Here is a 48,424-nt window from a genome sequence, read left to right as displayed (position 1 = left end):
GGTAGGCAGTTTGACTGGGGCGGTCTCCTCCCAAATAGTAACGGAGGCGTGCGAAGGTAGGCTCAATCTGGTCGGAAATCAGATGTTAGAGTGCAATGGCATAAGCCTGCCTGACTGCGAGACTGACAGGTCAAGCAGAGACGAAAGTCGGTCATTGTGATCCGGTAGTCCTGAGTGGAAGGGCTATCGCTCAACGAATTAAAGGTACGCCGGGGATAACAGGCTGATGATTCCTAAGAGCTCATATCGACGGAATCGTTTGGCACCTCGATGTCGACTCATCACATCCTGGGGCTGAAGCAGGTCCCAAGGGTTCGGCTGTTCGCCGATTAAAGTGGTACGTGAGTTGGGTTTAGAACGTCGCGAGACAGTTCGGTCCCTATCCGTCGCAGGCGTAGGAAATTTGAGAGGAGCTGTCCTTAGTAAGAGAGGACCGGGATGGACATACCTCTGGTGCACCAGTTGTCACGCCAGTGGCATAGCTGGGTAGCTACGTATGGAAGGGATAACCGCTGAAAGCATCTTAAGCGGGAAACCCCCCTCAAAACAAGATTTCCCCATTAGAGCCGTAGAAGACCACTACGTTGATAGGCCAGGTGTGTAAGCATGGTAACATGTTCAGCTTACTGGTACTAATAGCTCGATTGATTTTTAGTTGCATCTAATACTTTTATATGCAGCATTAAGTTTATATAAACCGGGAACATTAAAAGTTGTTGTTATATTATGTTATAAAAATCAGTATATTTTATACTTGACTTGTTTAAGTTTTAAAATATACTGATGATCTCAAATGAAGTTGTATTTAATATACTGCTTATAAAGCCTTCTTAAATTTTTAAGTTTGCTTACTAAGCTTGGTGGCAATAGCACAGATGAAACACCCGATCCCATCCCGAACTCGACCGTGAAAAGCTGTAGCGCCAATGATACTATGTCTTAAGGCATGGGAAAGTAGGACACTGCCAAGCTCAGTAAGCAAATTTAAAATATTCTCATTCTTAATTAAACAAAAATGAATTTTAAGTTATCTAAGAACTCAAGATCTGCAATGCTTATCTATTTTAATAATTGTCGATTTTATGGGCGCTTTATATATAAAATGGTTGTTTTGTTATTTTTTTTAATATTTATGTGGTTAGTATATATACATTCTGGGTATTTTAGAAAACTCAGATAGGTATATAGCGACTGTCTTTATAGTAACTTTAATTTCTATAGCATTAACTTACTATATATACACACCTATAGAAAATAGGATGAAGAGAAAAAACTAAAAGAAATTTTTGATAGATATGTAGTTTCTTTAACTCGAGATGAAGAAGAAATAGTTAAGGAATTCATATTAAACAATAGTCTTCATTTTGATTTATTCTTTGCTGATAAGGAAATATTAGAATCTTTATTTAATAAGCAAATTATATATAAAGACAAGGACACTTATAAAATGAAAAGATGGGCACTTGATTACTTTACCTTAGTAGAATTTAAGAATTCTTAAATATTCACAAAAAAATAACTGATTTAGTACATCGATTGTAGTAGTTTATATATAAATTATCTTATCTAATAGACTATAATACATGTCCAATAGTGGCTTTGTTGAATATATAATGGATCGATTATCACCTCTTGGAAATATTACCTCCAGGAAGATGTTTGGTGGTTATGGTTTATATTGCAATAAAATTATTTTTGCCATTATTGTAGATGATGAATTATATTTCAAAGCAGATACTGACTTAGGCAAAGAATATGAATCTGTAGGTTCATTTCCTTTTACATATCAGAAAGATGAAAAAAGAGTTGCTTTAAGTTATTGGTATGTTTCTATTGATATAATTGAAGATGAAGATAGCTTGAAGAAATGGTTCGATAAAAGTTTTGAGCTTGCTAAGTCCAGCAAAAAAAAGGAAAAAATGATGAATATAAATCCTAGTAGGGCTTGTGTTAAACCACTCTCTTAAAACATAGAGAGTGGTTTAGATTTATATTATTTTGTGAGTTTATCCCACCATCCTTTTAAAACAGACTTTGATTCAGGTTTTCTATTTCCAGAATTCTGGCGGTTACGATTATTTCTATATCTATTGCCACCTGGTCTGCGTTTGTTATTAATATGTGGTCTATCAGAATCAGGTGCATTGCTTGTTTTGCGTCTTTTACTGTTATGTCCAGATTTATGAACTCTATGGCGTGCTGCCATAGGAGCATTTTCATCTATTATAGAATGATCATTAACCTGATAAGGAGCAAGGTTATCACCTAAACCAAGTTGTTTTTCTTGAAGAAGAATATTATCTTCGAAGGTATCTGTTTCATAAGATGCCATATGTTCTTCGTCGCTAAGTTTTGGCTTGGAGTTTGCTTTATTAGAGTTTTTGTCTTTCTCAGTTTTTTCTATAGCGAATCCATCATAATATACTGTATTTTCACGGTGGAATACTACTTTGCATTTATGAGTTTTTTCTATTCTAATTAATTCTTCACGCTTATAATTTAGTAAATGTTCAATCATCTCTTGATGGGTGAACACATCTACTACGCTGCAATCTCCTTGATAAACTTCATTTTCTATTGTACGCAAAATAACTAATGCATTAGAATCGAAAGATTTGATATATCCTTTACCAGTACAAGCAGGACAAACCACAGTATTGGCTTCAGTAAAGCTAGATTGCAATCTTTGTCTTGAAAGTTCTAGTAAACCAAATGCACTGATATTTCCTAATTGAACTTTAGCTCTATCTTCTTGGAATGCGTCGCGTAATGCTAGTTCTACAGTTTTGCGATTATTAGCTCCCGCCATGTCAATGAAGTCAATTACAATTAGCCCAGACATATCACGCAGCCTTAATTGTCTAGCAACTTCTATGGCTGCTTCAGTATTGGTTTTAGTAGCAGTTTCTTCAATATTACGTTCATTTGTTGCTCTTCCTGAGTTAACGTCAATAGCAATTAAAGCTTCTGTAGGATTAATAACAATATAACCTCCAGATGGAAGGTTAGCTGTAGGAGAATAAAGAGAGGATATTTGTTCATCTACGTTAAATTTAGTAAAAATTGGAGTTCTAGCTTTGTATTCTCTAACCTTTTGTGCGTGCAAAGGCATGATTTTTTTCATGAATTCTTTGGCCGCTTTAAAAGATTCAGTGCCTTGAATTAGAATTTCGTCAATCTCACTGCTATATAAATCGCGGATTGTTCTTTTTAATAGATCACTTTCAGCATGAATAAAAGTATTTACTTTAGATTTTATAGCATGCTCACGGATTGCGTTCCAAAGTCTAGCTAAATAATAATAGTCACGACGGATATCACTGAAGCTTTTTCCTGCTCCAGCCGTGCGTAGGATTATACTAACACCATCTTGAAGCTTTAGGTTAGATATCACATCTCTTAGATAGTTTCTGTCTCCTTGGTTAACAATGCGACGAGATACGCCGCCTTGCTTATCGCTATTTGGCATAAATACACAGTAGCGGCCAGCTAAAGAAATATAGCTTGTGCAAGCAGCTCCTTTGTTCCCACGTTCTTCTTTAAGTATCTGAACAAGAATCACTTGTCCTTTTCTTAGAACGTCTTGGATTTTATATTTTTGATGTATAGTTTGACGAGGCTCTTCCGAAGCTTCTTCGTTAATTACATTATCTTCTAGAGCAGAATCTAATACAAGCTCTTCTGCTTTAGATTCTTCTATAGGTCTTTCTGTAGTTAGAGATTCAGGAATGGTTTCTTCTTCATTTACTTCTGGTAGATTAATAGCTGCAATTTTATCTTTAATTGCAGCGCCAGTTTTTTCTTGTTCGAAAGATCCTTCTGTAGATTCTAGGAAATAATCTGGATGTATTTCAGCAAAGGGTAAGAATCCATGTCTATTTCCACCATATTCAATGAATGCAGCCTGTAGTGATGGTTCAATTCTTGTTATTCTTGCTAAATAAATATTTCCTTTTAGTTGTTTTTTATGACTATTTTCGTAATCAAATTCTTGAATGTTGTTTTGGTCATGAACTACTACCCTGGTTTCTCCAGGGTAGACAGCATCGATTAATATCTTCTTTGACATCTATTAAAATCTCCTTCAATCTCTCTTGAAATTTGTTTAAGCTCATCATTATGCACATAGAAGGGTGCAAGCTTTGAATAATTGTTTGTGTAATATTTGCTAAATTTATTTGTTGGGATTTATGGTTCATATGTGATAACCAATCTGCAATTAGCAGTAGTAATATCTTAAGGTAAGATATAGCTTTAGAACTAGAAAAAATTCTTTGAATCAGTAACATTAATTAGGTTTCCTACTAATTATATAGTAAATACTTATGCATAATAAATTTTAGCATTGTTAATCTATACAACAATTACGTGTGATAGTCTAGCAAAATATGTGGTTACTAAGCTATTCTGATATATTATATCTTCTACATAGTTTATTAATATTATTTTCTTCCCTGAATTATAATATCTACTGATTCGGTGTTATTTATAGTATATAGATCACCAAAATTATCCACTTCCCCAGCAGAAATTTTATGTAATATTCTGCGCATAACTTTGCCTGGTCTAGTTTTTATATGAAATATTAGGAGTGTCACCCTCAAAGCAACGTAATTGTTACTATGATGATAGTTAATAACTGAGGGAGGTTCAATAGATTTAAATTATATAGGATAATAATCTATTGAACTTTATTATAGGAAGTAATTTTATTCTGATGTGTCCATTCCCTCGAATGCTTCATCCCAAGATCCAGTGGTGGCTGCTTTAGTATATTCAGTTACTCTGTTTTCAAAGAAGTTAGCATGCTCTACGCCATTGAGAATTTCATCTAACCATGTTAAAGGATTATCTTCAACCATGTATATTTCTTTTAAGCCCAGTTGCATTAAGCGACGATCAGCAATATAACGGATATATTTTTTAACTTCTCTAGCCGTTAAGCCTTCAATATCTCCTACTTCAAAGGCAAGATCAATGAATGCATCTTCAAAATGGACAATAGTGGCACAAGCTTCATATAATGTGCTGCGCATTTCTTCATTCCAAACCTCAGGGTTTTCTTGAATGAAGGTTTTAAAAAAACGAATTATTGAATTGGAATGTAGAGTTTCATCTCTAACGGCCCAGGAAACAATTTGTCCCATTCCTTTCATTTTATTAAATCTTTGGAAATTTAATAGAATGGCAAATGATGAAAATAACTGCAGACCTTCAGTAAAAGCACCAAACACCGCTAAAGTCACAGCGATTCCTTCTTTTGAGTCTACATTGAAGCGATGCATATAATCATATTTATCCTTCATTTCTTTGTATTTTAAGAATGCCTGATACTCTGTTTCTGGCATTCCTATAGTATCAAGTAAATATGAATATGCAGCAATATGTACTGTTTCAATATTAGAGAAGGCAGCAAGCATCATTTGTACTTCAGTAGGCTGGAATACTTTAGAATAATTTTTCATATAGCAATTATTTACTTCAATATCTGCTTGAGTAAAGAAACGGAAAATTTGAGTTAATAAGTGCTTTTCTCCTGGAGTTAAGTTATGTTTCCAGTCTTTCACATCATCAGATAATGGAACTTCTTCTGGTAACCAGTGAATTTTTTGTTGAATATGCCAGGCCTCATATGCCCACGGATAATCAAATGGTTTATATATTGGTTTTGCATCTAGTAATGACATAGTTTTTCCTTCGGTTTAAAAAATGGTATAAATTAAGTATAGGTGCTAGATAGAGAAATGTCCATAAAAATGATATATATTGTGTATTTTTTTGTTGCGATGCACTATATATGGTGTTTGTTCTTTTGGTTGAAGAGGGGTAGGTGTTGATGTTTTTGTAAATTATATATTTAATCTTTCCTAGTCTGCTTTTATGAAAATTTATTGACATTCTATTGTTTTAGTATATAAACCTTTATATCTCTTAATAATTTAATAAATAGACGTTTATATGTTTAATAATCCTTTATATATGGTCAGTGCAATTGCAGCAGTTAGTTTTGCAGGTTATAAATATGTTCATAACATAGAGCCAAAATCATTTAAAATAAGTGTTTCTAGTGCAATGGCTGTGGTAGATCGTTCTATGCAAACAGTTGGTATAAAATTAACTACAGGGAAAGTAGCAGATGCAGGAGATTGTTATACTTATATTGAAAATGTGTATGATCTAGCTTCTAAATTATCCCCTAATCAAGAAGAAGTTTTAACATTAACGGATTACTTTAGTAAGGAATTTAAAAAAAATATTTTAAAATCTTCACAAGATGTAGTTTATCAACAGGAGGCTGTAAATCTATTAACTAGTTCTATAAATGAAGTTGTAAGCAGATTGACTTTTCAAGAATTTTTTAAGATGTCGAGAGTTTCGGATCAAGTTAGCTATAGTTTTATACATTCATCAAGTGCAATAAAAATTGAAGAAATAGCAACTGATTGTGCTAAAGAAGGTGTAGATGCAATACTTGCATTGCCAGATCAGTGGTCAGGAGCGGATATATTTGGGTTCTTGGCTCTGAGTGCCTTCAGTGGTTCTGTTATTGAAGATCTATATTATTATCAATCTAATCATACAAGCGTTTAAGCTTTTTTAGTCTAGTAGTTATAATGTTTTTATTACTACTAGCCTAAATCACAAAATAAAATTACTTAGATCTCTATTTATAATTAGTCCTTCTAATGTTTTATCTACATAATTACTATCTATAGATATTTTTTGATTCGCTTTTTCTGGAGCATTAAAGCTAATGTCTTCAAGAAGTTTTTCTAAGATAGTATGCAGTCTTCTTGCACCAATATTTTCAACATCTCTATTAATCTCAGTTGCAAGATCTGCAAGTTTATTAATAGCACATTCTTCGAATACTAATTTACAATTTTCTGTTTCCATTAGAGCTACATATTGTTTGATTAAGCTGGCCTCTGGTTCCACAAGAATGCGTACCATATCATCTTTGCTTAATGGGTTTAGTTCTACTCTAATTGGTAATCTTCCCTGTAATTCGGGTAATAAATCTGAGGGTTTAGCAATATGGAATGCTCCTGATGCTATAAATAAAATATGGTTAGTTTTAACTATTCCATGTTTTGTTGTAACGCTTGTTCCTTCAATTAAGGGCAATAAATCACGCTGCACCCCTTCGCGGCTAACTTCGGCTTTATTTCCTTGTCTAGTGGCAATTTTGTCTACTTCGTCTAAGAATACTATTCCATCATTTTCTACCATTTCTATTGATGTTTTAATGATGCTGTCTTCATCGATTAGTTTGTCGCTTTCTTCATTTATAATTACATCATAAGCAGTACGAATATTCATTTTACGAATTTTCATTTTAGGTCCGCCCATTGCTTTTCCAAGCATATCGCTTAAGTTTAGTACTCCCATTTGACCGCCAGGCATTCCAGGGATATCCATGCCATTAAATGGAGATGAGGGAGCTTCTTGTACTTCAATATCTATTTCACGATCATCTAATTTTCTTTCTTTGAATAGCCGTTCAAATTTACTTCTGGTTTCTTCGCTTGCTGTTTGGCCAACTAAGGTATTTAAAATGCGATTTGTGGCATTAACAGTCGCCTCTTGATTAACTTGTTGATGCATATCTTTGCGTACCATAACAATAGCAACGTCTAGTAAATCACGAATTATTGACTCTACATCTCTTCCAACATATCCCACTTCAGTAAATTTAGTTGCTTCAACTTTAATAAATGGAGAATTTGCAAGATTGGCTAAGCGTCTTGCAATTTCAGTTTTACCAACTCCTGTTGGCCCAACCATAAGAATATTTTTAGGAACTATCTCGTTTTTTAAGGGGGCATTTACTTGTTTACGTCTCCAGCGATTGCGTAGAGCAATAGCCACAGCTTTTTTAGCTTCATCTTGTCCAACAATATAGCGGTCAAGTTCAGTTACAATTTGTTTTGGTGTTAGGTGTTCTGTGTTTTCCATTATAATTAAATTACTTCCATAGTTAAATTGCTGTTAGTGTAGACACAAATATTAGCGGCTATTTTCATTGATTTTTTGATGATTTCTTCTGCAGACAAGTCTTTAACATCGATTAATGCACGAGCTGCAGAAAGAGCGTAATTTCCACCTGATCCAATTGCAGCTATTCCATCTTCTGGCTCCAATACATCACCATTGCCTGTAATAATTAAAGTAACATCCTTATCAAGAATGACCATCATAGCTTCTAATTTGCGAAGATACTTATCAGTACGCCAATCTTTTGCAAGTTCAACAGCTGCTCGGGTTAATTGACCTGGGTGTTTTTCTAATTTTTCTTCTAAACGTTCAAATAAAGTAAAAGCATCTGCGGTTGCTCCTGCAAAACCAGCCAGAATTTTTCCTTGGGCCATTGTTCTAAGTTTTTTTGCAGAAGACTTAATGATTGTTGGTCCTAAGGAGACTTGTCCATCTGCTCCGATCGCTGCTTTACCATTTTTTCTAACGGATAAAATAGTAGTTCCATGCCAGGTATCATTGTGCATATCACCATCCTTATATATTTTTAGTAGGGTGTAATAGTTATAACAAATTATATAGGCTTAGTAAATCTAGAAATAATTATTAAATTTAAAATTTCTATAGCCAATATCTAGTATCTTTACTATTATATGTGCTGCTCAAATATTTAAATATTTTAGAAAATGTTAGAAGTCCAGAAAATTGGTAAAAGATATGGTAAGCGTTCAGTAGTACGCAAGGTAAATTTAAGTTTATCTAAGGGAGAGGTAGTTGGGTTGCTTGGTCCTAATGGAGCTGGAAAAACTACCTGTTTCTATATGATAAGTGGGTTGATTAAACCAGATTATGGTCAGATATCATTAAATGGTGTTGAGATTACAAACTTGCCCATGTATCGCCGGGCTCAGTTAGGAGTGGGTTATCTTCCTCAAGAATCATCAGTGTTTCGTGGTTTAACAGTTGGAGAAAATATCGAAGCGGTTTTAGAGGCTGTAGAGCCTATTGAATCGGAGAGAGAAAAACGATTAGAGGAACTGCTTGCTGAATTTTCTATTACTCATTTAAAAAATATTCTGTCAATTAATTTATCTGGAGGAGAGAGAAGAAGGTTAGAAATAGCTAGAGCATTGGCCGTTAACCCTGAATATATTTTGTTAGATGAACCATTAGCTGGTATTGACCCAATTGCAATCGCAGATATTAAAAATCTAATTTATCATTTAAAAGATAAAAATATAGGGGTGTTAATCACAGATCATAATGTGAGAGAAATGCTAGATATAGTGGATCGTACTTATATTATTTACGATGGTGAAGTATTAATTGAAGGCGATAAGGAAGAAATTATTAGTCATGAGGTAGTTAGAAGAGTATACTTAGGAGATGTATTTAATATTAAGTAAATAAAAGTTTTTAGGCAATAATTAATCATAGGAGTATAAAATATGGTAACAACAGTTTCTGGTAAACATATGGAAGTTGGTGCGGCTTTACAGGAGTATGTTAACGAAAGAATTACCAGTGGAGTAAAAAAACATTTAAATGATGTTACTCAATCTAAAGTAACTTTTTCAAAGAATAACTATTTATATCATGTGGATCTTGTTATTCACGATGCCAATATTGGTTTGGTTAAGGCTGCAAGTGAGTCTGATGATGCATATGCTGCATTTGATAGTGCTCTTGTTAAAATGGAGAAGCAGCTAAGAAAATACAAAGGTAAAATAAAAGATCATGCTAAGAAAGGAAAAGAAAATCTAGAGGAAGTTATATCTGGGGTGAAATATGTTTTAAACGTTCCTCAGGCTGAGGTTAATCAAGAAGATAATCAACCTCAAGAGCCAGTTACTATTGCTGAAAAAATCACCAATATTGAAAAACTCACTGTGAGTGAAGCAATAATGAAAATGGACTTAGGGCATTTGCCGGCATTGCTTTTTATTAATAAACTAAACGATCGTTTAAATGTTGTATATCACAGAGTTGATGGAAATATTTCTTGGGTAGATCCAGGAGATAAATAGTCTTTTTGGTTTTTAAATTATTTGGAGGCCGGGGTCGGAATCTAACCGACGAATAGCGGATTTGCAGTCCGCGGCATTACCACTTTGCTACCCGGCCTTAAAATCTTTAAAATTCAATCAAACAGTTGATTTTTAAAGTAGAAGTAATTATATAAACCTATGCGTATTAAATAGCAAGCTTTTTATATTGCTAAATCAATTTAGTTATAGCAATATGATAATTATACATAAACCTTTAAATTAATAATAGTGAAAATTTTATGAAGAAACTTAATGCCGCAATTGCTTTATCTTGTTTGTTGTCTAACTCATCTTTTGCTACTACTTTATCTGAAGCTTTGGCTCATACTTATCAAAATAATCCAGAGTTGATTTCTGAAAGAGAAAAATTAAAGGTCACTGATGAAAAAATGTTTAAGGCAATTTCGGGTTTCTTACCTAAAGTGTATTATAGAGCCCGTAAGACTCAAGAGAAGCAAGATACGGCTACCACAACTTTCACGGGGAAGCGAGTTAAATTAGAGGACTGGAGAGATAGCAAAGTTAAAGATTCTTCATTTAACTTGGAACAAAATGTTTTTAAAGGTGGCCAGGATATTATGGCTATTAAGATGGCAAAATATTATATTGAGGCAGGGCGTACAGAGTTGCTAGCAAAAGAGCAAGAAATTTTACTTAAGGCTATCAATGCCTATTTAGAAGTTATTAGGACTCAAGAAGTATTGTCTATTACTAAAGAAAATTATCAAGCTTATGAGAAGAAATATCAGGCTATCAAAGACAAAGTTGAAGTTGGAATTGCTAAGAAAGCAGATTTAGCAGATGCAATCTCTCGTAGAGCAGATGCAGAAACTAATCTTACTATAGCATCGGGTTATTATAGTTCTGCCTTAGCAAGTTATATCCAAGTTATTGGGTTAGAACCTGAAAATATAGAATTAAGTGATAATTTGAGTGTTGCGCCTAAAGATCAAATGGAGTTATTACAAAAATCTCTGGAAGCTAATCCTCAGTTGATTAATATTATGTTACAAAAGAAAATATCTGATATTAGTGTTATATCCAGTGCGGCTACTCTTTTACCTAGTGTTGATGTTGGTGGTAGTATAGGAAAGAATTGGCAAGATACGAGAGGCGTTGATACTTCCCAACCTTATACTAATTCTAAGGCTGTGTATGTTAGCGTTACTGTTCCAATTTATCAGCAGGGTGTTGAATATTCTGGCATAAGAAGTAGTGAAGCTCAGGCTGCTCAATATAAATATTTACTTAGAAATACTAAAGCTTCTGTAACGCAAGGGGCAACACAGTCTTGGAATGATTACGTTGGTTCTCAAGGTAGTGTAAAATCTGGAAAAGAAGCTGTTAAAGCAGCGGAAATAGCACTTGCGGCTAAGCAGCAAGAATATGATGAAGGAGTTGAAACTCTATCTAATTTACTAGATGCGCAAGAAAAATTATTTCAATATAAGATTAAATTAGCTCAAGTAACTACGGATGCAGCATTAAGTTATTATAAGATGGCTAGTTTTATGGGTAAATTAAATGCTAAGGATTTATCATTACCAACAAAAATCTATAATCCTTCCAAGAATTATGATAAAATCAAGTTTAAGTTAGTTGGAATTTAGTACGTCTCTCCTCTAGGGGGGAAGAATTTCTTAAGTTTTTTAGATAAATGTTTTATGATAGAAGATGAAGAGTCAATAGAGAATACATTAAAATCAGTGAAAGATATGATTAAATCTTCACGCAAGAGCTCTGATCTTGATAATGAAATACTTGAGCTAACGGAAGATGATCTTTTTGACGATCAAGATGAAGATTATCAAGATATTGATGATAATAAAAAAACATTAAAAAATTCCCATCCCATTAACCAATTGTTAACTCCAATAGGTAATAATAGCAATATTGGTCTTGAACAAGCAATAGCTGAATCTATAAAGCCGTTTTTAAAAGATTGGTTAGATCAAACTATCACTAGCATTGTAAAAAGAGAACTTAAAAAACAAGATAAATAAAAATGGGTAATAAGAGAAGTATTTTTCTTATATTAATAATATTTTTAAGTTGTAATTTAGCTGAAGCTTCTAGCTCTAGAAGGTCTAATGCTGTTAATAATGCTAATAAATATGATTTTTCAAAGTCTAGTCCCAAGAAAGATGCGGCTAGTTTTGCTAAGGATACCAAAAATAGCAAAATAAATTCATCCATACCTAAAGATTTAGATGCTATTAGAGCAAAAAGAGAAGCTACATATGGTTCTCGAAGAAACCCTACTCCGATGGGACTTAACGTTCCAAGCAGCGCTTCTGCTTCTGAAATTCCCACTAGTAATTATGAAGATTGGATGCCAGAACTTAATAAGGATCCTACAAAAGAATCAATAATTAGATTAGAGAAACAAAAGCAAGAGCAGGAGAAATTAGTCAATGAATTATTAGAATTGAATTATAATGTTCATACTCCTCCTATGCAATTATATGGTGTTAATAATACAGCAAATAATAAATCTTTGCCTCCAGTTTATCTAAAATCTGAATATTTTCAGATGGCTTTTATGGTTGTTGAGAAAGATAACCAAGATGCTTTACGTGGGTTTCTAACGAATCATAATTTCCTTAATAGACAAAATGAGAATGGAGATACTTTATTAATTCATGCCATTCAGAACAATGCAATAAATGCAGCTCGTGTATTATTGGCTAGAAAAGCATTAGTAGACGTTGCTAATAATCAGGGAAGAACAGCTTTGCATTATGCTGCTGCTTTAGGGAATCCAGACTCTGTAAAGTTGTTATTATCTATGGGCGCAAATCCATATCTAATAGATAATATGGGAATGACAGCTTTGGATTATGCTACTATTAAGAAACAGTATCAAGTTGAAGGTATAATCAATAAATATTTGGAATCAGAATAACTTATGAAAAAATATATTAACATCATATTTAGAACTATTATAATACTATTCTTTGTAGCAATAGCTAGTTATGCGAACATAGCTATATTTGTTTTTCTTATTATTCCAACAGCAGATTTTTTCGACATTCAAGGTTTATTAGAGTTTTATCTAAGCATTGCTAAGTGGATTATTACTAATTATAGTCAATTAACGTTTCAAGGATCATATACCCTAATTGCTGGATATCCTGCTGTAGAATTTTTATTAGCAAAGTTCTTTGGTCTTTTTATAGGGATATATGGCTTCCTTATTATAATGCTAAAGAAAAAATGGAACAAAATTACTCATCATGATATTTTTAAAGGGAAAGAAAAAGTGCATGGTGATGCTAAATGGGCTAGTGATGACGATATTGAAAGAGCAGGTCTTAGAAATAAGAGTGGTATGTTATTAGGAACAAATGATGGTGGGTATTTTGTTAGTGGGGGGTATCAACATTCGTTATTATTTGCTCCTACTGGTTCTGGTAAAGGTGTGGGGTTTGTAATACCTAATCTACTATTTTGGGAAGAGTCTGTTGTAGTTCATGACATTAAGCTTGAAAATCATGACTTAACTAGTGGTTGGCGTTCTTCCATAGGACAAAAATGCTTTACTTGGTCTCCTGCTGATCCAGATGGAAGAACCCACTGCTATAACCCTATTGATTGGATTAGTACTAAGCCTGGTCAAATGGTGGATGATGTGCAGAAATTAGGAAGCCTTATTCTACCAAAAGTAGAATTTTGGGAAAATGAGGCGCGTAGTTTATTTCTTGGTGTAGTGTTATATATACTTGCTGATCCAGATAAAATAAAATCATTTGGTGAGGTAGTTCGTACTATGCGTAGTGATGATGTGGTTTATAACTTAGCTGTTGGAATGGATACTTTAGGTAAGCATATTCATCCAGCTGGTTATATGAATTTAGCAGCATTCTTGCAGAAACCAGATAAAGAACGAGGTAGTGTTGTATCAACTTTAAACTCTGCAATAGAGCTATGGGCCAATCCGTTGATTGATACGGCCACGGCTACTAGCGACTTTAACGTGCAGATGTTCAAAAAAGAAAAAACCACAGTTTATGTTGGTTTAACCCCTGATAACTTAAAAAGATTACAGCCATTAATGCAGATTTTCTATCAACAAGCTACAGAATTTTTAAGTAGAAAAATGCCAGGAGAAGACGAGCCATACGGGGTTATGTTCTTGCTCGATGAGTTCCCAACTTTAGGAAAAATGGATAGCTTTATGACAGGTATTGCATATTTCCGTGGATATCATGTAAGGCTATTTCTAATTATTCAAGATACTCAACAGCTTAAGGGAATTTACGAAGAGTCTGGAATGAACTCATTTCTTTCAAATGCTACATATAGGATTACCTTTGCTGCAAATAATATGGATACTGCAAATCTTATATCTCAATTATGTGGTAATAAAACAGTTACCCAAGAATCATATACAAAGCCTAAATTATTAGAATTAACACGTAAGTCTGTAAATGTCTCTGAAGTGCAAAGAGCCTTATTGTTACCTCAAGAAGTTATTGGTTTGCCTCGTGATGAACAGATTCTCTTAATTGAGTCTTATCCTCCAATTAGATCATCTAAAATAAAATATTATCAAGATAAATTCTTTACTAAGCGTTTATTGAAACCTATTGATATTCCGCAGCAATCAGCCTATTCTGCGCCAGAAAAAGAAGAAGATTAATATTATAATAAAAATGGAGTAATATTATGAAATCATCCTCAGAGTCGTCTCAAATGTTTTTTTTAGGAGATAAACAAGGAGCATCTCCTGGTGCCATTATGGGTGATGGAGAAAAAAAATATGTTGTAAAATTAGGAATTCCCAGAGCTCATGGAAGTTATAAATTGAATGATTATAATGATGCGACTCTTTTAACAGCAGAAATGTCTCGAAGATCATGTGATGAAAAGGTTTTTTTTAATATAGCGCAGGCTGTAGGGGGTGATAAATGTATATTGCCGGAAACGGATATTGTATTTATGCATCCCAGTAGATATTCTGAGTCTGCCTGTAGTGTTAGAAAGAAATTAGCTAGTAAATGTGATGTTGAGTCCATAGAAAGTAGTTCGTTAGACAAGATGGTTATTGATGAAGTTGTAGACCTTATAAACTCTACAGAAATAGCACATTTTAGATCAGAAATGATAGTTCCCTATAAAGATGTAGGTGAATTTTATAGATATCACGTTAAGAATGCTGAGGGAGAAATGAGGCAAGATGGGAATATAGACACTCTTCCGCCGGAGCCTAAAGGGATGGGAGCATTTTTTGCTATAAATAATTTTATGGGTAACTATGACTGTATAGGTTCTTCAGGTGGAAATGTAGGTTTTGATCCAGTTAGCAATAAATTAATTATAGTTGATGGTGGTGAAGCAAGAATGACTCATCAGATATCTTCTGATATGCCTTCCAGCGCTAATAATCAAACATGGTTATCTTATTATGATTTAACTGATGAGGGAAAAAAGGAAGCTGCAGAGGTTTTTTCAAATATTGCTAGCCTTGATGATGCAGAAATAAGGGCATTAATAACAAATAATGAGCAGTTTGTAGATCATAATATCTTTACAGAAGAAGAAATAGAAAAAAAGATGGGTGAATTTAGGAGTAAGCAATTAAATATAGTTGAAGTATATTATGATCACATGATTGAAGTAGGATGCCCGATAACACCTAAAATATCAGCCTTAAAAGCAGAAGTAGATGGGCGCGCTGCTGAAGAAAGAAGAAAAGCAACTCTTATGAATGAAAGAAGAGCTGAAAAAAATAATATTTTAGGAAAAAGAACTGAAGATTATCCTGCTGTTGCTCCTAACTCTAGTGTTAAGAAGAAGCGTCCTAATTTAAACTTAACAATAAATCCAAAATCCGAGTTAACTATTGCAGGTATAGGTAAAACATTGGTAAAAAGCGGTTTCACCACCCCAAATGATAGGACAAGACGAGATAAAGAAAATACTCCAGATGAAATTCGTAATCGCAGAAAAACAAATAATATAGGGCGTTAATTTCTAGGTTAGTCAAATATGTTGAATATATATGTGGACGCAGATTCCTGTCCAGTAAAAGATGAAGTAATTCGTGTTTCTAGGCGTTACGGATTAGAAGTTTATATGATTAGTAATAGCTGGATACTTCAGGTTATGGGACCTAAAGTTCATAAAATTCTTGTTTCTGCTGGAGCAGATGCTGCCGATAATTGGATTGCTGAACATATACAACAAAATGATATAGCAATAACAGCGGATATATTACTGGCTGAAAGATGTCTTAAAAAATCTGCTTATGTGATAGGGCCTAAGGGCAAGAGTTTTACCGAAGATAATATAGGCGTGATGGTAGCCATGAGAAATCTAAATACTCATCTTCGTGAAATTGGTGAAATTTCTGGTTATAATCAGAGTTTTTTAAAACAAGATCGTTCTCGGTTTCTTCAAGAACTAGAATCTGTTATTCAAAAAATAAAATAGTGATGTCTAGCGCTTAATACACATAGCCACGCCCATTCCACCACCAACGCATAAAGTGGTAAGGCCCTTTTTAGCATCACGTTTTTGCATTTCATAGAGTAATGTTACTAAAATTCTAGCACCAGATGCTCCAATTGGATGACCAAGGGCTATTGATCCACCATTAACGTTTACTTTGTTAACATCCCATCCCAATTCTTTATTTACAGATATGGCCTGGGCAGCAAAAGCTTCGTTAGCTTCTATAAGGTCTAATTCATTGATATTCCAATTAGCTTTACTTAGAGCTTGTTGTGTTGCAGAGATTGGACCAGTTCCCATAATATCAGGAGCCACTCCGGTGCAAGCATAAGAAGCAATCTTAGCTATTGGTTTGAGTCCTAATGATTCAGCTTTGTTTTTGCTCATTAATAAAACAGCAGCAGCACCATCATTAATACCAGAAGAATTACCGGCAGTAACGCTTCCTTGCTTATCAAAGGCAGGGCGTAGTTTGGCTAATGCATCATAGGTTGTTCCATGACGAATAAATTCATCATTATTAAAAATAATTTCTTCCTTCTTTTTTGTTATAGTAATAGGCAGGATTTCATCAACAAAACGATTATTTTTTTGGGCAGTCTCTGCTTTATTTTGAGAAAGGTAAGAAAATTCATCTTGCTCTTGTCGGCTTATATTATATTTTTTTGCTATATTTTCGGCTGTTATTCCCATCGACGCAGAAGAGAAAGCGTCCACAAGTCCATCACATAGCATTAGATCGGTCAATTTAGTATCACCAAATTTATGTCCATTGCGTATGTTTATTGCATGCGGAGCAAGGCTCATATTTTCTTGTCCTCCAGCTATAATTACATCTGCATCTCCAGCTATAATAGCTTGGGCCGCCAGAGCTATTGCTTTCAGCCCTGAGCCACAGACTTGATTTATAGTCATTGCTGGTACTGTGTTAGGTAATGTTCCATAGATAGCTGCTTGTCTTGCAGGATTTTGCCCTTGCCCTGAAGTTAATGCTTGTCCCATTATAACTTCAGATACTAAGGCTGGATTTAGATTGTTATTTGATATTAAATATTCAATTAATGCCGCCCCAAGCATATGAGCAGGTGAGTTTGACAGGCTGCCATTAAAGCTTCCTATAGCTGTGCGCTTAGCATCTATAATATACAATTCTTCCATAGATCGAATTCCTTATATATGGCAGGCTTTATCTTTAGATTTAGAGCCTGTGTTGTTTAGAGTAGTAGGTTTAATTTCTTGGGAATTTGAAAATACAGTCATAGGTTTCTTTTTTCCTGCTACTACTTCCTCATCAACAATCACTTCAGATATTTTTTTATCATCAGGCAATTCAAACATAGAGTCTAATAAAATAGATTCTATAATAGATCGAAGTCCGCGTGCACCAGTTTTGCGATCTATAGCTTTTCTAGCTATGGCCTGTAGTGCATTGTCTAAGAATTTTAGCTGCACATCTTCCATATCAAATAATTTACTATATTGTTTGATTAAAGCATTACGGGGTTTTGTTAGGATTTCTATCAATGCGTCCTCTTTTAAGTCAACTAAAGTAGCAACTACTGGTAGACGGCCAATGAATTCAGGAATTAATCCATATTTTACTAGATCTTCTGGCTCAACCTTACTTAATAAATCCTCTTCAGAAACTTCTTTTTTACTTTGTACTTTTGCTCCAAATCCAATAGAACTTTTTTCGTCTCGTGCTGAAATAAGCTTATCTAATCCGCTAAATGCGCCACCACAAATAAACAAAATATTGGTGGTGTCAACTTGAACACAATCTTGTTGAGGATGTTTGCGTCCACCTTGTGGGGGAACAGAGGCAACAGTTCCTTCCATGATTTTTAATAATGCTTGTTGTACGCCCTCTCCTGATACATCACGAGTGATAGATGGGTTTTCAGATTTACGTGAGATTTTATCTACTTCATCAATATAAACAATACCACGTTGTGCTTTTTCCACATCATAATTAGCGGCTTGTAACAATCTTAAGATAATATTTTCAACATCTTCTCCCACATAACCTGCTTCAGTTAAAGAGGTAGCATCTGCCACGGTGAATGGAACGTCTAGAATCCTAGCTAAAGTTTGAGCTAGAAGTGTTTTACCACAACCGGTAGGTCCAATTAAAAGGATATTAGATTTACTAATTTCTACTTCTTCTTTTTTATCAATATGTTCTAATCTTTTATAGTGGTTATATACCGCTACAGAAAGAATTTTTTTAGCATGATCTTGGCTAATTACATAATCATTAAGAATATTCACAATCTCTTTGGGAGTGAGTGGCCTCTTTTTTTCTTCAGTTATGTTGGATGATAAATTAGGGTCATTCATAATATCAACGCAAAGCTCAACGCATTCATTACATATGAACATATCTGGTCCAGCAATCAGTTTTTTTACATGGTGCTGACTCTTTCCACAAAAAGAGCATTGTAAGTTTTCTTTTGGATCTTTGTCTTTTGTATCACTCATAATCTAATTATCTAAATATAGTTAATATAATCTTATCTTATTTTACTTAAAATTCACTGAGCTCTTTGTTAATTCTCTTTTAGTGAAAGGAAAATATCACAGAGCAGCGCCTTTAATTAACACATAGATGAATTTCCGCCAAACATACCATAAAAATAGATTACTTTAAAGAGATTTATTTTATTTAATTTTTTAATAAGATAATCAAAATTGTTGTTTGTTTTAACTTAAAGTATGGATAACTTTATATTGTATAGCCTTTAAAAAAAGGGCATTATTATTAGTTATAGGACATAATCTACCTTGTAGAGGTTATATTATTTAATTTATTGAAAGAAAGATGAAAAACATACATGAAATATATCATAGGACTGAAAATCCACAAGAGTTATTAGATGTAATAAATTCTGATAATATTAATGAATTAGATGAAGAAGGTTACTCTCTTTTGGAGAAAGCTTGCTATAATGGGCAACCTAATCTGGCTAGTAAGCTTGTTTCTGAAGGAGCAACATTACAAGATAATACCTTTGAAATATTGGCAAAGAGTAGCAAGATCTCTTCCTCATTGGAGATTTTCCAAATTTTAATGAAAAAACATATAAAAATAGAAGATCAACAATATGTAAAGAAGCTGATTAGAACAGCTATTAGTAATGGCCATATTGATTTAACTGATGAGTTATTTAGTAAATATATTGAAGAAAGAAATAGGTTTACCGTTCAAAGATCTATGATCAAGGCAGCTTTGGCTAATAAAGACCATGATTTAATGTCCAATTATCTAAAACTAAGAAGCGTTGATTCTAGTTTAAAAAATAAATTCCTAGAGGGTGCAGTTTTATCAGGATCTTTTGAAGATGTTCAATTTTTATTAGAATGTGATCCTTCTAGAATAAACAATCATGATGAAGGTAAAACTTTACTGAATAAAGCATATGATAGAAAGATAGAATTAGAGAAGAAGGTTATAAGGTTAGAGAAAGTAAAACCAGTATCCAAGGATAAACAGAAAGAAATTGCTTCATATCAAGAAACTATTGATAATCTTTATAAATCAATGGAGGTTTTATTATCTAATAATTCATTTGATATTGGGGCTGCATTAAAGCACAATCCTAAAATTCTAACAGATTCTTATGTGGCTTCAAAAAAACAGACAAGAGATTCTAATCTGAACCTAAAAAAGAAGGTTTTCTCAAAAATTTTAGAACATCCTATGGCTCTAGATTATCTTGAAGAAAATGGCAAAGAGCTGGTAATGCTTGCTGCAAAGCATGGAGATAAAAACATCTATGAATATATTAGGGACAATTGTAATATTTCTATTGATGTACAAGATTCTCTAGGAAATACCCAGATTCTTTATGCTGCAAAGTCAGGATCAAATATAATTTTTGACGAATTAAAAGACGAAGCTTCATTAGGTAAAAACAAAAATGGCACCAATATTCTTATGGCTGCTTGTGAAGGATATAATCATAAAATTATAGAATATGGATTAAAAAAAGCAGATCCTAGAGAGCTAGATCTTCAAGGTAACAACGCTTTACATTATTTAGCAACCCATTCTGGTGAAAAATCCAAGACAACAAATGAGAGGGGATTAAGCTATTCAGAATTATCTACAATCAATATTACAAATGTCATAACAGACTTATTAAATTCTGGAGTTGGTGTTGACCATAAGAATAAGAAAGGTTTAACTCCGCTGATGTTAGCTGTCATCAATAATAATGTAGATTTAGTGAAAATATTGCTTGAGAGGGGAGCAGATATAAATGCAGTGGATAAGCAAGGAAATACACCTCTAATTTATGCTTGTGCTTTAAACAAGAAAGAGATGATCGAAACTGTATTATCAGAAAATAATTTAGATATTACTCATAAGAATAATAATGGAAATTCAGCATATTTAATCTCAGCCCAGAGAGATTGGCTGGAAAGTGAAGAAAATCATGAAGAGATAGAGAAGGCGCTAAACAAAAAAGTTTCCTCTGATAAAAACTCTTATCCGAATTTAACCCAAACCTTGCTTAGTAGAGGAGCCGATCCTTATGAGGTAGAAGTTACCAGTATATTTGATGCTGCTTTGTTTGTGTCAACAGCCATAAGTTTGGCAAAGATAGGAGGAGTTGTTGAATATTATACAAAAGATGAAAAATTTCCTGGTGTGTCTGTTGTTGGCAAGGCCATAAAAATGACTTCGGCTTTGGCCGCTGGAAGAGTGGCTGCAAAATATGCAAGGGAAGTTACTAAAAAATATATGACTAGGCTGTTAACCAGAGGGCAAAATGATCATAGAATGGATCTTAACAATAAAGTTATGATTGGATCTGTGCATGATAGAGGGATTGGTTTTGTTAAGCATGGCAACACTTTAAAGAAGTCTATACAGGGTCATGGAAATTTTAAACAATATTCTGCTATTTACAATATAGATGAGTTTAAAAATAGAACAGATAATCTCAAGAATACCAATGATTTCAACTATTGGGTTGTGGAAGCAAATAAGGATTTAACAGATCAATATATTGCCTTGCAGCATAGGATTAAGAATCAACCTTGGTATTATAAATTTCCACTAATTTGGAAGAGTATTGCTTTAAAGAAAATAGAAAAAAATATTTTAGAAGCTCATGATTATCTTCGTAAAGAAACTCCAGAAGTTTTCAAAATAGATGGAAAGAATTTTGAGAAAGAATTTAGTGGGTTAATAGAAGTTTTGAAATCTTCAGAGTCTTCTAGAAAGCTATTAAATGCCATAAATCACAAGGATAACAAAAATATTAAAGAACTGATTCAAGGTGTTGTTAATAGAGAAATTTTAGTATCTCCTGCAACATATAATACTTTCTTGAAGTTTTCTCAAGCTGAGAAACAACATTGTTTGCAGAGTAGTGTTGCTTCTTCTTCTGAAATTAAATTATCAATTAAAAGAGATGATATAGAGAAGTTTAGGAATGCAACAGAAGAACTACTTTATGAGGTTAACAAAAAAAATAAAATTAATGATGAACCGAAAGCTAGAGGTTTTGTAAAGGGAGCTATAGATGTTGTTACGGGTGTTACGCAAGAAGGAATAATTAGGACGGTAGAAGCAGTTACACCAGGTGGGACCTTAAAAGAAAAAAGAGACACTTTTGTCAATTGTACAGGTAATTTAGCTGCTATGGTTGCTCAGCCATTTGTAACCTTTAATACACTTCCTGAAAGGGATAGATTAGCTACTATTCCTTATATAAAGGATGCAGTGTTAGTTGGAGGTGTGGTATATAGCACTGTAGGATCATCTTTATCATCTATTGCATCTACAGCTTATTCTGTGGTATCTAACAATCCTCAAACATCTCTTGCTGTTGTTGGTGTTGGAGCTGCTGCTGTTGCTTTATATAGGGCAGATTATTTACCCACATATGCACAAATAACTTCACGGATTTCTTCTAAAGAACAGATTAAAAAAGATCATCTTTTGGCAAGAGAAGAGGGGTCAAGAATAAATATTAAAGAGTCAAAAATAAAAGACTTTGAGTTTCGATTAGAAAAACAGTGGAAAGATAAAGTTCCGTCTAGAGCTAGTAGATCAGCAGAGAGTCAAGATGTAAGAACTAGATAGTCAGTTCTTATTAGTCATTTTATTCATAAAATTAGGTGGATCTTTTTTAATAATCAGGTCAAAGTTTTCTAATATCTTACCAATCATTTCTTGAATAATTATTTCTTCCTCTTTTGCAAATTTATTTAACACAAAATTACTGATATTTTTTTGATGAATTGGTTTATTAATACCTATTCTTAGTCGGTAGTAATTGGGACCTATATGTTGATCAATCGATTTGATACCATTATGCCCTCCTGATCCTCCTCCAATTTTCATTTTTACTTTAGCTAAAGTTAGGTCTAGATCATCATGAATTACAACTAAATTATCAGGAGATGTTTTGTAGAAATGGGTAGCTTTAGATATCGCGTCTCCCGAAAGGTTCATAAAAGTTTGTGGCTTCAATAAAGTTATTTTATGAGACTCTAAAATTTTATTACTAGTTAAAGATGAAAACTTATTGCTAAAGTTTGGAAAAGAAAATTCTTCAGCTATTGCGTCTATAATTTTGAAACCAACATTATGTCTAGTTCCTTCATAGGAAGGACCTGGATTACCAAGCCCTGCTATTATTATATGGTTCATAAATTATAACCATGCTTTTGTGTATTATTTTGCTTCATCAACAGCAAGTACCATTTTAACAATAACGTCAGGATTTGTTACGCTGCCATTATTGTTAGGGTCGCCTTTTTTAATTTTATCAACAAATTCCATGCCTTCGGTTACTTGGCCCCATACTGTGTATTGGTTGTCAAGAAAACGAGCATTTGCAAGGCAGATAAAGAATTGACTATCTGCAGAGTTGGGATTGCTGCTCCTAGCCATAGATACTGTTCCACGGAAGTGAGGTTCACTATTGAATTCAGCGGGGATATTTTTTCCGGATCCTCCAGTTCCATTTCCTCTAGGATCACCAGTTTGAGCCATAAATCCATCTATCACGCGATGAAACTTCAAACCATCATAGAATTTTGATTTGACCAATTCTTTGATTCTAGCCACATGTTGAGGGGCTAAGTCTGGGCGCATCTCAATGGTGACGCGACCATCTTTTAGGTATAAATATAAAGTATTTTCGTCAGCAGCATTTGCCGATGTAGTGATTGTAGACATAAAAATAAAACATCCCATTAATATTGATAAAAAAGATTTCATAAAGACTCCTTGTGTTTGGCAGTTATTATGCTTAAATTTATATTAAAAATTAATATTAATCTAATAAAAAAGGGGACACTTGAAAGAAGATCCCCTTTTTTGTTACTATTTAAAAATAGTTATTAAAAAATATTAGAATGGTACTCTAAGTCCTAGAACTACACTATGGCTTTGAAGTCTATCGCTAGTAACACCATCAATTTTATAAGTGTTTCCGTTGTCAGCAAAACGGTAACCTAAGCTAACTCTGTAGTCGTTCTCTAACTTGTAAGATACACCTGCTCCAACTTGATATGCAAAGTCCAATTTGCTCTTATCAAATTTAGTAGCTGTTCCACCTCTAGTTGTGGTGATGTCAAACTGGTTATATGCAGTACCAAGACCAACAGTAACATATGGAGAAACATTTTCTTTAGGTGTGTCAATTAAATATGTTCCATTTAACATAAGTTTAGTTGTAGCTACAGTTGAATCATATTTATCTGAATTGCCAGAAGATGTGAAATCAAAATCTGTTTCTGGAACATATGAAACCATAGCATCAACTAAGAAATTTTTATTTATTATTTTTCCTAGGCCAACACCTAAAGATCCAGAATCTTTAAAGTTGTCAGTTGCTCTGGAAGCATTGTCATATTTAGGTTTATAGTCATTGAATTGATATGCAGCTTCTAAAACTACATATTTATCCATCATTTCTTGAGCTACAGGAGCCTCCATAGGCGTTTCTTTGTCTTTTTTTAGGAAGCTTGTGTCTTGTTTGCCACTAGAAGCCAAGGCTGAAGTAGATAGAAGCCCTAATGCTACTAGAGCTAAAGATGTTTTTGTTATTTTATTCATGGTGTCTCCTTAAATAATTAATTCGTTTAGGGGTTAAATCTTGTATACACAATAGATATGATAAGTTTGCAACCTCTAAGAATCAAGAGATTTAGTAAACTACAAAAACTATTGACAATATTAACTCTATAATTGTGGTGTTTTTGCAACCACTACCATTGCAGGTTTAATTAATCTATCATGAAGTGAATATCCGGCGCGCATAACATTAGTTACTGAATTGGCTGGTAATTCATTATGTTCTATGTGAGAAACGGCTTCATGGTAATTATGGTCAAAATTTTCTCCAAGTTCTGGCATAATTCTTTTTAATCCATATTTTTCAAACACCTTTAATAAGGTTGTTTTTGTCATTTCAATTCCTTTATAAATGGAGAGAAGAGAAGAGTTTTGTTCTAGTTCTTCATTTGGGATGCTATCAGTGGCCATATATAAATTTTCTAGAACTTCAATAAGATCTTGTGCAAATTTATTTATAGCGAATTTACTAGCATCTTCCACTTGTTTAGCATTACGTTTGCGAGAGTTCTCGGCATCTGCTGTCATACGGAGTAACTGCTCTTTTAACTGTGCTATTTCTTCCATAGCGGCTGTATTTTCTTCTTTTAGTTTGTTGAGTTCGGCTGGTTGCTCTTCTTGCTTTTGAGGATTGGATTGTATGTCTTTTAGCACTTGAGCAAGTTTTTCAGATTCTTTGTTGTTTTTGTTAGTTGTCATAATATATTTCCAATTTTTGAATATGATTCCTTAACTGTAAATTTATGTATTCAATCATATAATTTCAAGAGGGGTGTTATCTTAATTCAAATTTCTTTTCAGCTAAACTGTCAACAGAATAACTAGAAATTGACTGAGTAACAGAATCCAACATCATTGATAGTTTTCTTTTGATCCAGGACTTTTCTTGATTAACTATTCGAATATTTATTTTTTTTCCAAATCTAGCTTCAATTTCACTATAAAGGTCCCCAATTTTATCGGCAAGGCCGTTTTCAACAGCTTGTTTTCCAGACCAGATGGCTCCAGTAAAGGCTTCTTCTCCTTCAAATTTTAATTTTCCATTTCTTGAGTGATTTACATGGTTCTTAAAATTATTATATATATCTTCCTGAACATTTAAAATAATATCTATGTCTTCTTTTCTTTCAGGCAAGAAAGAATCTAGTAGCGCTTTGTTTCCTCCTTTTGTATAAACACGACGGTCAATTCCTAGACGGTCAATTGCTTTGTTAAAACCAAATCCCGAGAAACGAACTCCTAGACTACCTATTATGGAGTTATCAGCAACTATTATTTCTGGAGCCGCACAAGCAATCCAATATCCACCGGATGCAGCGATATCTTCAACAAAACTAATTATAGGAATAGAAGATTTTTTTGATAATTGGCTGATTCTTTTGGCAATTAACTCAGACTGAACAGGAGATCCCCCTGGTGAATTAATATTTAAGACTACAGCTTTAACATTCTTTCCTTCAAAAGCCTGCTCTAAATGTTTGTTAAGATGAGACAAGGTGAGTCCTTGTTTGAAATTTACTGCTCCAATTACTCCCTCTAAATTAAGTATGTTGACCACATGTTTGCGCTTAAAAAGTTTAAGATATTTTTTTAAGAAACTTGATTTTGTATTAGTTCTTTTAACGTTATTAGTCATTTTGCCTCTTTTAATTTATAAATAGTTTAGATTTTTCTTTTGGTTTTTCAGGAATTGGGGCTGGTTCAACAATTTTTGGTGGAATATATTCTTTTCTAACCGTTTTATATTCTGGGGGTAATAATTGACGTTGGCTAACTTTGTATTCTAAATATTCTTTTAATTCTTCATTATCCCAATCAATAGGCACCCCAGGGGTTGATTTTGCAATTATTTTGCCATCAAAATCCATAAGATAGCTGGCTGGCAAATGATTAATCATTAATTTATTATATATCGATTTCTTTTTGTCGAGATAAATGTCTAAATAGTCTATTTGGTGTTTTGTGAAAAATTTGTCAATTGCAGGAATTCCTTTGAAATCTTCAGAGATTACAATCACCATCAATGCTTTTTTTCTAAATTCTTTTTGTAATTTATTTAAGGCAATTAATTCACTTTGACAATCCATGCACCAGCTAGCCCAGAAATGAATAATAATAAAATGATTCTCAAAATTATCTAATGTTTTCTTTTCCATATCTTGATTATAGAATATACTGTCTATCGAAAGAGATATAGGAGATGTAACTTTTTGAAAGATTGAAGGTATATTTTGTGTTCTCAAAGGGTTCTCCGGCGGTGTTTTCTGAGTTTCTTCGCTGGATAAAGGTTGTTCCGGTGGCGTTTCCTGGGGGGCTTCAGCAGAAACAATAGATGAAAAAAATAATACAGAAATAAAAAGTAATTTGGTATATATTCTCAACATCTAGGGCCTCCTTAAATTTTTAATTTGGATAAAATTTATGAAAAAGTTATTTTTAAGTATACTCATATTATTACATTTAACAAGTTGTGGAGTGAAGGGTGATTTATATTTACCTTCAGAAGAGCAATCTCAAAACTAATTATTATTAGGTTGTTATGAATCATATAGTCTTAATAAAGAAAATAGAATCTTATAATTCAAGCTTTAATCCTGAGCAGGTAATTAAAGCTTTTGAGTTTGCAAAGAAGGCTCATAAGAACCAAGTTAGAGCATCAGGGGAGCCTTATTACCTCCACCCTTTAGCAGTTGCCTTGATTTTAGCTGAAATGCATTTAGATGAGGATTCCATTATTACTGCTCTGCTTCATGATACAGTAGAAGATACTGCAATTAGCTTAGAGGATATTCAAATTCATTTTGGTACAGATGTTGCCAAGCTTGTTGATGGTGTAACTAAATTAGCAAAAATAAAATTTCAGCCTGATAATATTAGAGAAGGAGAGAATTTTCGAAAATTATTAATGGCGATGTCTGAAGATATTAGAGTTTTGGTTGTTAAACTGGCAGATCGCTTACACAATATGAGAACAGTACATTTTTTGTCTGAAAAAAAAGCTTTAAGAATAGCTCTTGAAACTATGGAAATATACGCTCCTTTGGCTGAGCGTATAGGTATGCAAAAAATGAAGCATGAATTGCAAGATTTAGCTTTTGCTATTTTATATCCTGAAGAAAGAAAATCTATAATTAACCGCCTTGAATACTTAAGATCTGATGGTGGGTCTATGGTTGATAAAATAGAAACTCATATTAGTAAAACTATTTCTGATTTTGGTATTAGTGCAGAAGTAAATGGAAGAGAGAAAACTCCTTGTTCAATATGGCATAAAATGAAGCTTAAGAACATTATTTTTGAACAGCTTTCAGATATTATTGCCTTTAGGGTTATAGTTCATGATGTAATTGATTGTTATCAGGTTCTTGGTATTATCCATGCTGCTTATCAGATGATTCCAGGTAGTTTTAAAGATTATATAAGCACTCCTAAAAGTAATGGATATAGCTCGCTTCATACAGTGGTAGTGGGGCCTAATAAGCAGCGCATTGAAATACAAATTAGAACCCAAGAAATGCATTATCTTAATGATTGGGGGGTTGCTGCACATTGGGGATATAAACAAGATGTAAATTTAACGAAAGACACAGTGGGTGGTAAAAGATTTAAATGGATTAGAGAATTAATAACAATTCTTGATAATTCTGAAACTGAAGATTTTATTGAGCATACAAAATTAGAAATGTATGAAGATCAAGTGTTTTGTTTTACTCCAAAAGGAGAAATTATAGCGCTTCCTAAAGGAGCAACTCCTGTTGATTTTGCATATGCTCTTCATTCTGATATTGGAAATTCTTGTTCAGGAGTTAAAATCAATGGTCGTGCAGCTCCACTTAGAACTATATTAGAAAATGGAGATCAAGTTGAGGTTTCAACTTCTAAGAACAAAGCTCCTTCAATTGTGTGGGAACAATTTGTGGTTACAGCCAGGGCAAAATCAGAGATAAAATATTTTATTCGTTCCAAGCAGCGTAAGGAATATGCCAGTCTTGGTAAATCTATTTTATCCAAATTCTTTATTGGGGAAGGAAAGGAGTTTAAAGAAGAGGAATTTAGAGAATACTTATCTCTTTTTCATAAAAAAAATATTGAAGATTTATATGTTGCAATTGGTGAAGGTAGTATTGCAAGAGAGGATGTTCTTAGGGCTTTATATAAGAATAAAAAGAGTAAATTAGGTAATTTAAAAGATAAATTTTCTTTTTTAAAATTTCGTAAGAAACCAAAACCTACATGTTCTCCAATTTTAGTAAAAGGAATGGCTTCAGAGACGGTATTTCATTTTGCAACTTGTTGTAACCCTTTGCCTGGAGATCAGATTGTTGGAGTATTTGATGGAACCCAAGGAGTAAATATTCATACAGCTGATTGTGATGCGCTTCATAAAAATAAAGATGAAGATAAGTGGATTGAAGTTTCATGGGATAAAAATGCTAAAGATTATAAGCATCTATGTCGTTTAAAAACAACAATTTCTAATGAGATAGGGGCTATTTCTACAGTCACCTCAATAATATCTAAGCATGGCTCTAACATAAGTAATATAAAGCTCACAGGAAGATCTCAAGACTTTTTTGAGATGGTTATAGATGTTGAAGTGGTGGGCGTTACTCAGTTAACCAATATGATAGCCGCTTTAAGATCAAAAGAATGCGTGCATTACATCGAAAGATTCAAGATGTAGCATATTGGCAGCGTTATAAGGCATTAACTGGAGGATTAATTATTCTTGATTGAAAAGATAAAATGGTATAGGCTTGGGGCAATAAAAATTCAATTAGGAGATAGAAAATAATGTCTATTAAAAATTTACGTGAGAAAATAGCTGATAAGCATTTATTAAAACATGATTTCTACAAAATGTGGACTGCAGGGGAGTTAAACCAAAGTATTCTGGCTGATTATGCCCATCAATATTATAAACATGTGGAGGCTTTCCCGCGTTATGTTAGTTTAATCCATAGCCAATGTGACGACTTGAAAGATCGTCAAGTGCTGCTAGAAAATTTAATTGAAGAAGAAAGAGGTGATGAAAATCATCCTAAGTTATGGAGAGATTTTGCTACAGAGCTTGGAGTTAAAGAAGAAGATTTAGTTAAAGTTAAAGCGTATAAAAAGACAGAAATTTTGGTTAATAGATTCTTTGATCTTTGTAAAGAATCATATGCTTCAGGTCTTGGTGCTTTATATGCTTATGAATATCAAACTCCAGCAGTTTCTGAAAGTAAAATTCAAGGACTAAAAGAGTTTTATAATATTACAGGTGAGAAAGCATTAAAGTTTTTTGAAGTTCATAAAGGTGCGGATGTTTGGCATTCAGAAGAAGTTGCTGGTTTAATCGAAAAATTATCTCCAGAAGATCAGAAAATAGCCACTAAAGCGGCTTCAGAAGCAGCAGAAGTTTTATGGGGCTTTTTAGATGGAATGATGGAAGCTCATAAATTGGAATGTAAGCATTAATTCAATGGCTAAATTACCATTAATATTTACTCCTAATCCTCTTCTTAAAATGAAATCTAATCCTGTTGAGGTGGTTGATAAGAACTTGCAAAGCTTTCTCGATGATATGTTGGAAACAATGTATCATGAGGAAGGCGCAGGCCTTGCAGCAGTTCAAGTTGGTCAGTTGAAAAGAATTTTTACAGTGGATATTGGTAAAAAAACGGATCCATCTTTGAAGGAGCCACATTTTTTTATTAATCCTGAAATAATTCATTTATCTGAAGAAAAGATAGATATGAAAGAGGGATGTCTTTCTTTTCCAGGAGGACGCTCTTTAATATCTCGTCCTAAAGAAATCAAGGTGAAATATTTAGATTATGATGGTAATAAACAGGAAATGGAAGCAGATGACTGGATGGCCAGAGCCATTCTTCATGAGAATGATCATTTAAATGGAATCACCATGCCAGATTATATGTCAGCAATGAAAAGAGATGTTTTCTTGCGCCATGTTAAAAAGGCCATGCGTAACAAATAATTGAGTATTTAAAATGAAAATAATTTTCATGGGTAGTCCGGAATTTTCACTGCCAACCCTTCAAGCTTTGCATGAAAAACATCAGGTCATAGCGGTTTATACCCAGGCTCCAAAGCCTGCCGGTAGAGGAAAAAAGGAAACTCTTTCTCCAGTTCATCAATTAGCTAATTCACTAGGTTTGCCAGTTTATACTCCAAGGACTTTACGTAAAGCTGAAGTTCAGGAAGAATTTAAATCTCTTGGCGCAGATTGCGCAGTGGTAATAGCTTATGGTTTAATATTGCCCAAAGAAATTTTAGAAGCAACTCCTTATGGATGCATTAATATTCATCCATCTTATTTACCAAAATATAGGGGTGCTGCTCCAATGCAAAGAACTATCCTTGCAGGAGAAAAAGAAACTGCAATGTGCATTATGCAAATGGATGAAGGTATAGACACGGGGGATGTTTTAGATCTTGAGAAGGTTTCTTTAAGTGACGAAATAACTTATCAAGAATTAGCGGATAAGATGGCTTCACTGGGTGCTAAGAATCTTATAAAAGTTTTGGATAATATAGATCAAATCACTCCAAAAAAACAGAGTGAAATTGGTGCTTGCTATGCAAGTAAAATCACCAAAGAAGAAGCAGAGCTTAATTGGAGTGAATCTGCTGAAATTTTAATGCGAAAGATACGTGTTTTCAATCCATGGCCTGGCGCATTTTTCTATCATAATAATGAAAAGATAAAAGTATTAGCGGCTAAGTATGATCTTACTCCACATAATTTTAAACCCGGAACAATAATTGATGATAAATTATTGATTATTGCTTGTGCTCAAGGTTCTTTCCAACCTCTCATTATGCAACGTCCTGGTAAGAATCCTATTGTCACATCTGATTTTCTTCGTGGTTATAAAATAGAATTCTCTAGTTAAACACAACTGACACATCTTTAAAATTTTCTTCTAACTCTCTTTTTAAATTCAAGAACTCAGGTGTTTGTAGTTCCTCATTAAGAATGATTTCTTTCTTAACAATGGTGCTATCATCAATAGTTAAGATGTTATCTTTAAATGATAATTTACGAGATATAGATACCCACTTGGTATTAATTTCTCTATTCAGACTTTCGGCATTTTTAACATCTATATTTTTAATAATAGTTCTTCTTTTAAAACTATTTGGCTCGCCTATGAAAAGATCAGAAACTGTATCTTGGGAAGCATGGATAAATTTATCTATTCCTAATCTATTATAACTAAGCTTTAATCCCTTTCCTAAATTTGTTTTAAATAATCTACCATCCTGTTCATAAGAATAAGTAATATAAACATCTTTCACCGTTCTTGACTTTAATTCAGGCAATACCATATGTTTTTTGTTGGTGCTATCTAAGTTAGTGCCGCTTAGGGCATAAAAAAGAGAAGTTTCTATATTGCTTTTAGAAGTATATAACTCTGCTCCTGTTATGATTAGAGCTTCTTCATTTTGTAGGAGTAAATTACCTTTTTCTACAATTTTATTATCAGAAATAATCTCAATTTCACGGTTATGAGAAATTACAGCTTTCTTTGGATCAACGCCAGGAGTTTTCTCATAAATAGGATCTTTTAAATCTAAAACTAAAGTCGGTTTATTGGCAATGTCAGGAAAAATATTGCCAGCCATGCTTTGAATATTGGTTGGATCAATCCAATATATTTTACCTGTTTTGCTAATTGCTTTTACTATAGCATGATTAAAAAATCTAAGATCAGCTAAAGCTTCTGGAGCAAATAATGTGTTTCCTCTAAGAACCAAAGCAAATTGTGCTTTATATCCTAACTTACTTAGAATCGCCACTGTTGCTGCCGATAAGTCTTTACAATCGCCGAGTTGGGTTTTGCTAATTTGAACAAGATTTCTAGGGGCTAGTCTTCCTTCAACAGTGGTATTATCACTAAAGAACTGAATTCTGTCCCTAAGCATAGAAGTTACTACATTAATTTGATCAATTTCATTTCTTATTTTTGCAGCAGATTTAGCAATTCTATTAAATTCTTTAGGTAATTCCTGTTTGTAAATTTTTGCAAAATTTTGTTCGGCAAGGTCTTTCCCAAGTTCTTTCCAATTATTCGCACTTGATATAGAAACCCATGTGAGAAGTTTGTAATTATCCAGTCCATTTTCTGGTTCATTGATAGTGTGTTTATATATATCTTTGTTAAGAGTGATTTCTAATTTTTGAAAGTCATCTTCATTGTCTTTTGTTATAATTAGGTGATTTTCTGGGTCATTAACAAAAATATTCAGAGGCATTCCAGATTGTAGCTTTATGTTAGAATTAGCCAACCATTCCCTACTGCCAAACTCAAAAAATGCAGAAAAATAATTATCTAAAGGGGGGGTATTTATAGTCTTTTTATATTTTAGATATATTTTGCTTCCAATTTCAATTTTAGGAAATGCTAAGAGTATTTGATATTGTTGATCAAATCCTTCGCTGCTGCTTGCAAGCGGTTTGTCTTCGATAAATTTGGGATCAATTGGATATTCTTTACCTTGAAAAATAGTTTTGGCTTCTAAAATTTCTATTTTTTGGCTATCCCCATCATAATATAAAGTATAGCGAGTTGCTTTGTCGCGAGCAGATTCTTTTAGAATCTCAAATTCTTCTTCAATTATAGATTCATAAGTTCCATCTTTTTTTATGATAATATCCTGATTGTTGATATCCATTTTTATAGAGGCTTCTTCAAACCCTGCCCATTTTGCATGGGAGATATTTGCGGTAATTATAAGACATATAAAACAGATAACGCGTAGCATATTCATTAATTTCCTAAGGTTAGTTTTCAGAGGGAATATACTATAATTATTCGTTATTTGTCTATATTAAAAACATCTTCTATTGTTTACAAATGGGGAGATTAAGACTAGATTATTAAAAATATAAGAAATCTAAAAAATTGAGAGGATTTTATGTTTAAAGGGATTTTTACAGCGCTAATCACCCCGTTTAAAGATAATGCAGTTGATTATAAGGCTTTTGAGCAGATGATCAATTGGCAGATTAAGTCGGGTGTTCATGGTTTGGTCATTGCGGGATCGACAGGAGAAGGAGGAAATTTAAGTCAAGAAGAGTTTCTAAAGTTAGTTGACTTAGCTGTAAAAATAGCGAAGAACAGAGTGTCTATTATTGCTAATACTGGGGTTAACTCTACCAGTAAAACTATAGAGCTGACTAAAGAAGCACAAAAGCTAAACATTGATGGGGTTATGTTAGTTGCTCCTTATTATATGAAACCAACTCAAGAGGGTTTATATCAGCATTTTAAAGCCATTCATGATGCAAGTAATGTTCCAATTATTCTTTATAATCATCCTTTTCGTTCAGCTGTAGAAATTAGCAATGAAGTGATGGTTAAGCTGTCTAATCTTTCTAGGGTTGTGGCCCTTAAGGATTGTTCGGCAAATCCAATTAAATGTACAGAGTTAACATTGGGAATAGATGATGAATTTAATATTTTCTCTGGGGATGATATTCTTTCTTTGCCTTATTATTCGCAAGGAGCTGTAGGTACTATATCATCTGTTGCTAATATTGTACCGTCTTTAATAGTTAGGCTATATAATTTATGGCAAGAAAACAAAATTAAAGAAGCGATGGAATTGCAGTCAATTTTATTACCCCTTAATAAAGTATTATTTTGTGAAAGTAATCCAATTGCTGTAAAATATGCAGCTAGTCAATTTGGAATATGTTCTCCTGAATTAAGATTGCCTTTGGTAGGGCCTTCAGATGAGAATAAAAAACTAATCTGCAAAACATTAGAAGATTTAAAGAAGAAATTAAAATGAAACCTTTAACAAAACGCATTATTGTTCAGAATAAGAAAGCCCGATATGAATATAAAATTGAGGAAAATTTTGAGGCTGGAATAATGCTGGCTGGAACAGAAGTTAAATCAGTTAGAGCAGGGAAGGTTAGCCTTAATGAGGCTTTCGCTAGTAATATAGGCAATGAAATTTTTCTTTTTCATACTCATATTGCAGAATATGAAAAGGCAAATAAGATATTTAATCATGAGTCTAGAAGGCCTCGTAAGTTATTGCTTCATAAGCGTCAAGTTAGCAAATTACTTGGTAAAATTAAAACAAAAGGCTATACTTTAGTGCCTTTATCATTATATTTTAATGAAAAAAATAAAGTAAAAGTAGATTTGGCATTAGCCAAAGGTAAACATCTTTTTGATAAGAGAGCCAGTATCAAAGAGAGAGAGTGGAAAATTGAAAAAGCTAGAACCTTAAGGGAGAAATAATATGGTAAACATGGCAAATATGATGAAGCAAGCTCAAGCAATGCAAAAAAAAATGGCTGAAGAGCAAGAAAAATTAGCTGCAAAAGAATATGTAGGAACTGCAGGAGGAGGTATTGTAACTCTTTCCATTAACGGTAAGGGAGAAATGCTAAAGGTGAAGATTTCTCCAGAATTAGTAACTCCTGATGAGGTTGAGATGCTAGAAGATTTAGTAGTTGCTGCATTTAATGATGCAAAGAAAAAGCAAACAGAAGATTCAGAATCCACTATGTCTGGTTTAATGGGTGGGATGAATCTTCCTGCTGGGATGAAGATGCCTTTCTAAAGGTTTTGTTATGAAAAATCGTGTAGTTTCTGGAATTCAGCCAAGCGGCATTATGCATTTAGGTAATTATCTTGGGGCCATTAAAAATTGGGTTTCCCTGCAGGATAAGCATCAATGTTTATTTTTTTTGGCTGATTTACATACGATAACAGTTTCACAAGATCCAAAAGAGTTAAGGCGTAATGTGATAGGTACAGCAGCAGCTTATTTAGCTTGCGGAATAGATCCAAATAAATCCATTTTATTTAGTCAGTCAAATGTAACAGAGCATTCAGAGCTAGGTTGGATCTTAAGTTGTATGACGTCCATCGGATGGTTAGAGAGGATGACTCAGTTTAAGGACAAAGGTGGATCAGATAAAGCAAGATCCTCTCTTGGGTTGTTTAGCTATCCGGTATTGCAAGCAGCTGATGTGCTTATATATAAAGCAAATTTAGTCCCGGTGGGTGAAGATCAACGCCAGCACCTAGAGCTTGCTAGAGATATAGCAAGTTCGTTTAATCGTTATGTAAATCATGACTATTTTAAATTACCAGATGCAATGATTATGAAATCTGCAGCAAGAATCATGAGTTTGCGTGATGGCTTAAATAAAATGAGCAAGTCTGATCCATCTGATCTTAGCAGGATTAATTTAATAGATGATGCTGATGTGATCTTGCAAAAAATTAAGAAAGCAAAATCTGACTCCATTGCTGAAATATTTTATGATAAAGAAAGCAGGCCAGAGGTTGCTAATTTATTAGAGATATATGCAGCTTTAACGGGAAGTTCAGTTGCTGAAATACAGGAGCGATATAACGGTAAGCTCATGGGGCAGTTCAAACAGGATTTAGCTGAAGTGCTTATTGATGAAATCACTCCAATTGGCAATAAAATAAAAGAGCTATGTTCAAATGATGAGGGTTATGTTCGCCAAGTTTTAAAAAAAGGTGCTTCATCAGCTAAGGCTATTGCTGAAGTAAATATTAAAGAGATTAAAGAGCTTTGTGGGTTTGTATCTTAATATGAAGATAGCATTTCAAATGGATCCAATGGATAGACTTAATTTTGCAAGTGATAGCACTTGGAGAATAATGTTAGAGGCTGCAAAGGTTGGATCCATATATCATTTTACTCCTGAAAATTTGTTTTTTTTAGATGGGAATGTCTTCGCAAGAATTCAAGAGGTGAAAATTATTAAAGGCGATTATCACTTAAATGCACCGCAAGTGATAAATTTAGAGGAAATGAATATAATTTTTATTCGTCAAGATCCTCCCTATGATATGGCTTATCTTACCACAACTTATTTATTAGAAAGGATTGCTGATAAAACATTAATTGTTAATGATCCACGAGCTATTCGTGATTTTCCTGAGAAGCTCTCGATATTAGATTATATTGATTTAATTCCTCCAAGTCTCATTACTTATAATCAAGAAGAGGCTAAAAAATTTGCAAAAAATTATGAGAAGACAGTTATAAAACCTCTTTATAGTTTTGCAGGTAATGATGTGTTTTGTGTTCAGGAAGGTGATCATAATTTGGGCAAGATAATAAATGATCTAATTCAAAAATATAAAGCACCAGTAATTGTTCAAAAATTTCTTGATGAAATATCTCAAGGGGATAAGCGTATAATTTTAGTTGATGGCGAACCAGTGGGTGGAATTTTAAGAGTTCCTAAATCAGGGGACATAAGATCTAATTTGGCTTGTGGAGGAACTTCTTATAAAACCAAATTAACTGAAAGAGAAAAGCAAATATGTGAGGCAATTAAACCAAAATTAGTTGAAAATAATTTATTTCTTGTTGGGATCGATGTAATCGGAGGTTACCTTTCCGAGATTAATGTCACTTCTCCCACTGGAATAGTGGCATTAGAGAAATTTTATGACTGTAATATTTCTAAAGAAATTATAGATAAAGTAATACAAAAGTATAATTTATTAACCTATAGTTGAAAAACTTTTAACGAAAAATTAAAAATAGATGTTGACAAATAGTGAACATTTATTTATGATCATAATCACCAGTTGGCACTAAAAAGTTTTTTTACTCCTTTAACTTATTCTGCGAGCTGGTACCCTTCCTCTTTGTTTTTCCTATAGTTTAGTGTGTTTTTGAGGTAAGCTTAAGGATTCAGTGTAATCTTCTCTTTTAATCTTTAGAAACCGAACTAGAGTTTTTAAATTGTTAAAGCACTACTTAATGAATTGTGATTCTATTCTTTAATTGCGCGTTTTATTTTTAGCAAGATTAGTTTTTTGTATAGACCTGGGAGGAGTCATATTAGAAGAAGTTTCCATTCCTCCGTATAAATTTAATATATTACCCAGTTCTTGTAATAGGTTTTTATCAGCATGAACAGCTGCCTTAGCCTTGTCTTCTTTTGGAAGTAATTTTAACAGTCTTTTTTCATGAGAAGTATTATTTATTTTGTTTAATGCGGCTAGAACAATCAAAGGACGATCCTTAGGATTAATTGCTGCTATAGTTTCTTCAATTAACTTCCATGCATGAGGATTATCTTTAGTTTGTGTAGCAAAATTATTTATTATCTTAGGAAGTTTGTTTTTATCAGTTTTTGCTAAGTGATTTACAAGTTCATTATGAAGCTCAGGACTTAATGATTCTAAGGCTGTTTTCCCTTTGTTGTTTTTAATGTTTGGATCAGCATCTAATTCTAGTAATTCTCCAATAGATTCAATTTTTTTATTCACGACAGCATAGTGCAGAGCTGTCATTTTATGATCATTTTGATCATTTATATCAGCGCCTAAGTCTACTAGGTCTTTAATAGCTTTGGCCTCTCCCTTCGTGGCCGCATAATGCAGGGCAGTTGTTCCATGTTTATTTTTTGCGTTTGGATCAGCACCTAGCTCTACTAATTTTTCAATAGTTTCAAGGTCTTCCTTTTTTGCCGCATAATGCAGAAGTGTTAGTCCATCTTTATCTTTAGTATTTAAAGCCGTTTTCCATTCATTTGATTGGTCAGAATTGGATCTTACAAATTGTATTATATAATCCAGAGCCGACTTTCCTTCTTTGTTTTTAGCATTTATATCAGCACCTAGTTCTACTAATTTCCCAACGGCTTCAACTTTCTCTTTTGCAGCTGCATGATGCAGGGCTGTTTTTCCATCTTCATCCTGAAGATTTATATCAGCTTTTAAGTTTGCTAATTCTTTAATAGCTTCAACATGTCCATAGTGGGCTGCAAAATGCAGGGCTGTCAGTCCATATTCATTTTTTGTGTTTGGATCAGCATTTAGTTTTACTAATTCTTTAATAGTTTCAACATCTCCATTGTCGGCTGCAATATGTAGAGGAGTTTTTTTCCTTTCATTCTGAAGATTTATATCAGCACCTAGATTTACTAATTTTGTAATAGCTTCAACATGTCCATTGCGGGCTGCAGAATGCAGGGCTGTTGCTCCATCAATCTTCTCCTGAAGATTTATATCAGCGCCTAAGTCTACTAATTTTGTAATAGCTTCAACATGTCCACTTAGGGCCGCATAATGCAGGGCTGTTGGTCCATTCTCAAACCTACCCTGAAAATTTATATCAGCACCTAGTTCTACTAATTTTCCAATGGCTTCAACATGTCCATTTTGGGCTGCAAAATCCAGGGGAGATCTGTCCTTTGCATCCTCAAAATTTATATCAGCACCTAGTTTTACTAATTTTTCAATAGTTTCAAGGTTTTCCTTTTCCATAGCTACTTGCATAGATCCATTTATGAAAGGTTTAATATAAGATGCTTCTTCCTGCGTAAGATTCGTCGCAAGATAAGAGATTAATTCTATATTTGAATTTTCTATTATTGTTTTAGGGAAAGAAAAATTCTTTCTTTGAAAATCTGGATATGTTATATTCTCACTTTTAAGATGTTTTTCTAACATTAGTCCATTGTCAAATTTAGCTATGAATTCTGATTTATCCGGTGATTTGCTAAATTCTATCCATTTATTTAAATCGTCATTTGACAAAGATGATAATTCTTCTTTAGTTAGATATTTCTGCAGGTCTTTTATTTGATCACTTAAGAGAGTTAGTTCTTTGATAATATCTGGTTGTTCTAAGTCTATTTTTTCTTCATCTTCTTCTATGACAGTTCTTAGAGCATTTTCAAGGCCAAGCTCCATTCTATCTGCTAATTGCTCGTGTAAATAATCTTCAAGATTCTGTCTATTCTTAGTTAGACCTTTTAATTTCATGCTACTGAAGAGTTTTTCTTCAATGGTTAAACAGTCATTTTTTTGGCTTGTCACATACCAAGAATTGGGAGCTTCAATTACTGTAACCTTGCGTTCAATATTGTGTGCGGGAATTTTTTCTTGAACAAATTTACCATATGTATTTCTAACAAATTTACTATGCTCTGCCATCAAGGTAACTTTATTATATTCTAAAGCTTGTTGATCTATAAATCCTTCCTGCATAAATCTATGTGTTATTGCAAGTTGGATAGCATCTTGGTAGTTATCTTTATATTTAAATTTAGTATAATCATCATTATATTCAATGATACCATCTGATCCAATTCCTAGAGAAGCAGCTATGCTAGATATTTGTTCTAATGCAGGGCTGTTGATATCTCCTTCTTTGACAGGCAAAAAGCCTAGTTTTGGTGTATCAGGTAATCTGCTTAGGTAATTATTAGCAAAGCTCTCAACCAAACTATATATTCCTTCTCTTGTATTCAGAGTGTCATTTAAATAATCTTTAAACTTTGCGTTCTTTTTAAATTTTCTACTTGGGGGAGAAGACAGATCTCGATATCTAGCATGAATATCTTTAGGAGGATATACATTATATTCTTTGCTCACTTCATGAATCAACTCATTTGCAACATGAACCTCATTGCCAGAAGAATATGATATATGGTTTCTAGCATATTCTGTAGCTAAATTTTGAATATATTCATATTTTGCGTTATATAATGAATCATCCATAGAATGAACTATTTTCTGCATATTCGTTAGAGCGCCAGGGGTGCAAGCATCAATGGTGGCGCTTTTTATTTCTGCTTGAAATTTTTCTGGAGAAGCAACTAAGCCGTTTTCAGTTCTATAACAAATGACCTCTGCAGTTCTTTTAACCTCATCGGCGATTCCTCTCATTTCACCTGGCGATACATTTTCTGTTAAAGCGGGTCTTAATTGTTCAAATTTTGGATTATCTGAAATACGAAGAAGTTCATCAAGTAAAATATTTGCTCTTCTCTTATATCCTTCATCTAACTGTGGTTCAGTATCTTCAACGTAAGAAGCATCTTTAACTTCATAATTAGGATCACCATAAAGAGTTTTTAAATAATTCTGTAGTGCTTCTTGTTCAATTTCATCCGGCTTCTTTAAATTTTTAAAGTTTTGTTTAATCTTCACTTTAGTATTGCCTCTTTTAATTTTTCATATTACATATGAGTTTATATGAGGATTACGCGCAATTCAACTAAAAGTAGAGAGAGGTGTTATTACAGCTATTATTGGTATACTTAGGTCGTGATAATCTAGTTTTACTTAAAGAAAGACTCAAATGCCTTGGCCACTTCCTTTTCCGCTTTTTTCGCTGATTTCTTTATTTCAGTTGTGTTAATTTTAGACTTTCCATCTTTGAATAATAATTTAGATATAATATCTTTATTGGAAGAGGAGGAATCAACCTTAAGTGAGGGGCTTGTTAAAGGCCCTATAATGCTTGGTATAATTTCAATTCCCTCTATGTTAGCCGTGCCTACCACATCTAAATATGGGTAGGGAGGAATATGGCCATTAAACACTAAATCAGCTTTTTGAAGTTTAAAGTCACGACCAAATTGTTTGAAGATTCCTTCAGCCATGCCTAGCCTTCCTTTATAAATAGGATTGTTAGCATCGCCAGTTATCTTTAATTTACCGCCAACTGCAAGATCAAGGCCATATCCAGAGATAAATATATTGTCATCAACATCTAAAAGCATATCTAGTATGATTGATTGATTATCAGTCTTACTAGTATGAGATTGATTGTTTTGCGTATTTGCTGCAGGTGAATATTTCTTTTGTGTATCTTCACCAGGCGAAGTGGAGAACGGGTTAGGTAATCCTATTTTAATTTTTTCATTTTTTATATTTGCTGATATTTTTGGGGTTTTAGAGTTGCTATCTTCTAATAAATATTTTCCTGATAAATTTAATTTTATTGGGCTAACGTAATAAACAATTTGTCCTAATTTTAAGCTATTACTGAATGTGAGGCTTTGACTTAAATTATCCCAGAGAATTTCCCCATTAATTGATAATTTAGCATCTTTTGGAAGATTTGCTAAAGATGATGCAATAATAATCTCTTTAATGTTGATATTATTGACTGAGATCTTTATGTCATATTTCTTATGATTTTTATCCTCGATAGTTTTCTCAGTTTTTTGTTTTACTTCTTTATTGCCATTTATTTTTGCCTCTTGAGGTTTTCTTAGTAATGCAAATTTATCAATAGAAAAATTTCTAATTATAAGATGTTTATATATATTGGGATTTAATAAAATATTCACTGAAATATTTTTTATATCTAACCATTTTCCTTTCTGATCAGATAAAGAAAGATTATTAATTTTCATATTCATTGGAAAATGGAAGCTTACATCTTCTGCTTGAATTTGATAGCCAACTTCTTTAGAAAATTGTTCTTTTATCATTTTATGTACATAGCTTTGGCCATTATCACTAGAAAGCCACCAAACTCCACATGCTAATATAACAGCAACCAAGAATATTAAAATTAAAAGTGCATATAGTGTTTTTAAAACATATTTTGGCAAAGCAAATATTCTATTGATCATAATAATTCTCATAGTTTATGGTTTAAAGGCCTAAAGGCTAAATATTAAATATGATACTATATTTATTCAACAATACCAATAGAAGCTTTATAAAACTATTTGAATTTTCATTGTCAATAGATCCATCACGCTAGACATATTACGCTTCTTTGTGTTAGTGTTAGGCAGTAATATATTTTAAGATTTAGTACCCCATTATGACCAAAGAGAATCAGCATTTAGTATTAATTGACGGATATGGCTTTGTATTCAGAGCTTTCCATGCTTTTCCTCCCTTAAGGAGGGAAGACGGAACTCCGGTGGGAGCAATATTTGGCTTCACTTCAATGCTCAGCAAAGTGCTATTAGAATTCACTTGTTCACATTTAGCGGTTGTTCTTGATTCTGGTGGAAAAACTTTTCGTCATGATATATTTCCTGAGTATAAATCTCATCGTCCTCCAGCTCCGGAAGACTTAATCCCACAGTTTCCTCTTGTTAGAAAAGCCGTCTCATCCTTAAACATAGATATTTTAGAGCAAAAGGGATATGAAGCTGATGATCTTATAGCCACTTTTGCAAAAGATGCTAGCAACAAGGGAATGAAGGTAACAGTTATTTCTTCAGATAAAGATCTGATGCAGTTAATTGATGATAACATCAGTCTTTATGATCCTATTAAATCTAAATATATTAAAGCGACACAAGTGGAAGATAAATTTAGTGTTCGTCCGGATCAGATAATTGATATTTTAGCTCTTATTGGTGATAGTGCAGATTATATTCCAGGAGTTCCAGGAATTGGTCCGAAAACGGCTTCTGAGTTACTAAATAAATATAATAGTTTAGATGGGATTTATCAGAGTATGGATGAAATCCCTAGTAGCAAACGTAAACAATCACTAATTGATAATAAAGAATTAGCTTATTTATCTCAAAAACTTGTTGTGCTTGAAGATCAGGTTCCCACAGAAAATAGCTTGGATGATTTAAGGATTAAAATTTCTCATGTTGATCAATTTAAGGATTTTCTCCATGAGCAAAACTTTAATTCTTTATATAGCAGGGCGGATAAAATATGCCAAAATTTTAATCATCAGAATATAGAATATCATGATCCTATTTTAAGCGCTAAGATTATTGAATTGAAAACAGGAGAAGATTTAAAGTCATGGTTAGAACGCAAAACTTCATCTAGCGGCCAACTTAGTCTAATATTAGAAGCAGGGTTTTTATGTATTTCTTGTGATCCTTCAGAAATTGTGATTTGCAGTATTGCAGGTTCATTAAATAGTGGTTTATTTCAAAGTAATAATGGTTTTTCTATAAAAGAATTATCTAATATTTTAATTCCCTTTATAAATGATAGCTCCATTAATAAAATATTACATGATGTAAAAACATTTTATCATATCATTGCTGAATATGTTGTTGTTGAAGAGGTGGCTTGGCAAACATCTGATGATATTCAGCTCATTTCTTATATATTGAATAATGGTGTGCATGGTCATGATTTAAAAACTTTGGTTCAGCATTATTCTAGCTTAGGAGATGATTTAGAGTTAAAGCAATGGCTGGGCTATTCTGCATTATTCTTATTGCAATTATATTCTAAGCTTAAGCTCCAGCTTGTGAAAGAAAAACTACTCATTCTTTATGAAAGAATAGAGAAGCCTCTTTCATATGTTTTGTATAAAATGGAGCTAGAGGGTATTCTAGTTGATCAATTAAAGCTTAAAGAAATCTCAGAAGACTTCTCCAAGCGATGCTTAAAGTTAGAGAAAGAGATTTATGAAATTGCGGGCATGGAGTTTAATTTAGGTTCTCCTAAGCAAATGGCAGAGGTTTTGTTTAATAAATTAGATTTGCTGAGTGATGAGAAAAAAGCTAAAAATAAAAAGTTCAGCACAAATGTCGAAGTTTTAGAAGAGTTATCTCATCAGGGGCATAAGATTGCTGATTTAATTTTGCATTGGCGTCATTTAAGTAAATTAAATAATACTTATGCTAAGAGTTTAGGAAAAAACGCAGATAGTGAGGGGCGTATTCACACTAGTTTTCAGATGACTTCCACTTCCACAGGGAGACTCAGCTCTAGCAACCCTAACTTACAAAATATTCCTATTCGTAGTGATGATGGTACTAAAATTAGATCGGCATTTATAGCAAAGCCTGGTTACCAATTAATTTCAGCTGATTATTCTCAAGTGGAATTGCGTCTTCTTGCTCATATGGCAGAGATTGCAAGTCTTCAAGATGCATTCAAGAATCATCAAGATATTCATGCAATAACTGCTAGTGAGGTGTTTAAAATTCCTTTATCAGAAGTAACTTCAGATTTGCGTCGTCAAGCAAAGGCCATTAATTTTGGTATTATTTATGGCCAGAGTGCATTTGGTTTAGCTAAGCAATTATCAATCTCTAGATCTGATGCTAATAAATATATAGAATCTTATTTTGAGCATTATCCAGGGATTAAACAATATATGGAAAGAACCAAAGAATTTGCCAGAGAGAATGGTTTCGTTGAAACTCTTCAGGGGCGTAAATGCTACACTAGAACAATTAATGATTCAAATAGTGCAATTAGAAACTTTGCTGAGCGTGCAGCAATTAATGCTCCTTTGCAGGGAACCGCTGCGGATATTATAAAAAAGGCTATGATTCAATTAAATAAAGAAATAGAGAAGAGGAATTTGCCTGCTAAAATTTTATTGCAAATACATGATGAATTAATATTAGAGGTAAAAGAAGAATCCGTGGAGGTTTTAAGTAAACTCACAAAGCAAATAATGGAATCTGCAATTACTCTTAGCATTCCTTTGGACGTTAATATAGATCATGGAAAAAATTGGGCGGAGATTTAAGTTAACCATTTATTTACTTTTTAGGTGTATTATGTGTCAAACGTTATTTAAAGAAGGCTATTGTTGGTGTCCGATATAGAAGCAAAGAAACAAGGTAGTGGTGATGAATTAGCTAAGGATGCAGATTCTACACCTCAAGCCAATAGTGAAGAAGAGAGATTAGAAAGGTCTTGGGATTTTTTAACTGATGTTACTGAGAAAGTTTCTTCATTGCCTCAATCGGAGCAAGATAAAATCATCAACATAGGTAGGCAGCTATCTGCGGCAGGAGCTTCATATAATCATACAGTTCCTAGCCCTGATAGAAAAACACGTAGCCCAGCTAAAGAAGCTGCAAAATCAGCTAAGAAATCGGCTAGTCATTAATTTTTTATTTTTGTTGAGTTGGCTCCTAAAAAACATAATAATTTTATTGACATTCTATAAATACAGGCTATAGTTTGACTCTTATTATATAAACAATATTTGAAGGAATAGCAATGTTTGCGGTTTTTAAAAGTGGTGGAAAGCAATATAAAGTAGCAGAGAACCAGGTTCTTAAGCTAGAAAAGCTTGATGCAGCTGTTGGTGAAGAAATAAAGTTAGAAGAAGTTATGGTGATGGGCAAAGATGGAGGTAAAGCTTCTGTTGGTGCTCCTTATGTTAAAGGTGCTTCTGTAAAAATTCAAGTTGTTGATCAAGATAAAGATGATAAGGTGATCATCTTTAAAAAGAAAAGAAGAAAGAATCATCGTCGTAAAAACGGTCATAGACAACCAATTTCATTAGTAAAAGTAATTTCTATTAATTTAGAAAAATAGTTTAAGGAGATAGATAAATGGCCACGAAAAAAGCTGGTGGTAGTTCCAGAAACGGTAGAGACACAATAGGTCGTAGATTAGGTACTAAAGTTGGTGATGGACAGAAAGTTCACCCAGGTGTTGTTTTAGTTCGCCAAAGAGGAACAAAATTCCATCCGGGAAGAAATGTTCACATGGGTAGAGACCACACATTGCATGCTCTTGTGCCAGGTTCAGTTTCTTTCGATAAAAGAAGCCACCGTACTTACATTCATGTAAGTTCATAAGATTATATCTAAAAATTATACGAATATAATAAAAAAACCAGCGAGAATTAATTTTCCGGCTGGTTTTTTATTGTCTGAATTTCTTGTATCGTCTAAGAGTAAATAGGCGTTAGACTTTCCCTCAAGACTTGTCATCTAAGAGCCATGAGGCGTTAGCCGAATGAGCGTGGGATCCAGAATTTAAAACTATTCTCCCTGTATGGATAATTCATTAATCTTTTATTCTTTTAGAGCTTTGTGATCTTGGTAAAAACTTTAAACTGGATTCTCGAATTGGTATAAACCAATTCAAGAATGACGACAACTTGTTATCTAAGGGGAGGGGCATTCCTCTCCCCCATTCGTCATCTAGGAGTAATTAAAGAAGGCAGTCTTTCTTCACTACTCGTCATTCTTGAAAACCATTAGGTTTTCGAGAATCTAGAAATCAAAAAACTCTGCTAGACCTTTTGGTCTAATTCATTCTTTTTTAAATGGCGGGTTAAGTCTAATAAGCATCAACTTCAGGGGGGGGGAGTTCTCCAACTGGCTTGTGAATGTTGTTATAGCATTCATGAGCTGCATCAACAAAAGCTTGTTGTTCTAAATCATACTCTTTTATATAATATTGGCCTTTATAACCAAGACTTCCACCAGCAATCATACCAATAATTGTAGTTACAACATATGCATAAGTGGGTAGTTCATGTGTTCTAGAGCAATAAGCTATATTCATTAAGCCGTGAGATATTATAGGTAGCATGAGTGCTCCTATAGCTGTTCCACATACTGTGCTAAGAGAATATTCAAAAAAATATTCATTATGATCAACTTCGTATTTGGTATTTGCAGCATCAATAAAGCATTTCATATTTTTGTTACCTCTATTTTCAACGGTTTCGTTGGGATAGTCATATTCCTGAAGCGCTTCTCTAAACGACTCATAGTTTACATAATTTTGCTTCTTATTGCTGTATCCTCCTTTTATGTTGTTTCTTTGTTCAATTCCCATAAGAATGATATAATCATGGATTGTCTCTTTTTGTTGGTAATGTCCTCTAAGTGATGTAGTGTTTTCAACCATATTTATCTCCTAATTATTATCATTAAGTAGTAAGTTGGAAAATAGCTGTAAAAGGTTAAGTGTTTGTTAAGAAAACTAGAAAAGTAATTTAGGTTTGAGGTTGTTAATAGTTTTTTAATATTTCTATGATATTTTTAACATTAAAATCAATAATCCAAGTCAAAGGTAGATAGTTAGGTGGTATCTGAATCAGTTAACAAAAAACAAATAAAGAATAGGGAAATCGAAGCAGACGTTGAGAGATTCAGGCAAACCCCCGGGAAGTATTTAGGTGGTAAATTTGGATTGCCTGGGAAAATATTTGGTAATGCTATTGGTTATACTTTTGGAATTGCTGCCGGCTTTGTGCGTAAATTTCTAACCAGAATAAAAGGTATTATCAAAATTGCTGCTTCTCCAGTCGCTGGTCTCACTGTGGGTACTGCGATGGGGGTAATAGATGTGGTATATGGATTGGCAGCTGTTGGTGCAGGAATTGTTACAGTAGTTGTTGCAGGGGCATTTTCTGAAAGAGCTAGAAAAAAATTTGGTAATTTAATGACAGGAGGAGCAAAAAAAATTGGATTAGGATTAACAGCTCCTTTTACGGTAGCAGGAGCAATGCTTTCATCAGGTGCTTATAATTTAGCCTTAGGAAAGCAATCTCCTTGGAGCGTGATGGACAAATATAATAATGTCAATAACAATGCTAGTGACAAAATTTGGGAAAATACAGCACCACCACCAAAAATAAACCCAAAGTATGAATACATGGATGATGATAAGTCACTAGAGAAAATTACGCCTTTTAGGAAAGTACCACGAGATTCTTTAAATGAAAAAAAAGGTAGAGAATTTAATCTTGTTCCTAATGTTACAGTTAATACAAGAGGTGGAAGAGGTCGAGGTTAAGATAAGCCGCTTTCTTGTTCCTTGCGGGGTAATACCTTGTCTCAAAATTTAAGAAAGATATTTAGTCATGCAGTACTTCAGAAGACTTACGTCCAATTTGTGAGCCTTTCTTCACTTTCTTTCCTTGAGTTAAATCATCAAGAATCTTTGTCATTGATTTAACGTCTAAATCTTCATAAAAATCATCATTAATTTGAATCATTGGTGCATTGGCACAAGAGCCCAAGCATTCCACTTCAGAGAGGGTGAATAATTTGTCTTTAGTGGTGTCGCCTAGATCAATCTTTAACTTTTTCTTACATAGATTTTTGATATCTTCTGCTCCACGAAGCCAGCAAGGTGTGGTTCCACATAATTGAATATGATGTTTTCCAACGGGGCTTAGATTAAACATAGTGTAGAAAGTGGCTACTTCCATCACTCTTATTTGTGGCATTTCTAAAATTTCTGCCACATGTTCCATAGCAGCAATGGGCAGCCAATTGTCATTTTGCTTTTGAGCAATTTCAAGCAGAGGAATAACCGCGCTTGCCTGACGTCCTTGAGGATATTTAGCAATATGCTTTTTTGCTTCTTTT

The 48,424-nt window shown here is 33.4% G+C and carries 43 protein-coding genes, 1 tRNA gene and 2 rRNA genes; 28 read left to right on the top strand and 18 right to left on the bottom strand.

Features of this window, described 5'->3' with window-relative positions; translation table 11 throughout:
* From N4A31_04805 to N4A31_04795, 3 genes are all read left to right on the top strand, one after another.
* A 23S ribosomal RNA gene (locus N4A31_04805) occupies positions 1-657 on the top strand; the annotation flags it as partial.
* Between the two features lie 199 nt (positions 658-856).
* Positions 857-971: ribosomal RNA gene (rrf, locus tag N4A31_04800) — 5S ribosomal RNA — on the top strand.
* 612 nt (positions 972-1,583) lie between these two features.
* Positions 1,584-1,967: a TfoX/Sxy family protein gene (locus N4A31_04795; GenBank protein ID MCT4635545.1), complete on the top strand. Its 384-nt coding sequence runs from the start codon at positions 1,584-1,586 to the stop codon at positions 1,965-1,967.
* A 26-nt stretch (positions 1,968-1,993) separates the two neighbouring features.
* Here N4A31_04795 and N4A31_04790 read toward each other — a convergent pair whose 3' ends face one another.
* Both N4A31_04790 and N4A31_04785 read right to left on the bottom strand, forming a co-directional pair.
* Positions 1,994-4,069 (bottom strand): Rne/Rng family ribonuclease, encoded by a 2,076-nt coding sequence (locus tag N4A31_04790; protein ID MCT4635544.1) that lies wholly within the window; start codon positions 4,067-4,069, stop codon positions 1,994-1,996.
* 640 nt (positions 4,070-4,709) lie between these two features.
* A complete protein-coding gene (locus N4A31_04785; GenBank protein MCT4635543.1) occupies positions 4,710-5,687 on the bottom strand; it encodes a ribonucleotide-diphosphate reductase subunit beta in 978 nt (325 codons plus the stop codon).
* 271 nt (positions 5,688-5,958) lie between these two features.
* Between N4A31_04785 and N4A31_04780 the strand changes: the two genes are divergently transcribed.
* Entirely contained in the window at positions 5,959-6,591 is a 633-nt protein-coding gene (locus N4A31_04780) for a hypothetical protein (protein ID MCT4635542.1), read from the top strand.
* A gap of 48 nt (positions 6,592-6,639) precedes the next feature.
* Here the strand turns inward: N4A31_04780 and hslU are convergent, their stop codons facing one another.
* On the bottom strand, positions 6,640-7,959 hold the full coding sequence (hslU, locus tag N4A31_04775; GenBank protein ID MCT4635541.1) for an ATP-dependent protease ATPase subunit HslU: 1,320 nt from the start codon (positions 7,957-7,959) through the stop codon (positions 6,640-6,642).
* Between the two features lie 5 nt (positions 7,960-7,964).
* On the bottom strand, positions 7,965-8,504 hold the full coding sequence (hslV, locus tag N4A31_04770; GenBank protein MCT4635540.1) for an ATP-dependent protease subunit HslV: 540 nt from the start codon (positions 8,502-8,504) through the stop codon (positions 7,965-7,967).
* Between the two features lie 159 nt (positions 8,505-8,663).
* Between hslV and lptB the strand changes: the two genes are divergently transcribed.
* Together lptB and raiA are read left to right on the top strand one after the other, a co-directional pair.
* Complete coding sequence (gene lptB / locus N4A31_04765) at positions 8,664-9,383, top strand: LPS export ABC transporter ATP-binding protein (protein MCT4635539.1); 720 nt, start codon at positions 8,664-8,666, stop codon at positions 9,381-9,383.
* Positions 9,384-9,425: 42 nt separating this feature from the next.
* A complete protein-coding gene (gene raiA / locus N4A31_04760; protein ID MCT4635538.1) occupies positions 9,426-10,004 on the top strand; it encodes a ribosome-associated translation inhibitor RaiA in 579 nt (192 codons plus the stop codon).
* A 22-nt stretch (positions 10,005-10,026) separates the two neighbouring features.
* Here raiA and N4A31_04755 read toward each other — a convergent pair.
* Positions 10,027-10,101 (bottom strand) — tRNA-Cys (locus tag N4A31_04755).
* 163 nt (positions 10,102-10,264) lie between these two features.
* Here N4A31_04755 and N4A31_04750 point away from each other — a divergent pair.
* The 6 genes from N4A31_04750 to N4A31_04725 are packed head-to-tail and all read left to right on the top strand — an operon-like array spanning position 10,265 to position 16,460.
* Positions 10,265-11,635: a TolC family protein gene (locus tag N4A31_04750; protein MCT4635537.1), complete on the top strand. Its 1,371-nt coding sequence runs from the start codon at positions 10,265-10,267 to the stop codon at positions 11,633-11,635.
* 54 nt (positions 11,636-11,689) lie between these two features.
* Entirely contained in the window at positions 11,690-12,028 is a 339-nt protein-coding gene (locus N4A31_04745; GenBank protein MCT4635536.1) for a DUF2497 domain-containing protein, read from the top strand.
* 2 nt (positions 12,029-12,030) lie between these two features.
* Positions 12,031-12,930: an ankyrin repeat domain-containing protein gene (locus N4A31_04740; GenBank protein MCT4635535.1), complete on the top strand. Its 900-nt coding sequence runs from the start codon at positions 12,031-12,033 to the stop codon at positions 12,928-12,930.
* A gap of 3 nt (positions 12,931-12,933) precedes the next feature.
* Positions 12,934-14,667, top strand: a complete 1,734-nt coding sequence (locus N4A31_04735) for a type IV secretory system conjugative DNA transfer family protein (GenBank protein MCT4635534.1) — start codon at positions 12,934-12,936, stop codon at positions 14,665-14,667.
* A 26-nt stretch (positions 14,668-14,693) separates the two neighbouring features.
* Entirely contained in the window at positions 14,694-15,998 is a 1,305-nt protein-coding gene (locus N4A31_04730; GenBank protein MCT4635533.1) for a hypothetical protein, read from the top strand.
* 18 nt (positions 15,999-16,016) lie between these two features.
* Positions 16,017-16,460, top strand: a complete 444-nt coding sequence (locus N4A31_04725; GenBank protein ID MCT4635532.1) for a YaiI/YqxD family protein — start codon at positions 16,017-16,019, stop codon at positions 16,458-16,460.
* Positions 16,461-16,466: 6 nt separating this feature from the next.
* On the opposite strand, the gene N4A31_04720 is transcribed toward N4A31_04725, so the two are convergent.
* Together N4A31_04720 and clpX are read right to left on the bottom strand one after the other, a co-directional pair.
* Positions 16,467-17,639, bottom strand: coding sequence for an acetyl-CoA C-acetyltransferase (locus N4A31_04720; protein MCT4635531.1), 1,173 nt, complete (start codon positions 17,637-17,639; stop codon positions 16,467-16,469).
* Positions 17,640-17,651: 12 nt separating this feature from the next.
* A complete protein-coding gene (gene clpX / locus N4A31_04715) occupies positions 17,652-18,962 on the bottom strand; it encodes an ATP-dependent Clp protease ATP-binding subunit ClpX (protein ID MCT4635530.1) in 1,311 nt (436 codons plus the stop codon).
* Between the two features lie 340 nt (positions 18,963-19,302).
* Here clpX and N4A31_04710 point away from each other — a divergent pair, with 340 nt between their 5' ends.
* Positions 19,303-22,578 carry an ankyrin repeat domain-containing protein gene (locus N4A31_04710; GenBank protein ID MCT4635529.1) on the top strand — a complete coding sequence of 1,092 codons (3,276 nt, stop codon included), beginning with the start codon at positions 19,303-19,305 and terminating at the stop codon, positions 22,576-22,578.
* Here N4A31_04710 and pth read toward each other — a convergent pair whose 3' ends face one another.
* The 6 genes from pth to N4A31_04680 all read right to left on the bottom strand — a co-directional run bounded on the left by pth (position 22,579) and on the right by N4A31_04680 (position 26,963).
* Positions 22,579-23,148 (bottom strand): aminoacyl-tRNA hydrolase, encoded by a 570-nt coding sequence (pth, locus tag N4A31_04705; protein ID MCT4635528.1) that lies wholly within the window; start codon positions 23,146-23,148, stop codon positions 22,579-22,581.
* 24 nt (positions 23,149-23,172) lie between these two features.
* Positions 23,173-23,721, bottom strand: a complete 549-nt coding sequence (locus N4A31_04700) for a peptidylprolyl isomerase (GenBank protein MCT4635527.1) — start codon at positions 23,719-23,721, stop codon at positions 23,173-23,175.
* A gap of 132 nt (positions 23,722-23,853) precedes the next feature.
* Complete coding sequence (locus N4A31_04695) at positions 23,854-24,561, bottom strand: acyloxyacyl hydrolase (GenBank protein MCT4635526.1); 708 nt, start codon at positions 24,559-24,561, stop codon at positions 23,854-23,856.
* Positions 24,562-24,687: 126 nt separating this feature from the next.
* Positions 24,688-25,278 (bottom strand): nucleotide exchange factor GrpE, encoded by a 591-nt coding sequence (locus N4A31_04690; protein ID MCT4635525.1) that lies wholly within the window; start codon positions 25,276-25,278, stop codon positions 24,688-24,690.
* Between the two features lie 76 nt (positions 25,279-25,354).
* Positions 25,355-26,215, bottom strand: coding sequence for a S49 family peptidase (locus N4A31_04685; protein MCT4635524.1), 861 nt, complete (start codon positions 26,213-26,215; stop codon positions 25,355-25,357).
* A 10-nt stretch (positions 26,216-26,225) separates the two neighbouring features.
* On the bottom strand, positions 26,226-26,963 hold the full coding sequence (locus N4A31_04680; GenBank protein ID MCT4635523.1) for a TlpA family protein disulfide reductase: 738 nt from the start codon (positions 26,961-26,963) through the stop codon (positions 26,226-26,228).
* 37 nt (positions 26,964-27,000) lie between these two features.
* On the opposite strand from N4A31_04680, the gene N4A31_04675 reads away from it, so the two are divergent.
* The 5 genes from N4A31_04675 to fmt all read left to right on the top strand — a co-directional run bounded on the left by N4A31_04675 (position 27,001) and on the right by fmt (position 31,478).
* On the top strand, positions 27,001-27,102 hold the full coding sequence (locus N4A31_04675) for a lipoprotein (GenBank protein MCT4635522.1): 102 nt from the start codon (positions 27,001-27,003) through the stop codon (positions 27,100-27,102).
* A gap of 16 nt (positions 27,103-27,118) precedes the next feature.
* Positions 27,119-29,263, top strand: coding sequence for a bifunctional (p)ppGpp synthetase/guanosine-3',5'-bis(diphosphate) 3'-pyrophosphohydrolase (locus N4A31_04670; protein ID MCT4635521.1), 2,145 nt, complete (start codon positions 27,119-27,121; stop codon positions 29,261-29,263).
* A 110-nt stretch (positions 29,264-29,373) separates the two neighbouring features.
* Positions 29,374-30,039 (top strand): CADD family putative folate metabolism protein, encoded by a 666-nt coding sequence (locus N4A31_04665; protein MCT4635520.1) that lies wholly within the window; start codon positions 29,374-29,376, stop codon positions 30,037-30,039.
* A gap of 4 nt (positions 30,040-30,043) precedes the next feature.
* Entirely contained in the window at positions 30,044-30,559 is a 516-nt protein-coding gene (def, locus tag N4A31_04660) for a peptide deformylase (GenBank protein ID MCT4635519.1), read from the top strand.
* A gap of 13 nt (positions 30,560-30,572) precedes the next feature.
* A complete protein-coding gene (gene fmt / locus N4A31_04655; GenBank protein ID MCT4635518.1) occupies positions 30,573-31,478 on the top strand; it encodes a methionyl-tRNA formyltransferase in 906 nt (301 codons plus the stop codon).
* Here fmt and N4A31_04650 read toward each other — a convergent pair.
* Entirely contained in the window at positions 31,471-33,357 is a 1,887-nt protein-coding gene (locus tag N4A31_04650; protein MCT4635517.1) for a DUF3857 domain-containing protein, read from the bottom strand. The genes fmt and N4A31_04650 overlap by 8 nt on opposite strands.
* Before the next feature lie 147 nt (positions 33,358-33,504).
* Between N4A31_04650 and dapA the strand changes: the two genes are divergently transcribed.
* From dapA to gshB, 5 genes are read left to right on the top strand one after another with little or no spacing between them, the layout of a single operon-like run.
* Entirely contained in the window at positions 33,505-34,383 is an 879-nt protein-coding gene (gene dapA, locus N4A31_04645; protein ID MCT4635516.1) for a 4-hydroxy-tetrahydrodipicolinate synthase, read from the top strand.
* The gene (gene smpB / locus N4A31_04640; protein MCT4635515.1) at positions 34,380-34,844 is read left to right on the top strand and encodes an SsrA-binding protein SmpB; all 465 of its coding nucleotides are present in this window, start codon (positions 34,380-34,382) and stop codon (positions 34,842-34,844) included. The genes dapA and smpB overlap by 4 nt, the downstream gene beginning before the upstream one ends.
* A 1-nt stretch (position 34,845) precedes the next feature.
* Positions 34,846-35,169, top strand: coding sequence for a YbaB/EbfC family nucleoid-associated protein (locus N4A31_04635; protein ID MCT4635514.1), 324 nt, complete (start codon positions 34,846-34,848; stop codon positions 35,167-35,169).
* A gap of 10 nt (positions 35,170-35,179) precedes the next feature.
* The gene (gene trpS, locus N4A31_04630; GenBank protein ID MCT4635513.1) at positions 35,180-36,175 is read left to right on the top strand and encodes a tryptophan--tRNA ligase; all 996 of its coding nucleotides are present in this window, start codon (positions 35,180-35,182) and stop codon (positions 36,173-36,175) included.
* 1 nt (position 36,176) lies between these two features.
* On the top strand, positions 36,177-37,115 hold the full coding sequence (gene gshB / locus N4A31_04625; protein ID MCT4635512.1) for a glutathione synthase: 939 nt from the start codon (positions 36,177-36,179) through the stop codon (positions 37,113-37,115).
* Between the two features lie 267 nt (positions 37,116-37,382).
* Here the strand turns inward: gshB and N4A31_04620 are convergent, their stop codons facing one another.
* Positions 37,383-40,544, bottom strand: a complete 3,162-nt coding sequence (locus tag N4A31_04620) for an ankyrin repeat domain-containing protein (protein ID MCT4635511.1) — start codon at positions 40,542-40,544, stop codon at positions 37,383-37,385.
* 131 nt (positions 40,545-40,675) lie between these two features.
* On the bottom strand, positions 40,676-41,980 hold the full coding sequence (locus N4A31_04615) for a translocation/assembly module TamB (GenBank protein MCT4635510.1): 1,305 nt from the start codon (positions 41,978-41,980) through the stop codon (positions 40,676-40,678).
* A 197-nt stretch (positions 41,981-42,177) separates the two neighbouring features.
* Between N4A31_04615 and polA the strand changes: the two genes are divergently transcribed.
* The 4 genes from polA (at position 42,178) to rpmA (ending at position 45,892) form a co-directional block, all read left to right on the top strand.
* Positions 42,178-44,826 carry a DNA polymerase I gene (gene polA, locus N4A31_04610; protein MCT4635509.1) on the top strand — a complete coding sequence of 883 codons (2,649 nt, stop codon included), beginning with the start codon at positions 42,178-42,180 and terminating at the stop codon, positions 44,824-44,826.
* 66 nt (positions 44,827-44,892) lie between these two features.
* Entirely contained in the window at positions 44,893-45,192 is a 300-nt protein-coding gene (locus N4A31_04605; GenBank protein MCT4635508.1) for a hypothetical protein, read from the top strand.
* Between the two features lie 113 nt (positions 45,193-45,305).
* On the top strand, positions 45,306-45,626 hold the full coding sequence (rplU, locus tag N4A31_04600) for a 50S ribosomal protein L21 (protein ID MCT4635507.1): 321 nt from the start codon (positions 45,306-45,308) through the stop codon (positions 45,624-45,626).
* A 17-nt stretch (positions 45,627-45,643) separates the two neighbouring features.
* Complete coding sequence (gene rpmA / locus N4A31_04595; GenBank protein ID MCT4635506.1) at positions 45,644-45,892, top strand: 50S ribosomal protein L27; 249 nt, start codon at positions 45,644-45,646, stop codon at positions 45,890-45,892.
* Positions 45,893-46,379: 487 nt separating this feature from the next.
* Here the strand turns inward: rpmA and N4A31_04590 are convergent, their stop codons facing one another.
* The gene (locus N4A31_04590; protein ID MCT4635505.1) at positions 46,380-46,955 is read right to left on the bottom strand and encodes a hypothetical protein; all 576 of its coding nucleotides are present in this window, start codon (positions 46,953-46,955) and stop codon (positions 46,380-46,382) included.
* A gap of 177 nt (positions 46,956-47,132) precedes the next feature.
* Between N4A31_04590 and N4A31_04585 the strand changes: the two genes are divergently transcribed.
* Positions 47,133-47,846 (top strand): hypothetical protein, encoded by a 714-nt coding sequence (locus N4A31_04585; protein ID MCT4635504.1) that lies wholly within the window; start codon positions 47,133-47,135, stop codon positions 47,844-47,846.
* A 61-nt stretch (positions 47,847-47,907) separates the two neighbouring features.
* Here the strand turns inward: N4A31_04585 and nuoE are convergent.
* A partial coding sequence (nuoE, locus tag N4A31_04580) for an NADH-quinone oxidoreductase subunit NuoE (GenBank protein MCT4635503.1) occupies positions 47,908-48,424 on the bottom strand: 517 nt, incomplete at its 5' end.

The sequence above is a fragment of the Rickettsiales bacterium genome (assembly GCA_025210695.1).
Classification (GTDB): Bacteria; Pseudomonadota; Alphaproteobacteria; order Rickettsiales; family CANDYO01; genus CANDYO01.
This window is presented reverse-complemented; position numbering and strand designations above follow the sequence as displayed.

Bases quoted from the DNA above. Each gene is read 5' to 3' on its own strand.
- N4A31_04785 (MCT4635543.1), bottom strand. From the start codon at position 5,687: ATGTCATTACTAGATGCAAAACCAATATATAAACCATTTGATTATCCG.
- smpB (MCT4635515.1), top strand. From the start codon at position 34,380: ATGAAACCTTTAACAAAACGCATTATTGTTCAGAATAAGAAAGCCCGA.
- N4A31_04590 (MCT4635505.1), bottom strand. From the start codon at position 46,955: ATGGTTGAAAACACTACATCACTTAGAGGACATTACCAACAAAAAGAG.
- N4A31_04725 (MCT4635532.1), top strand. From the start codon at position 16,017: ATGTTGAATATATATGTGGACGCAGATTCCTGTCCAGTAAAAGATGAA.
- lptB (MCT4635539.1), top strand. From the start codon at position 8,664: ATGTTAGAAGTCCAGAAAATTGGTAAAAGATATGGTAAGCGTTCAGTA.
- gshB (MCT4635512.1), top strand. From the start codon at position 36,177: ATGAAGATAGCATTTCAAATGGATCCAATGGATAGACTTAATTTTGCA.
- N4A31_04650 (MCT4635517.1), bottom strand. From the start codon at position 33,357: ATGAATATGCTACGCGTTATCTGTTTTATATGTCTTATAATTACCGCA.
- N4A31_04685 (MCT4635524.1), bottom strand. From the start codon at position 26,215: ATGACTAATAACGTTAAAAGAACTAATACAAAATCAAGTTTCTTAAAA.
- N4A31_04670 (MCT4635521.1), top strand. From the start codon at position 27,119: ATGAATCATATAGTCTTAATAAAGAAAATAGAATCTTATAATTCAAGC.
- N4A31_04665 (MCT4635520.1), top strand. From the start codon at position 29,374: ATGTCTATTAAAAATTTACGTGAGAAAATAGCTGATAAGCATTTATTA.
- fmt (MCT4635518.1), top strand. From the start codon at position 30,573: ATGAAAATAATTTTCATGGGTAGTCCGGAATTTTCACTGCCAACCCTT.
- N4A31_04730 (MCT4635533.1), top strand. From the start codon at position 14,694: ATGAAATCATCCTCAGAGTCGTCTCAAATGTTTTTTTTAGGAGATAAA.
- polA (MCT4635509.1), top strand. From the start codon at position 42,178: ATGACCAAAGAGAATCAGCATTTAGTATTAATTGACGGATATGGCTTT.
- trpS (MCT4635513.1), top strand. From the start codon at position 35,180: ATGAAAAATCGTGTAGTTTCTGGAATTCAGCCAAGCGGCATTATGCAT.
- rpmA (MCT4635506.1), top strand. From the start codon at position 45,644: ATGGCCACGAAAAAAGCTGGTGGTAGTTCCAGAAACGGTAGAGACACA.
- clpX (MCT4635530.1), bottom strand. From the start codon at position 18,962: ATGAGTGATACAAAAGACAAAGATCCAAAAGAAAACTTACAATGCTCT.
- N4A31_04795 (MCT4635545.1), top strand. From the start codon at position 1,584: ATGTCCAATAGTGGCTTTGTTGAATATATAATGGATCGATTATCACCT.
- N4A31_04780 (MCT4635542.1), top strand. From the start codon at position 5,959: ATGTTTAATAATCCTTTATATATGGTCAGTGCAATTGCAGCAGTTAGT.
- N4A31_04635 (MCT4635514.1), top strand. From the start codon at position 34,846: ATGGTAAACATGGCAAATATGATGAAGCAAGCTCAAGCAATGCAAAAA.
- N4A31_04750 (MCT4635537.1), top strand. From the start codon at position 10,265: ATGAAGAAACTTAATGCCGCAATTGCTTTATCTTGTTTGTTGTCTAAC.
- dapA (MCT4635516.1), top strand. From the start codon at position 33,505: ATGTTTAAAGGGATTTTTACAGCGCTAATCACCCCGTTTAAAGATAAT.
- def (MCT4635519.1), top strand. From the start codon at position 30,044: ATGGCTAAATTACCATTAATATTTACTCCTAATCCTCTTCTTAAAATG.
- N4A31_04690 (MCT4635525.1), bottom strand. From the start codon at position 25,278: ATGACAACTAACAAAAACAACAAAGAATCTGAAAAACTTGCTCAAGTG.
- rplU (MCT4635507.1), top strand. From the start codon at position 45,306: ATGTTTGCGGTTTTTAAAAGTGGTGGAAAGCAATATAAAGTAGCAGAG.
- N4A31_04720 (MCT4635531.1), bottom strand. From the start codon at position 17,639: ATGGAAGAATTGTATATTATAGATGCTAAGCGCACAGCTATAGGAAGC.
- N4A31_04710 (MCT4635529.1), top strand. From the start codon at position 19,303: ATGAAAAACATACATGAAATATATCATAGGACTGAAAATCCACAAGAG.
- N4A31_04695 (MCT4635526.1), bottom strand. From the start codon at position 24,561: ATGAATAAAATAACAAAAACATCTTTAGCTCTAGTAGCATTAGGGCTT.
- N4A31_04700 (MCT4635527.1), bottom strand. From the start codon at position 23,721: ATGAAATCTTTTTTATCAATATTAATGGGATGTTTTATTTTTATGTCT.
- N4A31_04735 (MCT4635534.1), top strand. From the start codon at position 12,934: ATGAAAAAATATATTAACATCATATTTAGAACTATTATAATACTATTC.
- hslV (MCT4635540.1), bottom strand. From the start codon at position 8,504: ATGCACAATGATACCTGGCATGGAACTACTATTTTATCCGTTAGAAAA.
- pth (MCT4635528.1), bottom strand. From the start codon at position 23,148: ATGAACCATATAATAATAGCAGGGCTTGGTAATCCAGGTCCTTCCTAT.
- N4A31_04675 (MCT4635522.1), top strand. From the start codon at position 27,001: ATGAAAAAGTTATTTTTAAGTATACTCATATTATTACATTTAACAAGT.
- N4A31_04615 (MCT4635510.1), bottom strand. From the start codon at position 41,980: ATGATCAATAGAATATTTGCTTTGCCAAAATATGTTTTAAAAACACTA.
- N4A31_04745 (MCT4635536.1), top strand. From the start codon at position 11,690: ATGATAGAAGATGAAGAGTCAATAGAGAATACATTAAAATCAGTGAAA.
- N4A31_04740 (MCT4635535.1), top strand. From the start codon at position 12,031: ATGGGTAATAAGAGAAGTATTTTTCTTATATTAATAATATTTTTAAGT.
- N4A31_04680 (MCT4635523.1), bottom strand. From the start codon at position 26,963: ATGTTGAGAATATATACCAAATTACTTTTTATTTCTGTATTATTTTTT.
- hslU (MCT4635541.1), bottom strand. From the start codon at position 7,959: ATGGAAAACACAGAACACCTAACACCAAAACAAATTGTAACTGAACTT.
- raiA (MCT4635538.1), top strand. From the start codon at position 9,426: ATGGTAACAACAGTTTCTGGTAAACATATGGAAGTTGGTGCGGCTTTA.
- N4A31_04790 (MCT4635544.1), bottom strand. From the start codon at position 4,069: ATGTCAAAGAAGATATTAATCGATGCTGTCTACCCTGGAGAAACCAGG.